This is a genomic window from Kitasatospora sp. NPDC023118, from assembly GCF_055560875.1.
Window position 1 is genome coordinate 1 of record NZ_JBVHHW010000036.1, and the last position, 53,039, is coordinate 53,039.

General features: G+C 69.4%; 61 protein-coding genes and 9 pseudogenes (1 of these 70 running past the window's edge). 45 read left to right on the forward strand and 25 right to left on the reverse strand.

The annotated features are described in order from the left end of the window. The first annotated feature begins 268 nt into the window (after window positions 1-268). Entirely contained in the window at window positions 269-589 is a 321-nt protein-coding gene (locus ACZ3UD_RS32315) for a hypothetical protein (protein ID WP_465595746.1), read from the forward strand. Window positions 590-761: 172 nt separating this feature from the next. Here ACZ3UD_RS32315 and ACZ3UD_RS32320 read toward each other — a convergent pair whose 3' ends face one another. After that, on the reverse strand, window positions 762-1,205 hold the full coding sequence (locus ACZ3UD_RS32320) for a nuclear transport factor 2 family protein (protein ID WP_465595749.1): 444 nt from the start codon (window positions 1,203-1,205) through the stop codon (window positions 762-764). Between the two features lie 98 nt (window positions 1,206-1,303). Here ACZ3UD_RS32320 and ACZ3UD_RS32325 point away from each other — a divergent pair, with 98 nt between their 5' ends. The 3 genes from ACZ3UD_RS32325 (at window position 1,304) to ACZ3UD_RS32335 (ending at window position 4,433) form a co-directional block, all read left to right on the forward strand. Beyond that, on the forward strand, window positions 1,304-2,305 hold the full coding sequence (locus ACZ3UD_RS32325; protein ID WP_465595954.1) for a GlxA family transcriptional regulator: 1,002 nt from the start codon (window positions 1,304-1,306) through the stop codon (window positions 2,303-2,305). Window positions 2,306-2,375: 70 nt separating this feature from the next. Then, the gene (locus ACZ3UD_RS32330; protein ID WP_465595753.1) at window positions 2,376-3,107 is read left to right on the forward strand and encodes an SDR family NAD(P)-dependent oxidoreductase; all 732 of its coding nucleotides are present in this window, start codon (window positions 2,376-2,378) and stop codon (window positions 3,105-3,107) included. Window positions 3,108-4,118: 1,011 nt separating this feature from the next. After that, window positions 4,119-4,433: a hypothetical protein gene (locus ACZ3UD_RS32335; RefSeq protein ID WP_465595756.1), complete on the forward strand. Its 315-nt coding sequence runs from the start codon at window positions 4,119-4,121 to the stop codon at window positions 4,431-4,433. 228 nt (window positions 4,434-4,661) lie between these two features. Here ACZ3UD_RS32335 and ACZ3UD_RS32340 read toward each other — a convergent pair whose 3' ends face one another. Together ACZ3UD_RS32340 and ACZ3UD_RS32345 are read right to left on the reverse strand one after the other, a co-directional pair. Then, window positions 4,662-4,922, reverse strand: a complete 261-nt coding sequence (locus ACZ3UD_RS32340) for a hypothetical protein (protein WP_465595759.1) — start codon at window positions 4,920-4,922, stop codon at window positions 4,662-4,664. A gap of 13 nt (window positions 4,923-4,935) precedes the next feature. Then, complete coding sequence (locus tag ACZ3UD_RS32345) at window positions 4,936-5,346, reverse strand: VOC family protein (protein WP_465595762.1); 411 nt, start codon at window positions 5,344-5,346, stop codon at window positions 4,936-4,938. Between the two features lie 331 nt (window positions 5,347-5,677). Here ACZ3UD_RS32345 and ACZ3UD_RS32350 point away from each other — a divergent pair. Beyond that, window positions 5,678-6,467: pseudogene (locus ACZ3UD_RS32350) on the forward strand (IS5 family transposase). 91 nt (window positions 6,468-6,558) lie between these two features. On the opposite strand, the gene ACZ3UD_RS32355 reads toward ACZ3UD_RS32350, so the two are convergent. Together ACZ3UD_RS32355 and ACZ3UD_RS32360 are read right to left on the reverse strand one after the other, a co-directional pair. Next, window positions 6,559-6,810, reverse strand: a complete 252-nt coding sequence (locus tag ACZ3UD_RS32355; RefSeq protein ID WP_465595765.1) for a hypothetical protein — start codon at window positions 6,808-6,810, stop codon at window positions 6,559-6,561. Between the two features lie 45 nt (window positions 6,811-6,855). Beyond that, on the reverse strand, window positions 6,856-7,131 hold the full coding sequence (locus ACZ3UD_RS32360; RefSeq protein WP_465595768.1) for a hypothetical protein: 276 nt from the start codon (window positions 7,129-7,131) through the stop codon (window positions 6,856-6,858). A 64-nt stretch (window positions 7,132-7,195) separates the two neighbouring features. Between ACZ3UD_RS32360 and ACZ3UD_RS32365 the strand changes: the two genes are divergently transcribed. Continuing rightward, window positions 7,196-7,501: a hypothetical protein gene (locus ACZ3UD_RS32365; protein WP_465595771.1), complete on the forward strand. Its 306-nt coding sequence runs from the start codon at window positions 7,196-7,198 to the stop codon at window positions 7,499-7,501. A gap of 58 nt (window positions 7,502-7,559) precedes the next feature. Here ACZ3UD_RS32365 and ACZ3UD_RS32370 read toward each other — a convergent pair whose 3' ends face one another. After that, window positions 7,560-7,691 carry a hypothetical protein gene (locus ACZ3UD_RS32370; protein ID WP_465595774.1) on the reverse strand — a complete coding sequence of 44 codons (132 nt, stop codon included), beginning with the start codon at window positions 7,689-7,691 and terminating at the stop codon, window positions 7,560-7,562. 61 nt (window positions 7,692-7,752) lie between these two features. Between ACZ3UD_RS32370 and ACZ3UD_RS32375 the strand changes: the two genes are divergently transcribed. From ACZ3UD_RS32375 to ACZ3UD_RS32390, 4 genes are all read left to right on the forward strand, one after another. After that, window positions 7,753-8,187, forward strand: coding sequence for an NUDIX hydrolase (locus ACZ3UD_RS32375; RefSeq protein ID WP_465595777.1), 435 nt, complete (start codon window positions 7,753-7,755; stop codon window positions 8,185-8,187). Between the two features lie 35 nt (window positions 8,188-8,222). Further along, window positions 8,223-8,483 (forward strand): hypothetical protein, encoded by a 261-nt coding sequence (locus ACZ3UD_RS32380; protein ID WP_465595780.1) that lies wholly within the window; start codon window positions 8,223-8,225, stop codon window positions 8,481-8,483. 4 nt (window positions 8,484-8,487) lie between these two features. Further along, entirely contained in the window at window positions 8,488-8,805 is a 318-nt protein-coding gene (locus ACZ3UD_RS32385) for a hypothetical protein (RefSeq protein WP_465595957.1), read from the forward strand. Window positions 8,806-9,026: 221 nt separating this feature from the next. Then, entirely contained in the window at window positions 9,027-9,884 is an 858-nt protein-coding gene (locus ACZ3UD_RS32390) for a DUF2690 domain-containing protein (protein ID WP_465595782.1), read from the forward strand. 217 nt (window positions 9,885-10,101) lie between these two features. Here the strand turns inward: ACZ3UD_RS32390 and ACZ3UD_RS32395 are convergent, their stop codons facing one another. Both ACZ3UD_RS32395 and ACZ3UD_RS32400 read right to left on the reverse strand, forming a co-directional pair. Then, window positions 10,102-10,464 (reverse strand): hypothetical protein, encoded by a 363-nt coding sequence (locus ACZ3UD_RS32395; RefSeq protein WP_465595785.1) that lies wholly within the window; start codon window positions 10,462-10,464, stop codon window positions 10,102-10,104. Between the two features lie 260 nt (window positions 10,465-10,724). After that, window positions 10,725-11,192: a hypothetical protein gene (locus ACZ3UD_RS32400; RefSeq protein ID WP_465595788.1), complete on the reverse strand. Its 468-nt coding sequence runs from the start codon at window positions 11,190-11,192 to the stop codon at window positions 10,725-10,727. A gap of 372 nt (window positions 11,193-11,564) precedes the next feature. On the opposite strand from ACZ3UD_RS32400, the pseudogene ACZ3UD_RS32405 reads away from it, so the two are divergent. The 3 genes and pseudogenes from ACZ3UD_RS32405 to ACZ3UD_RS32415 all read left to right on the forward strand — a co-directional run bounded on the left by ACZ3UD_RS32405 (window position 11,565) and on the right by ACZ3UD_RS32415 (window position 13,414). Then, a pseudogene (locus tag ACZ3UD_RS32405) lies at window positions 11,565-12,397 on the forward strand (IS5 family transposase). After that, complete coding sequence (locus tag ACZ3UD_RS32410) at window positions 12,394-12,846, forward strand: hypothetical protein (protein ID WP_465595791.1); 453 nt, start codon at window positions 12,394-12,396, stop codon at window positions 12,844-12,846. The pseudogene ACZ3UD_RS32405 and the gene ACZ3UD_RS32410 overlap by 4 nt, the downstream one beginning before the upstream one ends. Further along, on the forward strand, window positions 12,830-13,414 hold the full coding sequence (locus ACZ3UD_RS32415) for a S1 RNA-binding domain-containing protein (RefSeq protein WP_465595794.1): 585 nt from the start codon (window positions 12,830-12,832) through the stop codon (window positions 13,412-13,414). The genes ACZ3UD_RS32410 and ACZ3UD_RS32415 overlap by 17 nt, the downstream gene beginning before the upstream one ends. 139 nt (window positions 13,415-13,553) lie before the next feature. Here ACZ3UD_RS32415 and ACZ3UD_RS32420 read toward each other — a convergent pair whose 3' ends face one another. The 3 genes from ACZ3UD_RS32420 to ACZ3UD_RS32430 all read right to left on the reverse strand — a co-directional run bounded on the left by ACZ3UD_RS32420 (window position 13,554) and on the right by ACZ3UD_RS32430 (window position 18,040). Then, window positions 13,554-15,053 carry an ISL3 family transposase gene (locus ACZ3UD_RS32420; RefSeq protein WP_465595797.1) on the reverse strand — a complete coding sequence of 500 codons (1,500 nt, stop codon included), beginning with the start codon at window positions 15,051-15,053 and terminating at the stop codon, window positions 13,554-13,556. A 455-nt stretch (window positions 15,054-15,508) separates the two neighbouring features. Beyond that, window positions 15,509-16,606, reverse strand: a complete 1,098-nt coding sequence (locus ACZ3UD_RS32425) for a hypothetical protein (protein WP_465595800.1) — start codon at window positions 16,604-16,606, stop codon at window positions 15,509-15,511. A gap of 717 nt (window positions 16,607-17,323) precedes the next feature. Further along, window positions 17,324-18,040 (reverse strand): SDR family oxidoreductase, encoded by a 717-nt coding sequence (locus ACZ3UD_RS32430; protein ID WP_465595803.1) that lies wholly within the window; start codon window positions 18,038-18,040, stop codon window positions 17,324-17,326. A gap of 142 nt (window positions 18,041-18,182) precedes the next feature. On the opposite strand from ACZ3UD_RS32430, the gene ACZ3UD_RS32435 reads away from it, so the two are divergent. From ACZ3UD_RS32435 to ACZ3UD_RS32445, 3 genes and pseudogenes are all read left to right on the forward strand, one after another. Next, window positions 18,183-19,130, forward strand: a complete 948-nt coding sequence (locus ACZ3UD_RS32435; RefSeq protein WP_465595806.1) for an AraC family transcriptional regulator — start codon at window positions 18,183-18,185, stop codon at window positions 19,128-19,130. 292 nt (window positions 19,131-19,422) lie between these two features. Further along, complete coding sequence (locus tag ACZ3UD_RS32440) at window positions 19,423-19,689, forward strand: hypothetical protein (protein WP_465595809.1); 267 nt, start codon at window positions 19,423-19,425, stop codon at window positions 19,687-19,689. A gap of 111 nt (window positions 19,690-19,800) precedes the next feature. Beyond that, window positions 19,801-20,703, forward strand: a pseudogene (locus tag ACZ3UD_RS32445) (IS701 family transposase); the annotation flags it as partial. A 25-nt stretch (window positions 20,704-20,728) separates the two neighbouring features. On the opposite strand, the gene ACZ3UD_RS32450 reads toward ACZ3UD_RS32445, so the two are convergent. The 3 genes from ACZ3UD_RS32450 to ACZ3UD_RS32460 form a co-directional block, all read right to left on the reverse strand. Further along, the gene (locus tag ACZ3UD_RS32450; protein WP_465595812.1) at window positions 20,729-20,932 is read right to left on the reverse strand and encodes an integrase core domain-containing protein; all 204 of its coding nucleotides are present in this window, start codon (window positions 20,930-20,932) and stop codon (window positions 20,729-20,731) included. Between the two features lie 224 nt (window positions 20,933-21,156). Beyond that, complete coding sequence (locus ACZ3UD_RS32455) at window positions 21,157-21,627, reverse strand: DUF308 domain-containing protein (protein WP_465595815.1); 471 nt, start codon at window positions 21,625-21,627, stop codon at window positions 21,157-21,159. 264 nt (window positions 21,628-21,891) lie between these two features. Then, the gene (locus ACZ3UD_RS32460) at window positions 21,892-22,083 is read right to left on the reverse strand and encodes a hypothetical protein (RefSeq protein ID WP_465595818.1); all 192 of its coding nucleotides are present in this window, start codon (window positions 22,081-22,083) and stop codon (window positions 21,892-21,894) included. Here ACZ3UD_RS32460 and ACZ3UD_RS32465 point away from each other — a divergent pair. The 4 genes from ACZ3UD_RS32465 (at window position 22,067) to ACZ3UD_RS32480 (ending at window position 25,266) form a co-directional block, all read left to right on the forward strand. Then, window positions 22,067-22,876, forward strand: coding sequence for a helicase associated domain-containing protein (locus ACZ3UD_RS32465; protein ID WP_465595821.1), 810 nt, complete (start codon window positions 22,067-22,069; stop codon window positions 22,874-22,876). The two genes, ACZ3UD_RS32460 and ACZ3UD_RS32465, sit on opposite strands and share 17 nt — an antisense overlap. 174 nt (window positions 22,877-23,050) lie before the next feature. Further along, entirely contained in the window at window positions 23,051-23,287 is a 237-nt protein-coding gene (locus ACZ3UD_RS32470) for a hypothetical protein (protein WP_465595824.1), read from the forward strand. Window positions 23,288-23,439: 152 nt separating this feature from the next. Next, on the forward strand, window positions 23,440-24,435 hold the full coding sequence (locus tag ACZ3UD_RS32475) for a GlxA family transcriptional regulator (RefSeq protein WP_465595827.1): 996 nt from the start codon (window positions 23,440-23,442) through the stop codon (window positions 24,433-24,435). Window positions 24,436-24,480: 45 nt separating this feature from the next. After that, window positions 24,481-25,266, forward strand: a complete 786-nt coding sequence (locus ACZ3UD_RS32480) for an MBL fold metallo-hydrolase (protein ID WP_465595830.1) — start codon at window positions 24,481-24,483, stop codon at window positions 25,264-25,266. 110 nt (window positions 25,267-25,376) lie between these two features. Here the strand turns inward: ACZ3UD_RS32480 and ACZ3UD_RS32485 are convergent, their stop codons facing one another. Together ACZ3UD_RS32485 and ACZ3UD_RS32490 are read right to left on the reverse strand one after the other, a co-directional pair. After that, window positions 25,377-25,874 (reverse strand): hypothetical protein, encoded by a 498-nt coding sequence (locus tag ACZ3UD_RS32485; RefSeq protein ID WP_465595833.1) that lies wholly within the window; start codon window positions 25,872-25,874, stop codon window positions 25,377-25,379. Then, on the reverse strand, window positions 25,841-26,551 hold the full coding sequence (locus tag ACZ3UD_RS32490; protein WP_465595836.1) for an Lrp/AsnC family transcriptional regulator: 711 nt from the start codon (window positions 26,549-26,551) through the stop codon (window positions 25,841-25,843). The genes ACZ3UD_RS32485 and ACZ3UD_RS32490 overlap by 34 nt, the downstream gene beginning before the upstream one ends. A gap of 224 nt (window positions 26,552-26,775) precedes the next feature. Here ACZ3UD_RS32490 and ACZ3UD_RS32495 point away from each other — a divergent pair, with 224 nt between their 5' ends. From ACZ3UD_RS32495 to ACZ3UD_RS32550, 12 genes and pseudogenes are all read left to right on the forward strand, one after another. Beyond that, window positions 26,776-27,432 carry a choice-of-anchor C family protein gene (locus ACZ3UD_RS32495; protein ID WP_465595839.1) on the forward strand — a complete coding sequence of 219 codons (657 nt, stop codon included), beginning with the start codon at window positions 26,776-26,778 and terminating at the stop codon, window positions 27,430-27,432. Between the two features lie 182 nt (window positions 27,433-27,614). Beyond that, complete coding sequence (locus ACZ3UD_RS32500) at window positions 27,615-27,992, forward strand: hypothetical protein (protein ID WP_465595842.1); 378 nt, start codon at window positions 27,615-27,617, stop codon at window positions 27,990-27,992. 546 nt (window positions 27,993-28,538) lie between these two features. Next, the gene (locus ACZ3UD_RS32505; protein ID WP_465595845.1) at window positions 28,539-29,336 is read left to right on the forward strand and encodes a hypothetical protein; all 798 of its coding nucleotides are present in this window, start codon (window positions 28,539-28,541) and stop codon (window positions 29,334-29,336) included. A 7-nt stretch (window positions 29,337-29,343) separates the two neighbouring features. After that, the gene (locus ACZ3UD_RS32510) at window positions 29,344-29,490 is read left to right on the forward strand and encodes a hypothetical protein (protein ID WP_465595848.1); all 147 of its coding nucleotides are present in this window, start codon (window positions 29,344-29,346) and stop codon (window positions 29,488-29,490) included. 3 nt (window positions 29,491-29,493) lie between these two features. Next, window positions 29,494-29,817 (forward strand): helix-turn-helix domain-containing protein, encoded by a 324-nt coding sequence (locus ACZ3UD_RS32515; protein WP_465595851.1) that lies wholly within the window; start codon window positions 29,494-29,496, stop codon window positions 29,815-29,817. Between the two features lie 1,220 nt (window positions 29,818-31,037). Continuing rightward, window positions 31,038-31,808: an ABC transporter permease gene (locus ACZ3UD_RS32520; protein ID WP_465595854.1), complete on the forward strand. Its 771-nt coding sequence runs from the start codon at window positions 31,038-31,040 to the stop codon at window positions 31,806-31,808. A 54-nt stretch (window positions 31,809-31,862) separates the two neighbouring features. Beyond that, a complete protein-coding gene (locus ACZ3UD_RS32525) occupies window positions 31,863-33,029 on the forward strand; it encodes an NHL repeat-containing protein (RefSeq protein WP_465595857.1) in 1,167 nt (388 codons plus the stop codon). Window positions 33,030-33,284: 255 nt separating this feature from the next. Further along, window positions 33,285-33,926: a DUF6461 domain-containing protein gene (locus ACZ3UD_RS32530; protein ID WP_465595860.1), complete on the forward strand. Its 642-nt coding sequence runs from the start codon at window positions 33,285-33,287 to the stop codon at window positions 33,924-33,926. Window positions 33,927-33,963: 37 nt separating this feature from the next. After that, a pseudogene (locus ACZ3UD_RS32535) lies at window positions 33,964-34,098 on the forward strand (transposase); the annotation flags it as partial. Window positions 34,099-34,708: 610 nt separating this feature from the next. Then, window positions 34,709-35,353, forward strand: a complete 645-nt coding sequence (locus ACZ3UD_RS32540; protein ID WP_465595863.1) for a LysE family translocator — start codon at window positions 34,709-34,711, stop codon at window positions 35,351-35,353. 201 nt (window positions 35,354-35,554) lie between these two features. Continuing rightward, window positions 35,555-36,382 (forward strand): annotated as a pseudogene (locus ACZ3UD_RS32545) (IS5 family transposase); the annotation flags it as partial. A gap of 40 nt (window positions 36,383-36,422) precedes the next feature. Then, window positions 36,423-36,746, forward strand: coding sequence for a hypothetical protein (locus tag ACZ3UD_RS32550; RefSeq protein WP_465595866.1), 324 nt, complete (start codon window positions 36,423-36,425; stop codon window positions 36,744-36,746). 142 nt (window positions 36,747-36,888) lie between these two features. Here the strand turns inward: ACZ3UD_RS32550 and ACZ3UD_RS32555 are convergent, their stop codons facing one another. The 5 genes from ACZ3UD_RS32555 to ACZ3UD_RS32575 form a co-directional block, all read right to left on the reverse strand. Then, window positions 36,889-37,410: a hypothetical protein gene (locus ACZ3UD_RS32555; RefSeq protein ID WP_465595869.1), complete on the reverse strand. Its 522-nt coding sequence runs from the start codon at window positions 37,408-37,410 to the stop codon at window positions 36,889-36,891. 107 nt (window positions 37,411-37,517) lie between these two features. Then, window positions 37,518-38,096, reverse strand: a complete 579-nt coding sequence (locus tag ACZ3UD_RS32560; RefSeq protein WP_465595872.1) for a hypothetical protein — start codon at window positions 38,094-38,096, stop codon at window positions 37,518-37,520. Next, the gene (locus tag ACZ3UD_RS32565) at window positions 38,093-38,530 is read right to left on the reverse strand and encodes a hypothetical protein (RefSeq protein ID WP_465595875.1); all 438 of its coding nucleotides are present in this window, start codon (window positions 38,528-38,530) and stop codon (window positions 38,093-38,095) included. The genes ACZ3UD_RS32560 and ACZ3UD_RS32565 overlap by 4 nt, the downstream gene beginning before the upstream one ends. Further along, a complete protein-coding gene (locus tag ACZ3UD_RS32570; protein WP_465595878.1) occupies window positions 38,506-39,447 on the reverse strand; it encodes a hypothetical protein in 942 nt (313 codons plus the stop codon). The genes ACZ3UD_RS32565 and ACZ3UD_RS32570 overlap by 25 nt, the downstream gene beginning before the upstream one ends. Window positions 39,448-40,026: 579 nt before the next feature. After that, a complete protein-coding gene (locus ACZ3UD_RS32575; protein ID WP_465595881.1) occupies window positions 40,027-40,380 on the reverse strand; it encodes a helix-turn-helix domain-containing protein in 354 nt (117 codons plus the stop codon). Window positions 40,381-40,846: 466 nt separating this feature from the next. Here ACZ3UD_RS32575 and ACZ3UD_RS32580 point away from each other — a divergent pair, with 466 nt between their 5' ends. From ACZ3UD_RS32580 to ACZ3UD_RS32600, 5 genes and pseudogenes are all read left to right on the forward strand, one after another. Next, complete coding sequence (locus tag ACZ3UD_RS32580; RefSeq protein WP_465595884.1) at window positions 40,847-41,839, forward strand: phosphotransferase family protein; 993 nt, start codon at window positions 40,847-40,849, stop codon at window positions 41,837-41,839. A 213-nt stretch (window positions 41,840-42,052) separates the two neighbouring features. Further along, complete coding sequence (locus tag ACZ3UD_RS32585) at window positions 42,053-42,730, forward strand: transposase family protein (RefSeq protein WP_465595887.1); 678 nt, start codon at window positions 42,053-42,055, stop codon at window positions 42,728-42,730. After that, window positions 42,636-42,947: a transposase gene (locus ACZ3UD_RS32590; protein WP_465595960.1), complete on the forward strand. Its 312-nt coding sequence runs from the start codon at window positions 42,636-42,638 to the stop codon at window positions 42,945-42,947. The genes ACZ3UD_RS32585 and ACZ3UD_RS32590 overlap by 95 nt, the downstream gene beginning before the upstream one ends. A gap of 351 nt (window positions 42,948-43,298) precedes the next feature. Further along, window positions 43,299-43,661 carry a hypothetical protein gene (locus ACZ3UD_RS32595; protein ID WP_465595889.1) on the forward strand — a complete coding sequence of 121 codons (363 nt, stop codon included), beginning with the start codon at window positions 43,299-43,301 and terminating at the stop codon, window positions 43,659-43,661. A gap of 207 nt (window positions 43,662-43,868) precedes the next feature. Further along, a pseudogene (locus ACZ3UD_RS32600) lies at window positions 43,869-44,057 on the forward strand (transposase); the annotation flags it as partial. Window positions 44,058-44,227: 170 nt separating this feature from the next. Here the strand turns inward: ACZ3UD_RS32600 and ACZ3UD_RS32605 are convergent. Beyond that, a complete protein-coding gene (locus ACZ3UD_RS32605; protein WP_465595892.1) occupies window positions 44,228-45,616 on the reverse strand; it encodes an MFS transporter in 1,389 nt (462 codons plus the stop codon). Between the two features lie 107 nt (window positions 45,617-45,723). Between ACZ3UD_RS32605 and ACZ3UD_RS32610 the strand changes: the two genes are divergently transcribed. Continuing rightward, complete coding sequence (locus tag ACZ3UD_RS32610; RefSeq protein ID WP_465595895.1) at window positions 45,724-46,308, forward strand: helix-turn-helix domain-containing protein; 585 nt, start codon at window positions 45,724-45,726, stop codon at window positions 46,306-46,308. Window positions 46,309-46,747: 439 nt separating this feature from the next. Here ACZ3UD_RS32610 and ACZ3UD_RS32615 read toward each other — a convergent pair. Further along, window positions 46,748-46,855: pseudogene (locus tag ACZ3UD_RS32615) on the reverse strand (hypothetical protein); the annotation flags it as partial. Between the two features lie 124 nt (window positions 46,856-46,979). Here ACZ3UD_RS32615 and ACZ3UD_RS32620 point away from each other — a divergent pair. The 3 genes and pseudogenes from ACZ3UD_RS32620 to ACZ3UD_RS32630 form a co-directional block, all read left to right on the forward strand. Beyond that, window positions 46,980-47,033 (forward strand): annotated as a pseudogene (locus tag ACZ3UD_RS32620) (hypothetical protein); the annotation flags it as partial. Window positions 47,034-47,045: 12 nt separating this feature from the next. Further along, on the forward strand, window positions 47,046-47,399 hold the full coding sequence (locus tag ACZ3UD_RS32625; RefSeq protein ID WP_465595898.1) for an SEL1-like repeat protein: 354 nt from the start codon (window positions 47,046-47,048) through the stop codon (window positions 47,397-47,399). 371 nt (window positions 47,400-47,770) lie between these two features. Next, a pseudogene (locus ACZ3UD_RS32630) lies at window positions 47,771-47,848 on the forward strand (HTH domain-containing protein); the annotation flags it as partial. 193 nt (window positions 47,849-48,041) lie between these two features. Here the strand turns inward: ACZ3UD_RS32630 and ACZ3UD_RS32635 are convergent. Beyond that, window positions 48,042-48,632 (reverse strand): TetR/AcrR family transcriptional regulator, encoded by a 591-nt coding sequence (locus ACZ3UD_RS32635; RefSeq protein WP_465595901.1) that lies wholly within the window; start codon window positions 48,630-48,632, stop codon window positions 48,042-48,044. A 115-nt stretch (window positions 48,633-48,747) separates the two neighbouring features. Here ACZ3UD_RS32635 and ACZ3UD_RS32640 point away from each other — a divergent pair, with 115 nt between their 5' ends. Continuing rightward, on the forward strand, window positions 48,748-50,154 hold the full coding sequence (locus ACZ3UD_RS32640; protein ID WP_465595904.1) for an amidase: 1,407 nt from the start codon (window positions 48,748-48,750) through the stop codon (window positions 50,152-50,154). A gap of 64 nt (window positions 50,155-50,218) precedes the next feature. On the opposite strand, the gene ACZ3UD_RS32645 is transcribed toward ACZ3UD_RS32640, so the two are convergent. Then, a complete protein-coding gene (locus tag ACZ3UD_RS32645; protein WP_465595907.1) occupies window positions 50,219-50,887 on the reverse strand; it encodes a TetR/AcrR family transcriptional regulator in 669 nt (222 codons plus the stop codon). A 58-nt stretch (window positions 50,888-50,945) separates the two neighbouring features. Here ACZ3UD_RS32645 and ACZ3UD_RS32650 point away from each other — a divergent pair, with 58 nt between their 5' ends. From ACZ3UD_RS32650 to ACZ3UD_RS32660, 3 genes are all read left to right on the forward strand, one after another. Continuing rightward, window positions 50,946-52,394 carry an MFS transporter gene (locus ACZ3UD_RS32650; RefSeq protein WP_465595910.1) on the forward strand — a complete coding sequence of 483 codons (1,449 nt, stop codon included), beginning with the start codon at window positions 50,946-50,948 and terminating at the stop codon, window positions 52,392-52,394. Further along, the gene (locus ACZ3UD_RS32655; protein ID WP_465595913.1) at window positions 52,391-52,786 is read left to right on the forward strand and encodes a cupin; all 396 of its coding nucleotides are present in this window, start codon (window positions 52,391-52,393) and stop codon (window positions 52,784-52,786) included. Before ACZ3UD_RS32650 ends, ACZ3UD_RS32655 begins: the two co-directional genes overlap by 4 nt. 94 nt (window positions 52,787-52,880) lie before the next feature. Next, a protein-coding gene (locus ACZ3UD_RS32660; RefSeq protein WP_465595916.1) for an ISAs1 family transposase crosses the window boundary here: on the forward strand, window positions 52,881-53,039 show its 5' portion. 1,083 nt of this gene lie beyond the right edge of the window; the window shows 159 of its 1,242 coding nt (coding positions 1-159); its start codon is at window positions 52,881-52,883; its stop codon lies off the right edge, out of view.

Below are 53,039 nucleotides of genomic sequence, written 5' to 3' on the forward strand. Positions count from 1 at the left end.
GCGCCTGGCTCAACAACACCAAAGCCCGCCGGGACAAGCTCACCGCCGAACAGCTCGGGCAGCTGGAGGCCCTCGGGGTGGCCTGGTAGACCCGGCCCGATCACGTCGCGGCGTTGCACACGGGGCTGCTTCGACGGGTCGGTGCACGGCCGTCTCCGGTAGGCAGGACCTGATCGCCAGATCCATAGGGATTCTCGCGGCAGTTCCGGGATTCCCGTTCTACTTCCGGGACTGCAGGTCACACGTGCCGATCAGCAGTCCTGGACCCGTGACAGCGTCCCGACAGGATTCTCACTCGACCGACGGGACAGCACACCAGACGCCGCAACACCTACGCCCTCACGGGGAGAACTCACACCCGCGCTTCCCCAGGCTGCTGTTCGTCCTCACCGGCACCGAACAAGCCGGCTTCGCCCACCGCGCCGACGACCTGGAACTCATCGCCCGCACCCGCTACGTCGCCACAATGCTGCGCACCGTCCCAGCCATGGTCGCCAAGCTGGAGGACCTGGAGGACGAAGGACCCAGCTCCGGCGTGTGGTGGTCGATCGCCGATCTCGAAGCCGGGCCAGGCCCTTGGTGGAGCTGACCGGCACCAAGTCCTGACCGGCACCGACACCGATACCTTGATGCCCACTGTCCCGTTCTTACCGAAGGCAGACCGGGGCAGGGGGACTGCAGGCGCGCCTGGTCGATCCCTCTCGGTTCCCCTGATGCTGCTTCCTCCGGACGCGCATCGCCGGGTCTCCACATGGCCGACATCAGGGGGAATCCTCAGCGGGCGCGATCGCGGCCTGCATCGCCACTCCGTCGACGTAGGAGTGCTTTTCCTTCACTGCCCCGTTCTCGACCAGGACGAAGTCCGCGAGGTCGACGTCGAGTGCGGCGCCGGCGGCGGACTTCCCGGTCATCTTGAACTGGGTTACCCAGAAGTCCTCCCCGACACGCAGCGAGACGAGTTCGAACGTCAGGTCCGGGATGAGCTCGAAGGTATCGGCCGCCGCCTGACGGACGGCTGCCCGCCCGATTGCCGGGGGCTGCCCCGAGTGCAGATGGAACACCGAGTCGACCGTGTGAAGTTCGGCGATCCGATCGGGGTCGCGAGCCTCCCAGCAAGCGTGGTAGCGCTCGAACAGGTCGCGGGTGGTAGCGGTCATTGCCTGCCCCTCCAGTTCGTATTCAGTCAGCCGTGTGCCATGCAACATCCCGACCGGTCCTTGGTCAACGTCCTCGGCGACTTGTGGCGTGATCCGTGGGTTGCACGTCGTTGACGCCTTTCGCGCGGGTCAGGCAGCCTGCTGCCATGCGTCGAGTGGTGTTCGTGGTGTTCGAGGGGTTCCAGGCAGTCGATCTGGTGGGCCCGCATTCGGTGTTCCATTACGCGCACCAAGCCGTCGGTGGCTACGACTGCCAGGTGGTGGCGCGTCACGCTGGTCCGGTCCGGTCCTCCAGCGGCCTGCCGATGTTCGCCGCCCACGGTATCGGCGACCTCGCCCCCGGCGGGCTGGACACCCTAGTCGTGGTGGGCGGACCGGGCGTGAACGACGCGCGCCGCGACCCCGGACTGGTCGCGTGGATCGCCGCCGCGGCGACCGGTGCGCGGCGGGTCGCGTCAGTGTGCAGCGGTGCGCTCCTGCTCGCCGCCACCGGGTTCCTCGCCAGACGACGGGTCACCACGCACTGGGCCCGTGAACGACAACTCGCCGATGAGCACCCCGAATTGACGGTGGACTGCGATCCGATCTACATCAGGGACGGTCCGGTGTGGACCTCGGCCGGGGTCAGCGCCGGCATGGACCTCGCGCTCGCCCTGGTGGAGGACGACCACGGCCCGGAGCTCGCGCTGGCTGCCGCACGCGAGATGGTGCTGTACCTGCGGCGCCCCGGCAACCAGTCCCAGTTCAGCGTTCCGCTGTGGTCGGCGCAGCCGACCAGCGACCCGATCCGCAAAGCCGTGCGGGCGATCCAGGACAACCCCGGCGGCAGGCACACCATCGCAGCACTCGCCGCCTGTGCCAGCCTGAGCCCACGTCACCTGCAGCGCCGCTTCACCGCGGAGATCGGGACGGGGCCGGCGGCCTACGTCGAACGCGTCCGGGTGGAGGCGGCCCGTCGGGCGCTCACCGAGGCCGACGAGCCAGTGGCCGCAATCGCCCGCCGCCTCGGCTTCGGCACCACCGAGACCTTGCGCCGCACCTTCCACCGCCACATCGGGATCGCCCCGGGCGAATACCGCGACCGCTTCGGCTCGGCCGGAGCGCGGGAGGTCATCTCCGGCGGGGAGCCCGACAGCGACCGGGTCTGAGGGCGATCGGAGACGGGCCCGGCCTGCCCGGGCGTACGACAACGTTGAACGACAACCTTGGGAGGTTGACATGGAAGAACGACTTGTGACGGTGGTCACGGGCGGAAGTCGCGGGATCGGCGCAGCTGTCTGCACCCGCCTCGCGGCCAAGGGGCACGACATCGTCCTCGGCTACCGTTCGGACAGCTCCGCAGCGGAGTCGGTTGCCGAACTGGTCCGACAGGCCGGCCGCAGGTGCGTCACCGTCCGTGCGGACACCGCCGACGAAGCGGACGTCGAGCGCCTCTTTGACCGTGCCGCCGAGATCGGTCCCGTCACCGCGCTGGTGAACAACGCCGGAACCAGCGGCCCGAACGGCCCACTGGCCGACGCCGACGCCGCAGGCATCCGCCGGGCACTCGACGTCAACGTCCTCGGCTACCTCCTCTGTGCCCGGCGCGCCGTCCGGGAGATGGCCGGCAGCGGCGGCGGAGCGATCGTCAACATCTCCTCCGCCGCAGCCACGCTGGGCAGCCCGGGGCAGTACGTCCACTACGCCGCAGCCAAGGCTGCCGTCGACGCGATGACGGTGGGACTGTCGAAGGAGGTTGCCGCGCAGGGCATCCGCGTCAACTGCGTAGCCCCCGGCACCATCTGGACCGACTTCCACCAGGACCCCGAACGTCCCCGGAAGGTGGCCTCCGCCATCCCGCTGGGCCGTGCCGGACAACCGGAGGAGATCGCCGCTGCCGTCTCCTGGCTGCTTTCCGCCGATGCGTCGTACGCGACGGGAGCGATCCTCCGGGTGGCCGGGGGCCAGTAGTCCAGGCCTGCGGCACGGCGGACAACAAGCCGCGGTGCTCGCGTCCTGCCTTCGCCGGGCGCTCACCACCATCACGGCCCCGCAGGGTGGAAACCCCCTGCCGTCCGGACCGTCACCCAGAACCGCACCAACCCACCACCAGCAATCAGGGAAGAGGGAGGGACAGAAGGGGGTTCTCGGATTTTCCGGCGGCCCGAAAATGCCGTCTGACCTGCGGGAAAACGCGAAGGAGGCCGGGAGCGGCGGGGTGCCTACGGTGGTAGCTACGGGCCTACCTGCGGTGGTGCCCTCGGTGCCACCTGCGGTGGTACCTACGTGCAGCCGGCCCGGCGCCGACCGGGGGCCGCGGTCGGCCGGTCCCCGGTCGGCGCGGACGGCCCGCCGCTGTCGGGCGACACGAAATTGTCAGTAGTCGACGACAGCACATGTCGCACGCTCGGCCGCAGCGCGGAGCCACGACCCAGCCGGGCCACGGGCCACCCTGATGTCCGAGTCACTGACATCTCGTGTCGTTTCCACGGACGTTTGGACGTCGCCCGACAAGAACACCGGCCCGCCGCAGGCGTGAACCCCGAACCGAACCGACCGACCACCTCACTACCCAGGACAAAGGACAGAAGAAGGGGTTGTCGGCTTTTCCGGCCCTCCGAAAACACGGTTTGACCTGCGGTGATGCAGGGCCGGGCCGGAGGACTGCGGACCCACGGGACGCTCCACATGACGCCTCACCAGGCGACCGACCAGGCGACCGGGGGACGACTCTGTCCGGTCTCGGTGGACATGGCGGACCTAGCCCCTGAAAGCTGCGGTTCGCCGAGTCCACCGAGACCGGTCCGGGATGCCGAGCTCAGGGATCACGGCGCTTCTTGGGGCGGCACCAGTGGGGACCAGTACCTGGGGGCGAGGAACAGGCGTCAGCCGCAGCCTGACGGTGCGACAGGCTAGCCTCGCCGACGACTGTTGCCACCATCCGACGCGATCACTCGCCCCTCTCTCCCAAGGACCAGCGGCATGAGCCCCGACGCACTGTTCGACGACATCGCTTCTGACCTTGCCGCACGCGGCGCCACCACTGGCGCCATGTTCGGTAAGCGAGCACTCAAAGCCCACGGCAAGGCGTTCGCATGCCTCAAAGGTGACGTCCTTGCCTTCCGCCTGGGCGACGCGAGCGCTCAGCACGCTGAGGCACTGGCGCTGACCGGAGCCGAGTTGTTCGACCCCTCAGGCAAGAAGCGGCCCTTCAAGGACTGGGTCGCCGTTCCCGTCGCTCACGCCGCTCGTTGGCCCCACCTCGCTGAAAGCGCGCTCTGCAGCATCACCACCTGACCTTCCGCAACCTCGGGGTGGAAGGCGGGATGCGAGGCGGACACAGCCGGCGAGTTGCATCGGTGTTGCCCGTGATGGAGCTTCTCGCCAGCTGTCCTGTCGCAGTGCAGCTGACAGATCGTGGGCCGCTGACCTGCTGGATTGCCATGTCGTTTGAGAACGCCGCGGGCCGGTGTTCTCAAACGACATGGCTTTCACGGAAGCGCGCTGGTGGTGGGCAAGGGCAGCTCAGCCGTATCGCTCTTCGGTAAGGCTGCCCGTGGCCGTCCGGAGACGGTGCCGGGCCGCTTCCAGACGTTCGGCGTAGTCGGCGGCGAAGATTCCAGGGAGCGCTTTGTCCAGTGTTCCCGCGATCTTGTGGATCGGGGCCCAGGCGGCCGGATCGTCGACCAGGCGGCTGAGATCTGTCATCTGTACTCGCTCCAACCAGTCCGAGAGGACCAGGGCCTCGTCGGGGGTGAGCTTGATCGTGATGTCGCTGTTCTCCATGACCGGAATCTAATTAGTCGCGCTTGGGCCAGATCGGGCCCTGGTCGGTCCAGATGACGCCCTTGTTGCGGCACAGGCAGAAGGGGTGGCCGATCGGGTCGGTGTAGACCTGCCAGCCGTAGCCGTTGGGGCCGATGAAGTCCTGCCTTAGCGTCGCGCCGAGGTCGAGGACGCGGCGCTGCTCGGACTCGATCTCGTCCACTTCGAAGTCGAGGTGGAACTGCTTGGGGTGCTCCCTGTCGGGCCACTGCGGAGCGCGGTAGTCGTCCACCCGGATGAATGCCAGCTCGATCTCGCCGAACTGGATGCCAGCCCAGTCCTCGGAGCTGCCTTCCTTGATCTTACGGCCCGTCACCTCGGAGTAGAAAGCCGCCAGCTTCATCGTGTCCGGGCAGTCGATAATGAAATCGGTGAGTCGCAGCATCCCGCGATCTTGTCACAAGCTCACACTCGACTTCGAGACAGGCCCTAACTGGGCATTTAGGCCCTGAACATACCTATTGATGCCGGTTTCCTGGTTGCTCTGCCGACTCACCTGACGCAACTTCGGAGGCTCTCGTGACGGGAGTGTCGCCTGCATGGGATTGCAGGCCGGAACTGCGCGGTTCCTCCTGTCTCATCCCACGACGCCCGGCCGGAGCACATTTGTCCTCCGAGTGCCGCAGCCTCTGGGCAGAGCGGCGATCGAGCGGTATGCCGTCTTCATGACGGCTCGTCGACCGTATCCAAGCGACCTGTCCGACGCCCGCTGAGCTCTGGTGGAGCCGACGCTGACCGTCTGGCGCCAAGCCCGCACTGCACGCGCGCTCGCCATAGGACGGCCACCCGAGCACGATCTGCGCGACCTGTTCGACGCGATCCTGTATGTCGACCGCACCGGCATCCCCTGGCGCTACCTCCCACACGACTACCCGCCGTGGAAGACCGTCTACGCCTACTTCGCCCGCTGGCAGAAGGACGGCGTGTTCGAGCAGCTCAACGGCCTGCTACGCCGTCCGGTCCGCACCGCGGAGGGCCGCGATCCGGAGCCGACGGCCTGCATCATCGACTCCCAGAGCATCAAGACCTCCACCAACGTCCCCACCGCGACCCAGGGCATCGACGCCGCCAAGAAGATCATCGGACGCAAGCGCAGCGTCATCACCGACACGATCGGCTTGATGCTAGCCGTGCCGGTCACCGCCGCGAGCATCCAGAATGGCACCGCCGGCCGACAACTCCTGACCACTATCGCCGCCGACCACCCCACCATCCGCAAAGCCTGGGCCGACATGGGCTACAAGACCGCCGTCGTCGAACACGGCGCCACGTTGGGTATCGACGTCGAGATCGTCCGACGCGCCCCCGCCACCAGGGGGTTCGTCGTCCAGCCCCGGCCGCTGGGTCGTCGAGCGCACCCTGGGCTGGCTGATGAACCACCGCCGCTTGGCCCGCGACTACGAAGCCCTCCCGACCCGATCCGAAGCCGTGATCCACGTCGCGATGATCAACCTCATGACCCACCGCCTCACCGGCGAAAGCACTCCGACTTGGCGCGGAACTTGACCTCCGAGACCCGGGACGAAACGCCCAGTAAGCAGCTCCGCTGAGGTGCGGGAACAAAAAGTTCCTGGGGGCTTCGCCCCCCAGACCCCGTTCACCAGGGGCGGCCAGGTTTGTACCGCAGGTGCGGATCAGCAGCGGACTTCGGCGGAGCCGCAGAGTTCGTCGCGTCGCGGAAGCCGTGTGCGTGATTGAGGCAGAAACGCTGGTAGAGAGGGTCATGGGTTCCGAAGGCGGTGTAGATCCGGGCGAATCTTCGGCTCAGCTCCGCTGTCGTTGCCAGGTAGAGCTCCTTGGGGTCGATGGTGTTCGTCGGCGGGTTGAGGATCAGGTTCGCCAGCACCACGATCTCGGGGAAGGCCGCGAGGTGATGGCGGTCCTCAGCGGGGATCTACTTGCTGAGGGGGAGTGTCTCGATGCGGTCGAGGCGGTGGGCCCACTCGTTTCCGACGTCGATCGGCATGCCGGAAGAGGACCACTCTTCGACGATCTTCCGGACAAGCGTGAGGGCTTGTCCGAGTTGTCCGTGGTGCCGGGCGAGTTGGTCGAGTCGGCGCTGGGCTTGGATGATTTCCGGCAGGTTCGCGAGCGGGATGTCGCATGTGGATCGGGTCCAGCGTTGGTGACGTGGACACAGGTGCTGGTGAGCGGGCAGCAGCAGGATCACCAGGGAGGCGGTCGGGCTGCGACGGTGCGCTTGCCGGAAACCTCATCCACCCTGCTCAGGCCGCATGTCGGTACTCGTGGAGGAGGCCGCCGAGCCGGTCGGCCTGCCGACCACTGAACCGGCCAACGGCAACCGGCGGCTGCGCGCTGACCGCCGCCGCCCGTGGGAAGGCGGGTCCGACGCCCGCGAGTTCACCCATACCGTCTGTGCTGCCGGGCTCGCCGTCCGGCGGCATGCTGCCCAGGAGCTGGTGGAGGAGGTCGGGGTGGCCGCCGACCCCGAGGACATGACGGTGTCCCGGCGTCACGCGGGGCGAGTTCGGCAACGTCGGCGTGCACTTCCTGGCTCCATCGGTCCAGGCCGGGCTTGAGTTCGCAGATGCTGGCGAGGCGCCCGCCCCTGCCGTCAGGGACGGGCGCCTCGGTTGCTCAGGCTGTTTCGCGCAGCAGGACGCCGCCGCGCTCGTACAGCTCGGCCGCGGCGCGGGAGCCACGCTGGCGGAACCGTGAGAGGGCTTGGCGCATGCCGGTGACGGCCTTGCGGGTCAGGGTGGAGCGCACAGCTGATTGCCCGTCAGGTATCGATCGGCGGCAGTACATCCCAGAGAGTGAAGGAAAGCCCATGTCAGAGAAGGTCCACAGGGACAAGGTCCTCGCCTACGTGGTGCGGGACGGACAGCTATTGGTGTTCCGGCACGCCGACAACAGCTACGAGGAGGTGGGGATTCAGGTCCCCGCCGGCAGTGTGCGCCCTGGCGAGTCCCCGGCGGCCGCGGTCCTGCGCGAGGCCCGGGAGGAGACCGGCCTCACCGACTTCAAGATCGTGTCCAAGCTCGGCGAGTTCGAGTACGACATGACCCCCTACCGCCGCGAAATCCAGCACCGGCACGTCTTCCACCTCGAACTGACCGAGCCGACCCCGGACCGGTGGATGAGCCAGGAAGACCACGACGGCGAGCAGGAGCCGACCCGCTTCGAGTGCTTCTGGGTTCCGCTCGAAGCGGCCCACATTCTTCAGTCCGGACAGGGGGCACTGCTCGGGCAACTGCCCGAGTAGCAGCCCGACCCGATACCGCAGCAGGGAGGCAGTCGGTGATCGGCATCATCCATGAGCTCTACCGCAGCTTGGACACCACGGACAGCACCAGCGCCGCATCTGTGATCCTCAAGCTGCGCGGTGAAACGTGTGACGTCGATTGCCTGTACTGCTTCGAGAAACGCAAGGAGGCCCCCGGAGGGGCTGTGATCACCGCCGACCAGGTCGCCGCCGCGCACCCCGACGTTCGCCAGGTGATCGTCGGAGCCGTCGACAGCCGCGGAACAGGCGATCCGCACCCTCATCAAGCGCGGTGAGCCGATCACCTTCCAGGCCGTCCAACGCGAGGCCGGTGTCTCGCACGCGTTCCTCTATAACCACCCTGACCTGCGCGGACGGATCGAACGCCTGCGAGCTCAGGGCCGGCCGGTTCCCGCACCGGCCACGCCGGCCGACGAGCAGAGCACCCTCGTCCTCGCACTGACCAGCCAGATCACACGCCTGAAGAAGCAGCACCGCCAAGAAGTGCAAGCCCTGCGAGACGCACTGGAGCAGGCTCACGGCGAGAACCTCGACCTCCGCCGCGAGCTCGACCGCCGCGGTCTCGGGCTGCCCAGGGTGGGTGAAGATCACGTGTGAGATACTCCTACGCGCCTTGCTCCCTCTGCTTCGGATGGTGAGTGAGGCCTACGGGGTCAGAGGTGTGCGTTTTCGGGGCACTCGCTGGTCCTGTTCCAGTTGTCGTGGCGCGGGGCATTCGGTGCTCTTGCGCGGCCAGTCTGTCCACCACGGTGATGCGAGGTCTGATGGGCTCCTCTTGGAGGCCGTTGTCGGACGATTTGTCCGATTCCGCAAGGGAGTTGGCAGAGGAGCTCCGTGCGATCAAAGATCGCAACAGGCTCACGCTTGCCGACCTGGCGGCTGCGACGCACTACAGCAAGGCCTCGTGGGAACGGTGGCTCAACGGTAAACGTCTCATCACCGCCGAGGGGCTGAGGAGCCTGGCCGCGTCCACGGACTGCGACCTGCCGAGGCTGCAGGGCCTCTTGGAGCAGGCCGACGATGCGTTGGCGAAGTCCGCGCCGGTCGACAGCGGTCGCGCGGCGGCGAGCGGGAAGCCCGTTGCGGCGACGAGCCCGCCATCCGCGGAAGGTGCACCCGAGGGGCACGAGAGCGGTCCGGGTGCGGACGGCGGCCGGGTGTGGTGGCGGGCTCGCTCGCCCTGGTTGATCGGGACCGTGGGCCTGGCCGCTCTGGCGGTGATCGCCGGCGTTTTTCTTTGGCCGACTGGAGGGAGCGGTTCGCCGGCCGCCTCCGGGCCGACTGGCGTTCAGTCCACCCTTCCGCCTCCTGCGTGCCAGGGCATCGGCTGCAGGGGCAAGGATCCGCAATCCACTGGCTGCGAGGCCGACGACCGGACGCTCGTCACCGCACCCATCGGTAAAACCATCATCTACCTGCACTACAGCCCGCGTTGCCAGGCGGCCTGGAGCGGCATCACCGACGGGATTCCGGGCGACACCGCGACCATATCCAACGGCAGAGGCGACCAGGAGACCGCGCTCATCCACTGGGGCTACGACAACTATTCGATGATGGTCGACGCCCGCGTCCTCGGGACGACGCTTCAGCTTCAGGTGTGCGGCGTGCAGCCCGAGGGAAGCGGCTGCACGCCGAAGATCACCGACCCTGCGGACAACCCATCGCCGAACCACTGAGGTCCGTCCTCGCAGGGCGGGAAGAGCCGCGGACGACAATGGACGCGGTCGGAGGTTCGCACCTTCGCCAGCCGTGGCGGGGGAACCTGCACCTCAGGGCAGGTACCGAAGCGAACCGGTATCCGCCCTGGGTCGTTCCTGACCTGTACCTGGGCGTGTCCTGGTGCGTGGGTGGGGGAGCGCCCGACGCACCGGGACACGTGGCTTCAGTCGTCGGTCAGCAGGAGCCGCCGTTGCTGATCATGATTCCGGTGAGGGTGCCCCCGCCGCCCAGGTTGCCGTTCGGCGGGAGGCAGTAGACGGTGCCGTCGGACAGCTGGAGGTGGGCGTAGTCCTGGTTGCGGGTGTTGACGACCCACCAGCTGGGTCCATGGTTGGTGCTCTGGTAGTAGTTGGTGACGTCCCGGAACTCCGCGACGATCGGGTAGGACGCGTCCGGGCCGCCGTAGATGCACACGTACGGGTACGGGCATCCGTACTGGCTGTTGGCGTGGGCGCTCGTGGCGCCGACCAGGGACATCGCGAGCGCGGAGGCGCCGACGGCGCCGGTTGCTGCCAGCTTCTTGAGTCCGTTTCGCATGGTTTTCCTCTTCATTCCTTGTGGGCGTCCGTCCGCCGCGTTTGGCGCAAAGGACGCCCGGGTGAATGGCAGTGGGTGGATGGCGCCCAGCTTGCTTCCGGTCCGATGGCCGGGCACTCCGGGCTCCGCCGCGGGTGATGTGATGCGGGCGTGCCGGCACGCCGAGGCGTTCCATTTCCCTGGATGGGAGGCCCCGGACGACTACCTGTAGTCGTCCGGGGCCTCCTGTCACATTCCGCTGAGCGGCTTCACGGTGTCGCTCAGGGGCAGTTGGAAGAGATCCGCGTGGTCCCGACGTAAATCCCGCCGTAGGGGTTGATGTTGACGGTCGACCCGGCTCCCCATTGGGTGTTGCTGGCCCACACGGGGGTGTTGTTGGGGGTGTAGACGACGAAGTTCCCGTCGGACTGGTAACTGGCGTGGTCCGCCCCGGAACCGTAGGTGTTGGACGCCCAGCACACCCGCCAGCCGTTGCTGCCCATTTCATCCGCGGAGCTGTACTCCACCAGGTTCCCGTCCGACTGCATGATCAGCTTCATGAAGTTTCCGTCGGCGGCGTTGGTGCTCCCGATGTAGCTGCCGGCGTAGAGGGTGTCTCCCCGGCTCAGGGAGGTGCCGACGTTGGCGCCCCCGCTGCCCGGAGGATTGCTGCTCGCGTGAGCCGTGGCCGACGACAGGACCGTTGTGGCGGCCAGGGCGGCCGCGCCGGCGATCTTGGCTATACGCATTGCGCGCATGAGTGTCCCCCATAGTGAGTTGAGTCTGTGGGATGGCGCCTAGGGATCTGGGATGGCACAGACGGCCTTGGCACGGCCCAAACCCTGCCAGGCGGCATACGGCAGCAGCAACCTTGATCAGGTTTCCCACGTCTCATTGCGCTTTCAGGCCTCTGACCTGCGGTTTGAGATTTCTCAAGATGCCGTGGGAGGTCCTGGGCGGCCTGTCTGGCCGAGGCGAAGATCCGGTGGACCGCCTTGCCCGATTAGTACTCCAGTGCGAGAGGGCGGAATGTGAGCTGATTTCCGTTCTGTCGTCGCCTGAACGTGTGGCCTTGCCGTCTGCGGCAGGTCGCGGGGCTGGCGCCGTGCTGAGGTAGCTGCGTGAGTGACCGCAAGCCCTACAAGAGCGACTTATCCGACGAACGCTGGGCGCTGATCGAGCCGGTGATCACCTCGTGGAAGGTCCAGCATCCCTCGGTCAGCGGCCACGAGGGCCGCTACGAGATGCGGGAGATCGTCAACGCGCTGCTCTACCAGTCCCGGACCGGCTGCCAGTGGGACTACCTCCCCCACGACCTGCCGCCCGCCGGCACGGTGAAGTACTACTTCTACACGTGGCGCAATGACGGCACCGATCAGGTCATTCACGACCTGCTGCGCTGGCAGGTCCGGGAGAAGAGGGGCCGATTAGCCGACCCCAGCCTGGTGGTGCTCGACACCCAGAGCTGCACGCGGCGGCCGGGGTTCCGGGTGAGACGACGGGACGGGACGCGAACAAGAAGGTGCCGGGCCGCAAGCGCGGACTCGCCGTGGACGTGCGGGGCCTGGTGATCGCCGTGGTCATGCTGGCCGCGTCCGTCCACGACAACGCCTTCGGCACCGCCCTGCTCGACAAGGTCGCCGCCAGCACCGCGGGCACGGTGACGAAGGCGATGGTGGACCAGGGGTTCAAGAAGACCGTCGTGGACCACGGGAAGCAGGTGGGCATCGAGGTCGAAATCGTCGAACGCAACCCGGCCGAGACCGGTTTCGTCCCGCAGCCGATCCGGTGGCGGGTGGAGCACACGAACGGGATCTTGATGTTCCACCGGCGACTGGTGCGCGACTACGAGCACCGCCCCGCCTCGGCCGAGTCCCGGGTGTACTGGGCGATAAGCGATGTGATGGCCCGTCGGCTGACCGACAGCGCGACCCCATCCTGGCGCGGCGCATGACCAGCGAGGAGTTGACCTTGGGGGCGGTGCTGGTACGACTGGAGGAGCGTGAGCAGGAGACCGCGCGGGCCGAGGAGACCCGCGAGCAGATCACGCAGCTCACCGCGATGCTGGACGAGCTCGGCCGGGCCGCCGAGGAGGTACGGATCACCCGCAAGACGCTGCTGGAACTGCGCGATCCGGCCCCACTTGCGCCGTCGACGGCCGACCCGGCACTGCCGGACGGGGCGGCCTACCAGGAGATCATGGCGGTGTTCGCCGAGGCCGCAGGTCCCCTGCGGGCGCGGGGCGTGTGTGAGGCGATGGACCTAAACCTGGCGCCGAACCACAGGTTCAGGCACGGATTTCGTGAAGTCGATCGCGAGGCCGTTACGGTCTGTGGTCGTCCCATGAGGGTGTCGTCGACCTACGGCGTCTGCCAAGGTGGCGGGCATGGATTGGCAGTCTGAGAGCCCGGGTCTCTGGGCGTTCCTGGAGTCACTGCAGCGCGGCGAGATCCTTTCCGGCACCGTCGCGGCGATCGAGCGGTTCGGGGTCTTCGTGGCCTTGGACACCGGACCGGACCATCCCATGTTCCCCGGCGTCGGGTTTATCACGATCCCCGAACTGTCCTGGCGCCACATCGAAGCTCCGACCGACGTCGTGGAGATCGGACAGCGCGTCTCGTGCGAGTTCCTCCAATTCGACACTCACAATGCGGAAGCCAGGCTGTCGTTGCGTGCACTGTTGCCCGACCCCTTCCAGGCGTTCGCCGACGGCACGGTGGTGGGGCAGACGCTTCGCGGGACGGTCGTCAAGGTGCTCCCCTTCGGCGCTTTCGTTGACGTCGGAAACGGAGTCGTGGGCCTGGTGCCCTTCAAAGAGGTCCACGGCAGGCCCGCAGCCGGTCTGCCGGAGGTCTTTCAGGTCAGCGACGAGATGTCAGTCGTTGTTACGGACGTCGAGTGGCCGCAGCGAAGGGTGTTCCTTTCCAGGCCAGAGGACGCCCGGCATGCCGGTGTCGTGCCGCTCAGGTGACTGCTTCACTCCCACTCGTTAGTCGGTCAGGGGAACGTCCCCACGTGGGGGGCGTCGGCTGGCCGCGATCAGCAGGAGCCGCTTGCGGAGCAAAGGTGCCTTCGCTCGGCCGAACATGCTGCGCTTGAGCGCCTTCAGGTCATTGACGCGGCCCTCGACCGGGCCGGATGACCAGTCGGTGCTCATGCCGTAGACGACGGCGTCGAGGTCGGGGATCAGTCCCGCGGCGAAGCCGGCCAGGCCACACTGCTCGTCGGCGCACACGTCCGCGATCCAATGCCGCAGCCGGTGTCCCTCGTGGTTGGTCATGATGGCCGCGAAGGTGCGGACGTGGCCGGCGGCGGCCGCGAGCTCGGGTGAGCGGGGTCAGTAGCGCCTTGAGCTGCCGCTGGTCGTCCTCGCGCAGGTGGTCGGGATGGCTGGTGATCCACCGGGTGGCCTGGCGGGGCGAGGGCGGCCCGGCGATCGGCGGCGTGGTCCCGGCCCGGCGGTCGGGCCGCAGCGGCCGAACATAGTCGCGCAGGGTGCTGTAGCTGCAGCGGGCCCCGCGTTCCCCCAGCTCACGGTGGAGCCGGGACAGGTTCGTGCAGCCCTCGGCGACCCGCTGCTCAAGGTAGGGCCTGAACGGGTCGAGTTTGCTGGTCCGGTTCTGCCACTGGCCGTGCAGCATCGCCTCGGGGCTGGCCGCGCGGGCGTACTTGCGGACCGTGTTGCGCCCCAGGCCGAGGCGTCTGGCGATCTCCCGCAGGCTCAGGCCCTGCTCGACCTGGGCACGGACCGCGCCGTGGGTGCCGCGGAGCCGGTCGAGGAACTTCCCCGTCGGATACGGCTCGGGCGATGCCTCATCGGCCAGGACCGCTTCGGCCGGAGCGGGCGGCGGCTCCGGCCGCTCGGGATCGGATTCGAGCAGGTCGCGGAGCAGGGTGCGGTGGCGCGAGACGAGGCGCTCGACTGCCTCAGCGAGGTTGTGCCAGACGTGCCATTTGTCCGCGCAGTGCCGGGCGTTCGGGGCGCCGGCGCGGGCGCCGTCGGCGAAGACCTGCGCGCGGTCGCGACACACGATCTCGACGCCGGGGTGCTCGCGCAGCCACGCCGCGACGCTGTCCGCGTCACGGTCCGGGAGCAGGTCCACCGGCTGGTGGGACTCGCAGTCGACCAGGATGGTGCCGTACCGGCGGCCCTTCCTCGTGGCGAACTCGTCGATGCCCAACACCCGCGGGACCGCCCAGGCCGGCTCCGGCAGCGCCATGACCAGCCGCAGGACGGTCATCCGGCTGACCGTGATACCGAGCGGCAGGGCCAGACGGGCCACGGCGCGGGCGGCCAGGACGACGCCCAGCGCGCCGAGCATCCGCTGCAGAACCGGCGTCCGCCGACCGTAGCGGCAGGTCAGCCCGTCGATCTGCTCGGCGAAGGTCACCCGCGGGCATTCGCCGTTGTCGCAGAACAGCCGGCGCACCGACAGTTCGATCACGACGCCCCGTCCGCCGCACGGCGCGTCCGCCAGACGCCGTCCGTACCGGCTATGGGCCCGGTTCGACGGTATCCGGCAGTCGGGACACGGCAGAGGAACGTTCTCCGGCGTCGACGCCTCGATCACCACGAGGCCGTCCCGCACCTCTATGCACGCAACCAGCATCCCCGCGAGATGGGGAAGCAGCAGGAAGATCTCCTCACACGAGGCCAGCCTCCACCCAAAAATGACGGGGCGTCACCGGCGCACAGCAGCACGATCGACTTCACGAAATCGTAATTCGGGAGCCAGTTAGGCAACGGAATCGAGAGCCACCTGCGGCCTGGACCATCGACACTGGTTGAGTACTGGGGTAGATGGTGCGGGCGAGCCTCGGCTACGCCACTTGGCCGAGCTGTGGTGCCGCAGAGTGCTCCAGGGCGGGCAACGCGAACCTGTCGCGCAAGCATGGTCTTCTGGCTGTGGGGTCGGACCGGTCTCGTGGGGCCTGGCAGGGTGCCGATCCGGCGGGAGACCCGCCCGGGTCACACCATGTCTGTCTGTGTCGGCAGGTCGGGCGCGATGTACCGGGCCTGCCGCCCGGGCCGGCTGGTCAGCCGGCCCGGAGGGGGCCCGTGCTCTCAGTAGGTCAGTACGAGGCAGCCACTCTGGCCGGCCTTACCGTCCTCACCCGGCTTGGGGTAGAAGTTGTCATAGTTCCGGCTCCAGTCCCCCGCGTTCCCGCCACGTCCGCCGTCGCCGCCCTTCCCGCGAGCGTTCTCGGGGCAGGGCGCCATGCTCGGCAGTGGAACAATCGCGCCCCAGGGCGTCGTCACACCGGCGGCCCCGCCGTGTCCGCCGTCACCTCCGCGGCCGTCTCCCCGGTCGTGGCTGCCGTCCTCCCCGTTCCGACCGGGATCCCCGTGCTTGCCGCCCCTGGCCTGCGCATCGTTGGCGCATTTGGGGCCGCGGGTGTCCCAGGTCCCGCCACCGACCCTGTCGTTGGACGGGCCGCCCTTGCCGCCCTTACCGCTCAGATCGCGGGTGGTTTGCGAGCTCCCCTTCGCCGACTCTCCTCCCCCTCCGCCCCACGCGCCCAGGCCGCCCCTGGCCCTGATGGAGTTGTTCGTCGTCTTGTCCCACACCCACGAATCGTCGCCGTAGTCGCCGCCGTAGCCGCCCTCGCCGTTGTAGCGGTTCTCGGGGTCCCAGCTGTGGCTGCCGCGGCCGCCGGGGTAGCCCTTCCCCACGGCGAGGTGGATGACCTGTCCGGGCTTGACCGGGAAGACGCACTCGACAGCCCCGCCGCCGTTGCCGCCGGCGCCTCCACCGCCGCCGCCACCGAACTGGAACTGGTTCCCGTTGCCGCCGGAGCCTCCACCGCCTCCGCTGCCGCCGGCGCCGACCGCCGTGGCCGTCAGCTGGGTGATGCCCTTCGGGACGGTGAATTCGTACGTGCCCGGTGTCGCGTACACCTTCGTCACCGGTGCCGCCGCAGCGGCATCACGGGCAGGCGCCTGCGCCCGCGCCTGCGCGGGCATCGCCGAACCGCTCAGCACCGCCGCGACCACCAGCACGGCTGCCTGCCCGGCCCGGCCGCCGCTGCGGCCCTTGCCCAGAATCCCACCGATATTCAGACCAGACCGTCCGGCCACGCCGTTGTCCTCTCGCTCGCATCTGGACCAGGCCTCAGGACGCCGAAGCGTCCAGGCCCGGGGAAGACTGAAGCCGAGCCGCACACCACGGCGCCCCGGGCCACCACGACCAGGGCACCGCACAACTCGGCTGTCCAACCTGCTTCAACGACCCGGGTACACGCCGGTCACCGCCCGGCCCCCGGAACACTTGGCTGATTCGCCGGCAGCCGGATGGCCGGGCCGGTTTCTCCAGGCCGCTGCAGAACCGGGCGACGTGCGCCTTCAGGACGGTCCGTCTGATCGGGCCCCGCCCCCGAGCCGGCCTGACACGGCGTCGCTCGAACGAGGTACCGACAGTGTGAGCAGCCAGCCTCGATCACTCCGATACAGAAGCCGTTCACGAGTTCACAATTGGCTCTCGAACTCGTTGCCCAGGTGGCTCCCGTTCTACGGTTCTGGCTCGATTTCCGTGATCAGTAACGCTGGGTAGCCGGTCAGTACTCCAGTGTGACTTCGCGATCTACGCGCTGGAGGGGGCGGGGAGCCGCTGCTGGTAGTGGCTGCGACGTGCCGAAGCTTGGTGGCTTCTGCGCCAGTTCGACCAGTGCAGGAGTGCGTTCGGGGCTGTGATCGGCGGGCTGAACAGTGCGCCGATCAGGCGGCGGATCTCCGGGACGGTCAGGTCGACCGGTTCTCCGCTTCGGGCCGGGCGGTTCGGATCCGCACGTCTGGTCGGCCTCGCGTCGTCGACTGCTGCGGCCAGGAACGCGTCGCGTGGGTGCGGCGTTGCGCCGTTGGCTGGTTTGCGTGGCACCTATGTCACACCAGTGCCGCGCCGCCGTCTATCGCAAGCGTGGTGCCGGTGACGTAGGCGTTGGACAAGACGAAGAGATAGGCCGCCGCGGCTTCCTCGGCAGTGCCGACACGCCGCGTGAGCAGCTCGGACCCGGCGCCCTGGAGGAAAGCCTCCGGGTCCGGGACACTGCCGTCCCACAGCTCGGTGCGGATCACACCGGGCTGAATCACGTTGACGCGCAGAGGAGCGAGTTCGACGGCGAGTGCCCGGGACAGGGCCTCGATGCCGCCGGTGATACCTGCCGTGAGCGCGGTTCCGGACAGGGGGCGGATCGCGAGGACGCCGGAGCTGAAAGTGATCGAGCCGCCGTCGCGCAGTCGCGGTGCAGCGTACTTGGCGGAGAGGAACGCGCCCCAGAACCGGCGCTCGAAGACGGCCTTGGCCTCCTGCGGGGTGGTGTCGACCAGCGGCTTGATCAGCAGGGATTCACCCGCGGTGTAGACGAGGTGGTCGAACTCCCCGACCTGCTCGAAGAACGCGGCGATGGCGTTGCCGTCTGCGACGTCCAGGCGGCGGCCTTCGGCCGGCTCGCCCAACCGCTTCGTCGCGGCGTCCACGCGGTCCTGATTGCTGGAGGCGACCACGACGTCCGCGCCGGCCGAAGCAGCCTGTTGGGCTACCGCGAAGCCGATGCCGGAGGTTCCACCGATGATCACGATCTTCTTGCCAGCCAGAGACATGGGATCCATTCCTTCGTCGATGCGGTGCCGGGGCTCGGCACCGCCATGGCAAGAACGTACGCCTCCACATCGAGACGGTGAATGACTTGGAATCTCGATTCCATGTCATATCGTCTCTCTATGCAGGCACTAGAGTGGCGCTATGGACATCCTGAGCGACACCCTCGAAGTCCTGCGCACGGGACGCCCGATGGTGACTCGCACCGACGCGCACGCCCCGTGGGCCCTGAAGTTCCAACCCATCTCAGGAGCCGGATTCCACGTGGTCGTGGAAGGACACTGCCACCTGCTGCCACCGCACGGCCAACCGCTCGCGCTCGGACCCGGCGACATCGTGTTCCTGCAGCGCGGCAGCGGACACACCCTGTGCGATGTGCCGGGCCGCGATCCGGTGGACTTCGTACCGGAGCGCGTGGACCGTTCCTCGCCGATCGGCCAGGTCACCGTGAACGGACCGGGGCCGCACACGATGCTGGTGTGCGGCGCGTACGCGATCGACGTCGAACGCCCGCATCCGCTGTTCAGCGATCTACCGGAGGTCATCCACCTCCCCGCGGTTCCGGGCCGCCACCCGGTGCTGCGCTCAGCGGTCGATCAGCTGTGCGCCGAGTTCCACACGCCGCAGCCGGGCTCGGACGCGGTCGTCACGGCGCTCATCGATCTGCTGCTGCTGTACATCCTCCGGTCGTGGTACGCCGAACTGCCTAAAGAGCGGACCCGGGGTTGGACGGCCGCGCTGACCGACCCGGCAGTCGCCCCGGCCCTGAAAGCGATCCACGACGATCCCGGCCATCCCTGGACCGTGGAGTCGCTGGGCACCCGCGCCGGGCTGTCCCGCGCAGCGTTCGCCCGCCGCTTCGCCTCGGTGGTCGGCGAGCCGCCGTTGACCTACCTGGCCAACTGGCGGATGGCCACCGCGGCGCGGTTGCTGCACCAATCGCCGGCCCCGCTTAGCACAATCGCGCAGCACACGGGGTACACGTCGGAGTTCGCCTTCGCCAAAGCTTTCAAACGACACTTCGGATCACCGCCGGGGGCCTACCGCAAGCAGGTCAAGACGGCAGGCGACGAACCACGCGGATACAACTGACGGTGAGGGCCAGGACATCACCGCAGCCGGCTAGGAAGCGGTGGTCGCTGCCGATCCCGGCCTCGCGGTGGCCCCGATGTGGTGGAGCTCCGGGCGGATCGTGTGTCAAGACCCTAGCGATGCGGTGATTGCGACGATGCGCGAAGTGGCGGATGTTCTGGAGGCGCAGGTCCAGGGTGACGCGGCGAGCACTACGACGCCTGATGCGTGCGGACACCGCGAGATGATCAAGGGTTGTGTGGACTCTTGAAGATCGTGCGGTGGTCGCGGGCCGTAGCGTAGACCCTGCTCGATGGCAGGCGTTGTTCGACCAGGCCATGGCTCGGATTGCCTGTCGGCCTTCACGTGGCGACAGGTCTTCGGATGGCTGCGGCACAAACACCGCCGGACCAACTGGAATACCCTGCACCGTCGTTACTGCGTGGGCCGATGGTGGCCCGCCGACAGCGAGGTGGTCTTGTTCAAGGCCGCGAAGGTGCGGACCAACCGCTACCTGTATCGCGGGACCAAGATCCCCTCGCCCTGGCCCAGCGGGGCCACGATCGACGCGGTCGCCTGAGAGGGCTTGTGGAGAGCCGGATGCCTGGAAATCGGGCACGTCCGGTTCGGGAGGCGGTTCGGGGAAACCCACCGACGGCAACGTCGGCAGGGCGCCCCGGACCGACCTCACCAGCTGGCGGAGCACGCCGGCCATAGTCGTCCCGGTCCGATGCAGCGGCTGCTGCGGACTGCCCGCTGGGATGCGGCCGCGGTACGCGACGAGGTCCGCCGCTACGTCGTAGACCATCTCGGCGCCGGTGACGGTGTTCTGATCGTGGATGAGACGGGCTTCCTGAAGAAGGGTCGTGGTTCGGCGGGTGTCCAGCGGCAGTACACCGGAACCGCCGGGCGGATCGAGAACAGCCAGGTGGGCGTCTTCCTCGCCTACGCCTCCAGTAGAGGGCGGGCGTTGATCGACCGCCGTCTCTACCTGCCCGAACACACATGGAGCCGGGACTCCGAGCGGCGCCGCAGGGCCGGAGTACCCGAGGACGTCGTCTTCGCGACCAAGCCCCGTCTCGCCCTGCAGATGATCGAGCAGGCGTTGGACGCCGGAGTGAGCACGCCGTGGGTGACCGGCGACGAGGCCTACGGTCAGGACCCCGGCCTGCGGGCCGGGCTGGAGGCCCGCGGAGTCGGCTACGTGCTGGCGGTGTCCTGCGCGACCAGGGTGCGGATCAACCAGGGCCGCACGGCGATCCGCGCGGCCGAGGCCGCTGTCCGCCTGCCCGCCTCGGCCTGGCACCGGCAGAGCGCCGGCCCCGGGGCGAAGGGGCCCCGCTACTACGACTGGGCCTGGGTGCAGAACGGCACCGACGAGCACCGCCACCTGCTGGTCCGCCGCAATCCCACTACCGGCGAGCTCGCCTTCTACCTCTGCTGGTCACCTCGGATCGTGCCACTGTCGGAGCTCGTGCGCGTCGCCGGTATCCGCTGGTGCATCGAAGAATGCTTCCAAGCGGCCAAAGGCCAGGTCGGCCTGGACCACTACCAGGTCCGGAACTGGACGGCCTGGCACCGGCACGTCACCCTGAACCGCCCCGGGTTTGATAGAGATCTCAGGTTGTGGCTTTGACCTGGGGTTTTGTGGTTGTGAGGTAGTGGGCGGTCTCGTATTCGGCGGGTGGGACGTGGCCTATCTCACCGTGGAGTCGTCGGTGGTTGTACCAGTCGGTCCACTCGGCTGTGGCGAGTTCGACCTGGGAAAGGGGCTTCCAGGGGCGGCCGGGCTTGATCAGCTCCTCTTCATCCCGGCCGGCCACCCACGAGTAATCCCAAACGACACACAGTCTTCAGTGGGAAACGACACCAGCCTTCAGTAGCCGCGACGCGTACTGCAGCAACACCGAACAGCCGTGACCTGCCACCCCTACGAGGCAAGCGCTGAGAGCAGCTGACGCACCACCACTGAAAACCAGCCGTCGCCTAACACCTGAACAGCGGCCCCTCGTCCAAAGGGCGGTTTCCAGGGGCCACATATGCCCGACTACGCCGCGGGCTCGGACATCGCCGTCGCCGCACGCCAGGTGGCGATGACGTCGGCCGCCTTGGTCTCGAAGTCCGGGTCGCGCCAGGCGCCCGGCATGCCGATCACCGCCGGCAGCTTGAAGTCGCCGTGCTCCCGGTGGGTGACCCGCACGACGTCCCCGGAATCGGGGCGGTTGCGGTTCTTCCCGACCTCGACGTTGGTGATGTCCGCCCAGGCGAACCGCTTGCGGGAGCCCAGCGCCCCGGTCCACCAGATCTCGCGCTCGTCGAAGCTCACGCTGCTGAAGGCGCCCCTCACCTGGAGGAGTCCACCGATGATCAGGAGAACGCCGAAAGCCATGGCGGCGGCAGTCCGGACGTTCATCGGGACGAGCGAACCGCGGTACAGAAGGTAGGCACCACCGGCCAGGTAGAGCGTCGAGAAGATCCACTGGCGGCGTATCTGTGCCGGATGGAGACGGTAAGTCACGTGTTTCACCAGCGGATCTTGGCAGGTCGGGCGCATCTGAGGAAGCGTCACGTCGCCCCCTGCCCGTCTCACTCCCCCGAGCGGATCGGCTCCCAGGCGCGGTGCGGGTAAGCGAGGATCTCGCGGTGCGAGCAGAACAGGCCGACCTCGTAGTACGGGATGCCCTTCTCCGCGCAGAACGCGCGGGTGATCCGCGCCGTTGCGCCGCTGCCCGGCCCAGCCTGCGAACCCCTACGGCTACAACCAATCCGGATCCCACAACCGTCAGAACCGGCTGCGCCGTACGACCAGCCGGGCGGGCCGGTGTTGCTCAGTGCCGCGCAGTGCGAGTGCCGCGCTGCGGGTGCGCTCCTGCCAGCTCATGACCTGGCGCAGCGTGGTGGGGTCGAGGTGCGGGGTGAGGTCGCGGACGGCTTGGTGGTCGCCGGTGGACGCGAATGTGCTCGCCCTGTTCATCGCCTCGCGGGTGCTGACGGGTGAGAACCAGTTCTGGCGGGAGGGGATCAACCACGCGCGGCGGTGGCACGAGGAAACCGGTGGGCTCGATGTCCCTTATTCCGCGGTGGTCGGTGAGGAGGGGAATTTTCCCCTCGGGAAATGGCTGTCGGACCGGCGGACCGAGCATGCGAACGGTGAATTGGCGCGCCACCGGGTCGACATGCTCGACGCGCTCGGGATGATCTGGTCCGTCTCGGACGCTCGGTTCGAGGGCGGGCTGGACTGGGCGCGGGTCTGGGCGAAGGGGCACGGCGGGTCGTTGGCGGCGCCGGCGCGGGCCTCGATCGGCGGGTACGCTATCGGGACGTGGCTCTCCGGGCTGCGGGCCGCGGCCCAGGTGCCGGCCGAGGAGCCGGGTGCGCTTGCGCCGGAGCGGCGGGCCGCGTTGGAGGAGATCGACCCATGGTGGTGCCCGGCCTGGCCGATCACCTGGCAACGCACCTACGCGTTGGCGAGGTTGTGGTGGCTGGAAGCCAACGGACGGGTCGACTGGGCGCAGCTGCCGCTGGAGGCCACCGCGAGCCAGCGGCGGAAGTGCTCAGTGCCGTGTGGCTGGTGGAGGGTGGAGAGGTCGGCGCGGCCCGGCGGCGGACGATGCGGGGGCGGTGTGGACCGCCGCCATGGCCAGCGGGGTGAGGGTGCGCGCGCCGGGGGCGAGGCCGTGGGCCGGCCGGATGTGGGCGTGATCTGCCGAGGCTTCAGGCCAAGGAGGCGGCCTCGTGGTCGTCGGGGGGTTCGGCCCAGGGCATGACGAGTGTGGCTTGGCCGTCCGGGCTCCAGACGACGCGTAGGTCGCGGTTGTCGGCGTGAGCTCGCCAGCCGTGCATGCTCGCGTCGTAGTCGGCGCAGATCAGTGCGGCGCGTACCCGGGCCGGGCGGCGCGGGGTGACGCGGGGGACAACCCTAGCGGGCCGGCGGGGGATCCGTGCTCGGCTCCTGGGGAAGAGAACCTGACACCACCCAACCGCCACCCCAGACCGCCGCGCTCCGCGCGGCCCAGCGCCGACAGCAACTCGCCGAAGGCGTCGACCCCGGGTCCGCGGCCGACATCCTCGCCCTCCTCGCGCACGGCGTGAACCTGCGCTCCCGCGCCGGGGTGGACGCCCAGCAGCTCCAGTCGACCATCGCGGCGGCGATCACCACCGTGACCCGCGGGCGGTGACCTGCCCGAACCGCCGCGCCCTCGCCCCGTGAACCGCGCTGCCCGGACAGCGGGCGAACCTGGGCACCCGGGAGCTCCGGGCGTGACCGATGGCTGGATCTGACAGAACCTGGTCATTGCGGACACAGCCCGCGCGGCGGAAGGATCGGGGTATGCCCGAACCGCGCACCGTCGTCATCGCCGCCTTCCCCGGGGTCGAGTTGCTGGAGGTGACCGGCCCGGCGGAGGTCTTCTCCGTCGCCTCCCGCCTGGTGGAAGGCGACGCACCCGCCTACCGGGTCGAGATCACCGCCGCGCAGGCCGGCCCGCTGCCCACCGCCGCCGGGATCAGCCTGGTCGCCGCGCGGTCGCTGGCCGAGGTGAGCCCGGGCATCGACACCCTCCTCGTGGCCGGCGCCATGAAGAACACCGGCGGCCACTACCAGGCCGTCGTCGACCAGGACGTCGTCACATGGCTGACCACGGCGGCTCCGGCCGCACGGCGCGTCGGCGGCGTGTGCGCCGGCGTCCACCTGCTCGCCGAAGCCGGACTCCTCACCGGCCTGCCGGCCACCACCCACTGGCTCACCGCCGACCAACTGGCCGCACAGCACCCGGACATCGCCGTCGATCCCGAGCCGATCTTCATCCGCGCAGGACGGATCTGGACCTGCGCGGGCGTGACCGCCGCCATGGACCTCGCCCTCGCCATGGTGGCCGAGGACCACGGCCCGACGATCGCCCTCGACGCCGCCCGCGCCATGGTGATGTACGTCAAACGCCCCGGCGGGCAGACTCAGTTCAGCGTGCCGCTCTCTCTCCAGGCGAGAGCCGACGACCGCATCGACGAGCTCCGGCGCTGGATCGACGACAACCTCGCCGAGCGGATCTCGGTCGAGGCCATGGCCGCCCGTATGAACCTGAGCGTGCGCCACTTCGCCCGGGTCTTCCGCGACTGCACCGGCCGCACACCGGCTGACTACCTGGAGGCGGTCCGGGTGGAGGCGGCCCGCCGCCTCCTGGAGGAGTCCGCACGCAGCCTGCCCGACATCGCGGCCGCCAGCGGACTCGGGTCGGTGGAGACCCTGCACCGGGCCTTCCGTCGCCGGCTGGGCGCCACCCCGGCCGAGTACCGCCGCCGGTTCCGCCCTCACGCAACCGCCCGCTGAACCACACCCATCACTCGCACCCTCTCTCCCCTGAGGAGCACCCAGTTGTCCCGCACCAAGGTCATCCCCATACCCGTCCTAGGCCGGCACGCCGTCAACGCCTACCTGCTGCTCGGCCGCCACCCGGTCATCGTCGACGCCGGAACGCCCGGCAGCGGCCGGCGCATCGCCGAACAGGTCGCCGCCCACGGCGTCGACCCGCAGGACGTCCGCCTCATCGTCGTCACCCACGGCCACATCGACCACTTCGGCTCCGCCGCCGAACTGCGCCACCTCACCGGCGCGCCGATCGCCGCCCACGCCGCCGACCTCGGCCCCTACCGCACCGGCCGGGTCCGCGAACCGTACCTGCCCACCGGCCCGATGGGACGGCTCATGGCCCGCAACCCGAAGCTCCACGAACAGGCCGAACCCTTCGAGCCCGACATCCTCGTCCACGGCGAGACCGGCCTCGCGGACTTCGGCGTCGACGCCCGTATCATCCCCACCCCCGGCCACACCGCCGGCTCCGTCTCCGTCCTCACCGACGACGGCGACCTGGTGGCCGGCGACCTCATCGCCAACTCCTTCATGGGCCTCATCAAGGGCCGCCCCGCCAACCCGCCCTTCCACGACGACCCGCTCGCCAACCTCGCCAGCCTCCGCGCGATGCTCGACCTCAAGCCCACCCGGCTCCACGTCGGCCACGGCACACCCCTCGACCCGACCCGCGCCGACCGCTGGGCGACAGCAGAACAGCGCAAGCTCGAACGCCGAGCAGCCCGGGGCCGCCTGCGGATCAGACCACAGGAGCCGAACGAGGAACCAGCCCGAGCCGCCGAGCGAGCCTAGCCCCGAGCCCAGGGCCGGGTAGGGGGCATCGCGAGCTACCCGGGCCACGAAGGAGGCCACGGTCTCCGCCGCTCTGCCGAAAGGCGCCCCAATGAGCGGCTCCGTGTGGCCTACAGGGCGTCGCCCCCGAGTTGCTCGGCCAAGTCCTCGGCCCACCGTGCCCGCCGCTCCTGCTCCCAGGGGGCGAGGTCGTCCAGACGGTCCCTCAGCTGGACGACCGTCCGGCCCGTCAGGTAGTCGGCCGGGTCGGCGCCCGGGCGCATGCCCGCGCCCTGGTGGCCCACCAGGATGGTGTGGGCGAGCCGCTGGACCCGGCGGCGCTGGTGGATCTCCTCGACGCCGGCGCGGAAGCTCCACAACGCCCGCAGGCAGTCCAGCACCTGGTCGGTGGCGGCGAGGCCGGGGCGGGTCCGTTCCAGCAGGCCGGCGATCGTCTCGTCGTAGGTGCCGGTGAGCAGCGCGGAGACGGCGGGCAGGGGGAGGTCGAGCAGCGCGGAGCCGTCGGCGGGCGTGTCCAGGCCCTCCGCCGTGGCAGCGTCCAGCATCGCGGCCGACACCACGAGTGCGGCCTTGCTCACGGTGTCCGCCGGGTCGGGCCCGAGGTCCACCGGCGCCCACTCCCCGGGGCAACGCTCGGCGTGCCAACGCACGAACCGGTCGCCCCATACCATGCACGCCACGCCCCCCACAGACTGGGGAACGCGATGGTCATGTAGACCTCCGGGTCGGTCGTCGGCGTCGCCGGCCGCAGGTGCTCGGCTGGCACGTCCACGGTCACCGCCCCGTCCAGGCGGACCTTGTAGACGCGGGGAAGGCCCGGCGCGACGTCCCGGCCCTCGTGGTCCGGCTGCCACACCGGGACGTCGACCAGCCCGGCCCGGCCCTGGTACTCGCCGCCGGTGATCCGCACGACCTCGTCCCGCCCCCAGGCCCCACGCTCCTCCGCCAGCGCCAGCGAGACCCGGGTCTGGGCGACCGCCGGGTGGGTGGCGAGGTGGTCCACGACGAAGTCGCGCAGGGCCTCGGGGCTGGCGACTCCGACGTGCAGGAGGTAGTCGACGGAGCCCGCCATGTGGAAGACGGCGAGGACGCCGGGCAGGTCGGGGGCGGTACTCCGGAAGCTCTCGTTCTGCTCGCGGGTGTGGGCGCGCAGCCGCACCGAGATCATCGCCTGCAGCGGCAGGCCGATCGCGGCGGGGTCGACCTCGGCCCGGAAGCCGCGGATGACGCCGTGCTGCTGGAGCGCGCGGGTGCGGGCCAGGCAGGTCGAGGGAGCGATGCCCACCACCGCGAATGCATCACGCCAAGCAGTTGATCAATTACCAACACTTTCTGAGCCGGCCGTGCGACCAGGGAGTCGGCCGCCAGCCGTGGGGAGAGCGGGCGGGGCGCCCGCGGGAGGGAAGCTGACACGCGATCGGCCGCACCGGCGGGCGGCCACGACGGCTTCAGGTTTGCATGGAGCCGACAGTGCCCGGACACGGCACGCACCTCGTGGAAGGTTCCAGGATGACGCTCGACCCCCGACGCGCGGCGGTGCTCGGCGCCGCTCTCGCCGCGGCGTTCGCACTCCAGCCGATCGCGCACGCCGACGGCGCCCCCGGCCAGCAGGCTTCCCCCGTGGCGCCCGACGCGCGGCACGGGCTGGTGAAGGACGGCGGCTTCGAAACGCCCGTGGTGGCTCCTCCCGGGGCCGACCACCAGACCTTCACGGACGGCCAGAACCTCGGTCCGTGGCTGGTCTCCACGCCTGTCGGGCAGACCCCGGGCTCGGGCGGGGTCGACCTGACGAACAATCTGCACTTCCAGCCCTACGAGGGAAAGCAGAGCCTGGACCTCAACGGCCTTGCCCCGGGAGCGGTCTCGCAGACGTTCGAGACGACCCGGAACACCGCGTACACCGTGACCTACGCGCTTGCCGGAAACGTCGACGGCCCTCCCGCCATCAAGACGGGTGACGTCCGCATCGACGGCCAGCTCTTCCAGAAGTTCTCCTTCGACACCACCGGCAAGACGAGGGCGAACATGGGCTGGGTCAAGCACGCACTGACCTTCGTGGCCACCGGTCCGTCCACCACGCTGACCTTCGAGAGCACGACGCCCGCCGACTTCGGACCGGTGATCGACGACGTCAACGTCACGCGTTCGCCGCGTGAGGAGCACTGACCGGCCGCGACGCGGACCATCGGGCCGTACCCGCCGGCGGCGGGTACGGCCCGATTCGCGAGCGCCCGCCGCTCGGCGGGTCAGGATCAGTGGAGTCTTCGCCCGACCAGGGCGGGGTCCTCGGCGAGGTCCGCGAGGAGCGCGTCGAGCTTCGCCCGGTCCACCGAGGGCATCAGGAACACGTGGACCACCCCACCTACGACGCCCCGGAGATCGACTGGACCCTCGTGAAGCCGTACAACAGGGCCTCCCGATGCAAGAGGCGCGAGCACCCCAGTGATCCGTGGGCCAGCAACCGGATCGTCGGCCAAACGCTGCACGATGCCGACCTCACCGACGTCGCCGCCCACCTCGCCGACACCCGGCCGGACCCGTCGCTGCGCCAGCCGACCGGCAAGCACGGCCTGCTGCGGGTCGACCAGCTCCACACCACCCCGGCGCTCACCCCGGCGATCGTCGGCTACCGGATGGTCGAGCACGACTACTCCGACCACCTCGGCGTCGTGGCCGTGTTCGACCTGGCGCTCGTCGACGCCGCCCGCCTCTACGACTTCACCTGACACACCAGCCCGTTCGCTCGGATCCGGACGACGGCTGGCCAGACGTCCGCGGCTACGCCAGGGCGGCCACCGTGGCGATAGTGTCTGCGCCCCCGGGACGCGCCGCCTCGGACACAGGAGCCGCCACGCTCACGCCGCCGCGCTCGTCCGGCAACAGGAGACGCGCTTCGCGCGGTCGGGCAGCGCGGCCCCGGCCAGTGCAGCGGGCGGTGACCGTGCGGCATCGCAGGGCGCCGTACCCGTCGCCAACGCCGTCCCAGACCGCGCTCCCAGCCGTCAGGCGCAGTTCGGCGGTGCCTGGCCACGTGCCGGGGGTCAGAAGGGTGGCGCCCGTGGTCCGAAGGCGCTGTTCGAGACGGGCGAGCTGACGCGGAACGGGTCGGCCGATGGGGAGAGTGGAGTCCCGACGGGTTCGATGAGTGGCTACCCAGTGGAGATCTCTGCATTTCAGCAGGTCAGCGACGTGTACAGCAGTGTCACTCGTTGGTGTGGGATTTGCGCAGGAACTCGTGGATTCCAGGAGTTATGGGCCTAATCTGCCGGTTCATGGAGGATTCCGGTAGTCGTCGCCTGGCGTTGGTTGGCGCCGAGGCGGGTCCGGCCGGGCCGGAGCCCACGGCGGGCGGGCTGGTCGAGCCGGGCCTCGCCGATGTCGTGACGCTGCAGCGCCGGGCAGCTGCGGGGATGTCGGCCGATGACGAGCGGGCGTTCTTCGCGGATACGCTGGCGGAGTACACCTGGGCTCGGGATGTTGCGGGTCTGGCCGCGTCCACGCTCCAGCGGCTGCTGCGGCCGGTGGAGGAGATCTGCTCCTTCTATGACCTGACGCCCTGGCGCCTGACTCCACGACATCTGGACCTGTACTTCTCGGGGACCGGGAAGCGGGCCCGGTCGACGCTGCGAGCGAAGGTCTCGCAGATCGACGCGTACTTCGCGTTTCTGGAGCAGCGGTACGCGGGGGAGATCGCGCGGCGGTTCGGGGTGGCGGTGGAGTCGCCGGTGGATCCGTTCAACCGGCCGCGTCATCGGGGGGACTTCGGTCTGCGGATCCCGCCGTCGCAGCGGGCGATGAGGGAGTTCTTCGCCGCGTGGCGCCAGGCGTTGCCGCAGGCGCGGAAGTGGCGGGTGGCGGCGCGGGATTACGTGATGGCGAAGCTCGCGTACATCTCGGGTGTGCGGGCGTCGGAGCTGTGCGGGGTGCGAATCGGGGATGTGCACTGGGAGCTGGGGCAGTGGGGGCGGTTCGTGGTGCAGGGCAAGGGGGCTCGGGGGTCGGGGCCCCGGGAGCGGGAGGCGTACCTGTTCGAGGAGGGCCGGGCCCTGCTGTGGTGGTACGTGGGATGAGCGGGGGATGCCGTTGTGGGATGTGCAGCGGATCCTCGGCCACATCTGGGCGACCACCACGGTCGTCTACGTGTCGTCGGTGCGGGCGGATCCGGAACGGACGAGCTTGGAGTCCGCGCACCGGGCGGTGCGGCGGTTGGCCGGAGAGGTGTGAAGGGTGAAGTGGAATCTGCGCTGGGCCGCGGCCCAGCGGGACATCTGGCGGCCGACCCAGCTGCTGGCCGCGTTCCAGGAGGCCGGTTTCTCGCCGTCGCTGAGCAAGGTCGCCGCGATGTGGAGCGGCAAGCCGATCAGCGTGCGGCTGGACGACCTGGACAAGATCTGCGCGGCGCTCGACTGCACGGTGGCGGACCTGATGGTCGCCGAGCCGGTCGAGAAGACCGGGGCGGTGCCCGAGGAGCCGGTGCGGGCGGTGGGCGGCGGCGCGGTGCGGCCTCTTCCGCGCTCGGGCGGGGGCCGGCGCTCGATGCCGCCGAATTAGGAGAAGGGGTTCGCTGGTGGGCGGCTTCGCCTCGATGGTGGTCGATGCGTGTGTGCGATGTGGCGGCTGGGGGCTGGTGCGCTCCAGCGGCATCTGCCTGCCGTGCGGGATCTGGCGGCCCAGGGGACGTTCGTTCGGGCCGTGCCGACGGTGCCGTCACGGGGAGGCGACGCGGCTGAACATGGACGGGGTATGCCGGCTGTGCGTGCTGGAGGCACGGCTGCACCCGGATGCCGAGTGGGTGGCGGCCTTTCGCGCCGGCGACCCGCTGCCGATGCGCCATCTGCAGCTGTCCGTGGTCGTGGCTCCGCGCACCGTGCTCTCGCACGACTCCCCGCTCAGCCACCGGGGTGCCCCCGTCCGCCCCAAGCCGGCCGTGGACCAGGAGCCGGTGGTGCGCGACGATCCGCGGATCTGCACCCCGCAGGTCACCGGCCAGCTGCCACTGCCGCTGCCGTGGATGCGCCGGGCGTTCCTGTTCCCGCACGCGAGCCGGATCGCCGACCGCCTCCTGCCCGGCGCCGACCGGGCCGAACGCACTGTGCGGGAGCTGCACGGCGAGCTCGGCAAGGGCGACTTCTGGCGAGTGGTCACCGTCCGCCACGCCCGCCTGGCCCTGGCCACCCGCGAGGCTGGCGAAGACCTGGTCGACCCCCGGGTGCTGCAGGACCTGCCCGACCTGGTGTCGGCGGTCGCCCAGGTCCTGGAGCTCGCCGGACTGCTCGCCCGGGAACCGGGCGTCACCATCCCGCGCTACCGCCGCTATGTACAGCCGCCCAGAGCGCGCTGTTCCCGCCGCCCGCACGGGACTGGACCCCGCTCAAGGGCCGTCCGCTGCCTGCCCTCACACCCGAGGCCGCCGCCCTGGTCGAGGACTTCCGGCGCTTCGGCCGCGGGCGGAAGTGGTGGCCCTCCGACCACGAACACCATGACGTCCAGGCCCTACTGCTGGTTGTCGCCCACCTCGGCGTCCAGGCACCGCTCCATGAGGCCGACATCCGCGCCGCCGCTTCCCTCAAACGGGAGTGGCACGCCCGCCGCATCCTCTACTTTCTTGCCGACCGCGGCCTGCTCGCCTTTCAGCCGGACGAGCGTTGCGACCGAGACAAGAAGGCCGTCGACCGGCTCACCGAGCAGATGCCCGATGCCTTCCGCGACGACGTCCGCGCCTGGACGCAGGTCCTGCGCGGAGCTGGCCGCTGGCCCTGCCCCGCATTGCCGTGGACCACCGTCCGCGGTTACCTGACCTGCGCTCGACTCCCTGGGCCTTCGCCACCACCGTCGCGGCGGTCCTCATGGTCACCGTCACTGCCGCCTATGCCGACTCCCAGAACTGGACACAGTACGACGAGGAGCACCGGGAGTACTTCCGCATGTTCGGGACCGTGGGTGACTCGTTCCCCAGCGGTGCCGCCACTCTGCTGATTCTCGGTTCCGGCGCCATCGGTGCCATCACGATCCTCGGTGAGTACACCACCGGCATGATCCGGACGACCTTCATGGCCGTCCCGGCTCGCCGTTCGGTGATGGCCTCGAAGGTGGCGGTGGTCACCGTGACCACGACCGTTCTCGGTGTGACCTTGGCGTTGGCCTCGTTCGGTGCGGCCCAGGGGATCCTGTCCAGTCAGGATGCCTCCGTCGGCTTCGGCCATCACGGCGTCGTGCGCCTGCTCGTCGCGTCCGCGGTGCTCGCTCCGGTGTCCGCACTCGTGGGCATGGGGCTGGCCGCAATCATCCGGCACAGCGTGCTCACCATCGTGGCAACGATCACGTTGCTCTTCGTCCTGCCCTCGCTGTTGAGCAGTCAGAAGCACCTCACTGTGAGCCTCCTGCACATGACGGTCCTTCAGGCTTGGGGGCGCATCGGCCACGACCAGGCCACCACGGCGTTGTGGCCGTGGACGGTGACAGGCGCCTGTACCGTCCTCGCCGTCTGGGCGGTGGTCGCGGCAATGCTGGCCCTTTTCACCTCGAACCACCAGGACCAGTGAGCGGCGCTCGGCTGCGCCTTCTCCCAGGCGCGGGCTGATGCGGCCGGGCTGATCATGTGGGACGCGAACATCGATTCCACGATCCGCCCGGCCCATCGACCTGCGCCTTTCCTCTCCTTGCGAGCAGGGAATCGCCGACACGCCCTGCTGGGATGGGATCCGGAGGCGCTGGCGGCGGCCTCCGACGGGACTGTCTACATCGCCGGCTCCCGCAATAACCGGGTCCGCGCAGTGGGCCCGGACAGGATCATCTCCACCTTCGCCGGCAACGGAGAAGACGACGGGAACGGCAGGAACGGCGGGGATGGCGGACTCGCCACACGCGCCCGCATCGCCATCCCGAAGGGGGTGGCGGTGGGCACCGACGGCACGGTGTTCATCGCCGGAACCTTCGTCAACCGGGTCCGCGCGGTGAGCCCGGACGGGACCATCACCGCCTTCGCCGGCGGCTGGGGATCCCGCGAGGACGGCCCCGCCGCCACCGTGTACATCGCCGAATTGGAGGGCTTTCGGGTCCGCAAGGTCGTCAGGCCCGCGCTGCCGACCCCGTCATTCAGCGTCCGCCTGCGCACGCAGCACCCCACCCTGCTCAACCAGCTGCACCCTGGCCGCCTCTGGCTGGAAGCCCACTGGCAACTCGCCTACTGGGACACCGACCCCGGCACTGGCGCGCCCTGCGACATCTCCTGGCCCCGGCCGCTTCCATCCGGCACCCGAACCGTTCCTACTCCCCCGCGCCGCGCCGCCTCCGCGGCGCCCAACCGCCGCCCTGGAACGGCCCGTACAGCGGCACCAGTTCGTCCGCGCCCGCTTCCCCAGACCCGACCCGCTCCGGTACCGAACGACGGCATCGCGCCGGGCCAGCAGCTCCCCGTCACCCCGTCTGCGGCCTCCGCAGAGCCCGCCGTGTCCCGCGCCTCGGCCACGGAACTGCAGGCCGGCACACAACCGCTCCCTGACAACAAGCAGGACAACCACGAGCCGTCGACCACGACCCCGCTGACCACACCCGCCGAACCGGCCCCCGCGGAAGATCCCGGACGCATGCCGGTCCAGCACCCCGCCCCGGAACCCGATGACTACCTCCTCGCTCCACCGACACCCGCCGCCCCCGCGGCGCCCTGGTCGACCAACGCCCCTCCGCCTCCGCCGCACCCCCCGACAGTCCACCTGCCTGGCTACAGGGAAGTCCCGGAACAACTGCGCCACCACCAAGATTGATCTGACCGGCTACGGTCGGGGCACGGGCGCGTAGGACAGGCGGGTCTGCGCCGTGCTGGAGGTTGGTCAGCCGCCGGGCCGTGTCGGCCGACGGCTGACCTCGGGTACCGCCGGGCTAGCCGAGCAGCTCGCCGTCGTGCACTACGAGCGCGGCTAGGGCCTGTCTCCTTGATCGTGCCGGGTGGGCGGCCGGGCCGGAACAGTCCGGCGGCCCGGGGCGGGGGTGTGTCGGTGTGGTGCGGCAGGATCACCTGCATGACGGATGGAATCGCCTGGCTCGCGGAGCCACAGAGCATCGCCTTCGGCGGCTACAGCGTGACGCTGGCCCGGGGACTCGGGATCGAGGCGCTGGCGGCGCGGATCGCGGCCTCGGCCCAGTGGTCGGAGCGGACGGTGGAGCCGGTCGGGGAGCTCACCGGGGACGGGCTGGTCGAGGCGTTGGATTCGGAGTACGGGGACGCCTTGGACGGAATCGGGCTGCGGCTGGGGGTGAGCGGCGGGTGGACCTTCGCGGTGGCGTACGGGGGCTGGTTCGGGGAATTCCGGGACGATCCGGCGATCTCCGAGGGCGGGGCCGAGGTCTTCCTGGTGGAGTACGAGGAGGAGAACGGCAAGCCGGTGCCGCCGACCTTCCACTACCACCGGGACGGCCGGACGGTCTGCTCGTTCAATCTGCACCTGGACGACTCCTGGGGCAACGGCCAGGTCGTCGGAGACCCCGATGTCGCGGGTACGGTGAAGGAGTTGCTGAGCGCAGAAGGCCTGCCGGACGAGGAGCGTGCGGACCGCGAGGTGCACCGGACCACCCTGGGGGTGCTGGAGCGGCACTTCGGTCTGACACTCCCCAGGGCCCTGGTGCTGGAGGCCCCGCTGGCGGCCGTCCTGCTCGCCGACTAGAACGTGACTCTTTGATGGGATGAGCTGTTGATCGGATGTGTCTGTCCGATTGGTAATCAGTGATGCGATGTGGGACCGGATCGAGCCCGTGATGCCGGCCGATCCGGTCCGCGGGCGGCGATGGGCGAACCACCGCCGCACTCTGGAGGCGATCGCGTGGAAGTACCGCACGGTGCGCCACGAGGCGCTGCTATTCCGGGTGGGGATGAGTGGGTGTTCTGTGATGCTTTGTCGGTTTTCAGCTTGAGGCCGTCTTCGGTTGGGGCAGGATGAACAGGCCCGGCTCGGGCTCGCTGACCTGGTCGTGCGCGAATTCAGCCCTGCCAACCTCTTGTGGAGGCGCGCCCAGAGCGCCCGCCCTCTCTTCTCCACCGCCCCCCCTGCCCGCCATCCGCGCCAGCCCCACTACGCCCGCTGCCCAGCCCGGGCCTGCTCGACGGGCTCACCAGCACCGCCCAGCTCAGCACCACCCGCCCGCCGATGCCCCAGGTGTACAGGCCGATCGCCGCGCTCCAGGCCGGCATCGCTGCGGATTTCAGGACCGCGGTCCGGGCCCGGGCACTCCGGGCGCGGACCGGCAGCAGGATCGCGAGGATCACGAGCCACCCAGATCGAGTTACTTGCTGGCGTCCTTGATCGTCGCGGGGGGCGAGGGTGGTTGGAGACGCCGATCATCAGGGCCGTATTCTGCAGGAGGCGAGGCAGGTGCTGTCGGTGCGTCGCGGCCGGGCTGCTCCCACTTTGGGTGCCAGGTATTCGACGAACGAGCAGGGGGTTGACCGGTGATCACTCTGGCCGCAGCGGGAGGAGTGGCCCTGGTCGAACTGGGCATGGCCCTGACCCCGGGACCGAACATGATCCACCTCGCCTCCCGCGCAATCACCCAAGGCCGCAGGGCAGGCCTGGTCAGCCTCAGCGGGACCGCCGTGGGGTTCCTGTGCTACCTGCTGGCCGCAGCTGCGGGCCTCTCCGCGCTGTTCGCCGCCGTGCCGGTGGCGTTCACGGTAGTCAAGCTCGCCGGAGCCGCCTACCTGGCCCACCTCGCCTGGGGCATGCTCAAGCCTGGCGGCCGCTCGCCCTTCACCCCGGCCCAGGACCTGCCTCCGATCTCCGACGCCCGCTTGTTCTCGATGGGGCTGCTGACCAACCTGCTCAACCCCAAGATCGCTCTTCTGTACGGCGCCCTGCTGCCCCAGTTCCTGGATCCGCAGTCAGGTCTGGCCTGGAAGCAACTGCTCCAGCTCGGTGGTGTGCAGATCATCGTGGGGATCTCCGTGAACGCTCTGATCATGCTGGGCGCAGCACGCGTGTCGGGGTTCCTTGCCGCCAGGCCCCGCGTCATGACCGCCCAGCGGTTCACGGCAGGCGCCCTGCTCGGCGCCTTCGCGCTGCGCACGGCTCTGTCTCGCGCTCCTGTGTCCAGCTGAGCCAGGCCCGCGCGAGCCGGACCAGGACGCCGTTCTCGTCGGGGACTTCGGGTGCCAGGCGCTCGGGCGTTTCCTCCCCGGAGTCGGCAGCCGCGCCCTCAGTGGTGTTCTGCGAGTGCTCTGCTGGCTCGTGGTAGTTGACGTCAAGGTGTCCGGTTTCTGGGCTTCACAGCAGGCCGGGGATGCGGTGCCCTGGTGGGCATGGAGGGGCGTGCGTCGTACCCCAGTGACCTTCCGGATGATGCCTGGGAGCTGATCCGGCCGGTCATTGCCGCGTGGAAGGCGAAGCATCCCTCGGTCAGTGGGCATGCGGGCCGGTACGAGATGTGGGAGATCGTTAACGCGATCTTGTACCAGGCTCGCACCGGTTGTCAGTGGCGCTATCTGCCCCACGACCTGCCGCCCAAGAGCGCGGTGTACTACTACTTCGGGCTGTGGCGCGACGACGGCACCGCCGAGACCGTCCATGACCTGCTGCGCTGCCAGGCCCGGGAGATGCGCCGGCGACGCGAGGACCCCTCCGCGATCGTGATGGACTCCCAGACGGTGCGGTCCTCGGTGAACGCACCGAAGGATACGACCGGCCTGGATCCGGGCAAGCGGAGCCCGGGACGGAAGAGAGGAATCGCCACCGACGTCCTCGGCCTGCTCATCGCCGTCATGGTGGTCGCCGCTAGCGTGCACGACAACGCCATCGGCATCGCCCTGCTGGACAAGGTCAGCGCCAAGGTGCCCACCGTGACGAAGGCGTGGGTAGACGCCGGGTTCAAGAACGCCGTCGTCGAGCACGGTGGCCGCCTTGGTATCGACGTTGAGATCGTCCAACGCGATCCAAAGGCACGAGGGTTCACCCCCGAGCCCAAGCGATGGGTGGTGGAGCAGACGCTGGGCACCCTCGTGCTCCACCGCAGGCTCGTGCGTGACTTCGAAACGCGGCCGGCCAGCTCTGTCGCGTGGATTCATTGGTCCATGAGCGACGTCGTGATCCGCCGACTTGCCCGCATCTCCACCCCCACCTGGCGCAGCCCGCCCTGCGGGCGGCCGGCACCTTCGAGCAGCGGGAGCCTGGATGAAGGACCTCCTGGACAAGATCGATACCCGACAGTGGCTGGTCCGCGAGACCGTCGCCCAACTGCGTGACGAAATCGCCCGCCTCGCAGAACAACTCGCCGCTGCCGAAAAGACCCTGGAACGATTGGCGATCACCCGTGAGACGGTGCTGGAACTGGCCGCCGAGAACGGTCTCCCGCTACCCGCACCGCTCCCACCCGGCTATCACGAGATCCTCGCCGTCATCGAGCAAGCCGCCGAAGGCTCCGCGCCAAGGACATCAGCGAGGCACTTGGCACCGGCACGGAGCCACGGCACACCGAAGGTATCCGGGCCAAGCTGAAACGCCTGGTCAGCCGCGGTCTGGTCAGAGAACCCGAGCCCGGTCTGTTCACCCTGCCCCAGCCGGAAACGCCCTCAAGCTGAAGACCGACAAAGCATCACAGAACACCCACTCAGGTGCCGCGGCAGTGCGCGTCGCAGCGTCAGTCGTCGGCTGCGACAAGGAGAGTAAGCGTCGCCGCAGGGCGGTCGATAAGGACGAGTTCGTGGTAGTCAATGTGGATGGGGCCATAGTCGTGGAACGCGTCCTCGGGAAGCTGCCCCAACAGGTATCTGCTGGTCGCCTTGTGGATCGCGATATAGATCTCCTGATGCAGGCGTGACGCGAGCGGCTCTGGGACGTTGCCGTGCTGATTGGCCCAGGAGTGGATGACGTCGACTGCCGTCGCGGCATCGACAGCCCCGTAGGCGTCAGGGGTGATGCGGTCAAGCCACCACTGGCCGTGCCGCGGCCAGTCTTGAACACCTGCTCCGTCGTACGTGTCCCGAAACTGAGGGTGCGAGATCAAGGCCGCCAGCATGTCTCGGTCGTCCAGCACCTCGGACGGCAGCTGGAAACGCTTGGTATCGACCCAGCGGTAGCCATGAGAGCCCTCGCCGAAGTCGAAGTCTCGAAAGTTGATGAAGGGACTTTCAAGGTAGACGAGGGCGGGCACTGCTTCCATGCTCGTCATCGTAGGTCGCTCCGTATCGTCGATCCGCTGGTGATCTTTGGCTTGACCAGTGGTTATCCCTGACGGCCACCAGGTCCAGCACTGGGATTCCCTATGCCTCACCCGGTGCGGACCCATGCAGTGAAGTCGTCGGCGAGTCCTGGCGGGTTGGCGGCCTCGGTTCGGCGGGCTATTGCCTCGTAGTACTCCAGTTCGTGGAGGACCACGGGCACTGGCTTGCCGATCACGCGTTCGATGACGCCACAGTCGTGGAAGTGGCGGGCGAGGTGCACGCATGCTTGGTTGAAGTGGGCCTCGATCTTCGCGGCGATCGGTCCGACGGCGGTCATCGTGTCCTCGGCGCGGGTGGGCTCGTCGTACCAAAGTCCGAGTTCGCTGATCCACTGGCGGCGTGCTGAGGCTCCGTCGGGGTCCCGGGCGAGGTCGGCGATGACCGTCAGCTCGTTCTGGAGCCAGAAGGCGTAGTTCCAGCGGGCTTCCGCCTCGTCGGAGGCGTTCGCGATGGTGCGTCGGAACTGGGCTTCGGTGTTGTATCCGATGGTCAGGGTGGGCTGTCGTGGGTCGTCCCTCTCGTTGTCGATGAAGAACGAGATGACGTAGATGTCCTCTGCCTCGCCAGCCGGGATCGAGCTGATCGCTCGCTCGGCAAGGGTGCGGAGATGGTCCTGGAAGGTCACGGGGGTGGAGCCTTTCGAGTGCGGTTGCTGACGTCGGCGGCGTAGGCGGCCCAGTCTCCGGCAGCGGCTCGCTGCCACTTGACGGCGACGCTGATGTGGATGCCGAGGGTGCGGGCGAGGATCGCGGCGGGCAGCTGCGGTGGCGAGCTGGAACAGCACGGTGGAGCGGGTTGCCGCGAGCCGGATGCCGAGCTTGCGGAGTCGTTCGCCCATCGCCCAGGCGCTGATAGGGCGGCCGGGCTGGCCGCCAGGGAAGAGCCAGGGGGAGTCGGTCTGGGCGAGACTGCGTGGCTGCGGCGGGCGGTGACTTGCTCCAGGGCCAGCTCGGCGATGGGTCCGGGCAAGGTGACCGCGACGTCGCCGAGGCGGATGCGGACCGTCTGGTCGGTCTCCTCGATGTGGCCGGTGGTCAGCCGGGAGATCGCCGCGGCCACTGTGCATAGAGGAGTAACAACAGTCCGGCCAGACGGTCTTCGGTCCGGACGGTGTCGTCGTGCAGCAGGCGGCGGGCGGTGGCCCAGCGGGCGTCGTCGTCCATCGCCTGGGACGGGCCGTTCCACTTCGCGGCCGGGAAGCTGAGGTCTCGGGCGATCTTCTGGGCGAGAGCCCAGCGCACGAAGTGCCCTGCTTCCCTTCGGAGTTGAGTCTCATCGCGGGTCATCCAGCGTTCGAGGTCGCTCTCGTTTAGCCGTTGCTTGAGCGTGCAGCGGCGGCAGGGGCCGGGAGTGGTCAGCCGTTCGGCCTCGCCGCAGGTCGGGCAGGGGCGCCAGAGTTCGGCGTCCGGCTTCGTGCACGGGCCGCAGATGGGGGCGTCGGCAGTGCCGGAGTGGATGTCCCGGAAGCGTCCACAGACGGTGCAGTTCACTTCTCGCTGGTCGCAACTGCCGCAGCGGGGTTGCCCGGTCAGCTTCGAGAACATGCAGGGCGCCGTCCGGCCGCAGATCGAGCAGACCAGCGTGGGCAGAGGACGGCAGTTCGGGCAGATCGGCCCGCCGGGAGTCCGGCTGCAGACCATGCGCCGCTTGCCGCAGACGATGCGCGTCTCCAAGTTGGCGGGGTCTGTGATCAAGCAGTGCGGACACAGCGGCCGCCCCTCGGCGTCGCGCGTGGCGGGCTCGCGCCGGGCGCTGCAGCGCGAGCACTCCTCGATGCGGGACTTGGCGATGCAGTTGCGGCAGACCCGCTGCCCTTCGAGAGGCTTGTCGATGCGGACGACGCGTCGGCAGCGGGGACAGGCCGGGCGGATGACGCTTGCGACGTCGGCGGCGTGCAGCAACTCGATGAACCGCGGGATGGCGCGAAGGGGAGCCAGGTGCCCCTCGCCGGTCAGCAGACGGGGGTTGTCCTCCAAGGCCCAGGCCAGTTTCTGCTGCTAAGAAGGGCGGGGAGCGGACCGGCGGATCGCGTCGGCGACGATCTCGCGGTCGATCGATGGCCGGATTGATCGTAGTGATCACCTGGTGAATGACGTCGACCGGGTCGCGTGGGTCGGCGTCGGGACACATCGAACAGCGCGGTCGGCCGGCCCGGTCACGCGAGTGGATGCGGCGGGCGGTTCCGCAGCTGGCGCACTCGGCGGTGTCTTGGTTGCAGACCCCGCAGTACCAGTCCTGGCTTCGGCGCTGGAAGGTCCGCAGGTGCTTGCCGCAGTCGCGGCAGACCGGTGGCGAGATCGTCGTGGCTCCGGCCTTGCGGAGTGCGATCAGCAGGTCGCCGATGGCCCGGGGCGCCGGAGAGCGGCCGTCGGTCAGGACCTCGGGCCGGGTCGCCAGGGTCTCGGCGAGCCGGCGCGACTTCGCGCGGCCGCCGGCGACGCTGAGGACCACGACCCGGACGGCTGCGGGGTCAAGGTCCTTCTCGACGCCGGTGATCAGGTCCGTGATCAGGCCGACGGGGTCCGTGACTGCGCGGGTCGGCTGGTCGGTGGTGGTCACGGCAGGTCGACACCCCTGATCCGAGCCCGCTTGGGCCGCAGGTCACCAAGCCCGTCCGCTGCGGGCGGTGCGGTGCCAGCGGCGGCGGCCTTCTTCGGCCTCTTCACCGCGGTGGCCGAGGCGATCGGCTCGACGAGGTCGTCCATGTGGCACTCCAGGATGTCGAGCAGGGCCATGAGGATCTTCAGGCTCAGCCGCTCGGGCCGCTCGACCACGAGCCGGCAGACCTGGTTCGTCGACAAGGTGATGCCCCGTTCAGCGAGCGGCGGGATGGGGTCGGTGGTGGAGAACATCCCGCGGTCCGCCATCACTTTGCGCAGGTGCCAGCGGTAGTCGAGCTTGGCGGTCATCGTCAGGTCCTTCCCGTCAGACTCCGGCGAACGCCGGGGCCAGTGCCTTGTGCAGGGCAGTGTTCATGAAGTCGTCGCTGACGTGGGTGTAGATCGCCGTGGAGCTGTCGCACTCGTGGCCAACCTGCTGCTGGATTATCTTGAGTTCGCTGGCTCGACAGGCTGTTGACCTGTGTGTTTGCGTCGCAGTGATTGTCCGCGACGTGGCGAATGAGGGCAGCGGGGGTCCTTTCCTCAGGGGCCGATCGTTACCGACCTGGGATCGCTTGTCGTTGTCACGTGGTTCCCCACCGCCAGCGTGGACTTCCGGGCTCCGGAGACCGTCCGCGCAAGTTGTGCGTTGAGGGCAGGTGTTATTGCCTCGGTGCGGTTGGGCGGCATCGTGGACGTGCGTCGTTCGTCGGCACTCGGAGGTGAGGGAGATATCCCGTGGCACGCGCGGCGCCGCCTCCAGTAGGTTCCGCGGATGCGGCAATTCGCGGAGATCGAAGACCTGTCGGGGCTTGTGCGTGACGCGCTCGGATCGGGATGCCGCGTCGTCGCGGTGGACCGGTTGCGTGGGGGGAGCAAGAAAGGGGTGTACCGGGTCCGCCTTGATGGAACCCGCACGGCGAGTGTGATCGTCTACAGCTGGGCCGATGCTGAGAACTTCTGGCCAGGCGCGCGTGAGGCCGATCCAGCTGACCCGTTCGCGCCCGCCTCCGGGCTGGTCCCGTTCCTGACCGCGCAGCGGAGCTTGGACATCCTCGGGGCACGGGTTCCGCAAGTACTCCTGGCGGATGACAGCCGGCGCCACTATCCGGCGGACGTCGCCGTGGTTGAGGACGTCTCCGGCGGTACGCTCGAAGCACTCTTCGAAACCGATCCGACGCGCGCTGCGAGAACCCTGGGCGACCTCGCCGAGATGCTTGAGGTGATGCACCGACACCAGGGCCAGCGCTACGGCAGGGTGGACCTGCTGGAGCGGGGCGGATCCGTGTCCAAGGTCTCGTGCGAGCGACGGGTCCTCGACCGTGCCCTGCGGGACCTTGAGGAGGCGGCGGGGCGCGACGGTCGCATCGCGGCGGCCGACGCCGCATTGCGCGACCGTCTGCAGGAACTGGCCGATCGGGTAAGTCCTCGCACCGCATACGGGCTGATCCACGGAGAACTCGGACCCGACCACGTCCTGGTTGATGCCGACGGGCGCCCCGTCCTGATCGACATCGAGGGGCTGATGTACTTCGACGTCGAGTGGGAGCATGTGTTCCTCCAGATCCGCTTCGGAGAGCGGTACGTCGCACTGGCCCGGCCCGGTCTCGATCCGCAGCGGCTCGACCTCTACATGCTCGCGATGCGACTGTCGCTGGTGGCTGGTCCACTGCGCCTCCTCGATGGGGACTTCCCCGACCGGGCGTTCATGCAGGAGATCGCCGAGCACAATACGAAAGAGGCGCTGGCGCTCCTGCCGTTGGTGTAGCCCTGGGATGCGCAGGGCCGCGCGGAGCACGCGTCTACTCCTCGGCACGATCAGCTCGCCCGTGGGGGCGGAGAGGTTGGCGCTGGCGGTGGGGCGTTACGGGCTCTGGCGAAGATCTTGTGATCGGGGCCGCAGTACTGCAGTCGACTGACATGATGTCAGGCATACAATTCGCGTAACCTTGAGGCGTTTCTTCCTCATTTGGCTGGCGTGATGGTCGAGTTCGTCCAACAGTCGGCGACCCAGATCGTTCTCCATGCCCACGCGCGGGCGGCCAGGGCGATATGTCCGCACTGTTCCAGGGCATCTGGGCGTGTGCACGGGCGGTACGTGCGGCGTCTTGCGGACGCAGCGGTCGGAGGCAGGGCCGTGGTCGTCGAGCTGCTCGTGCGACGCTTCCGCTGCCTGAACGGCGACTGCATCGCGGTGACGTTCGCAGAGCAGATCGACGGGCTGACCACACCGCACGCTCGCAAGACGCCGCTGCTGCGGTCAGTCCTGCTGTCCATCGCCTGCGCCCTGGCCGGCCGGCCTGGCGCTCGTCTGGCGGCACTGCTGGGCATCCGCGTCGCGAAGGACACTCTGCTGAACCTACTGCGCGCCCCCTGCTCCACCGCGAACTGCGGGAACTCGGCTTCCCTGGGGGCATCCAGACCGTTCGCCGCTACCTTCGAGAAGCCAAGCAACACGGCTTCCCAGCGGCGCCCCGGCCCGCCCGCGGCCCCGCCGGGTGGTCTGCTGGATCATGACCGACCCCGCCCGCCTCCGCGCCAGCGATGCCCAGGAACTCAAGGAGATCCGGGCGGCCTGCCCGCACCTCGATGCCGCGGCCGGGCACGTCCGCGACTTCGCCGCCATGCTCCACGACCGACGCGGCGACCTGCTGCCTGACTGGATGAACCGCGTCCTCGCCGACGATCTACCCGCACTGCACTCCCTGGTCACCGGCCTACGCCGTGACCAGGACGCTGTGGTCACCGGTCTGTCTAGTCACTGGAGCTCAGGCCAGGTCGAGGGCCACGTCACACGGATCAAGCTCCTGAAGCGCCAGGGCTACGGCCGCGCCAACCTCGACCTGCTCCGCCGGCGAGTACTCCTCGCGACCTGACTTCCCTTGCTCCGGCCGAATGTCATGGCAGCCGTCGTAGCCACGAATCGAGAGCCGCATAGTCGCCATCCGCCAGTCCATGGCGGGGATCGACACGATGGACCAGGGCGCGTGCCCGGCGGTGGGCGGTGACCCATGCCTGATCAGTACCGGTGACCTCCGGGTGCCCGCGGGACAGATGGCCGCCGTGTTCGGCCTCACCCCCGGGATGCCACGATGCGGGGGTGAACCGTAGAGACCGTGCAGAGAGTCTGTCTGAACTCGGCGACCTGCTGCAGTCGTTGTCGGGCAGGCCCGTTGTCGCCGGATGGGGCTGACCCTGGCCATGGGCTAGCTAGCCTCGCCGGCCAGGTGCACGAGCTCGTCGCCGAAATCCGCCCACTCTGGGAGCGATACGTCCCCAGCGAGGTCGCTCCTCCGAGCGTTTCGGAGATCGAGGCTCGCCTGGAACCGCTCAGTTCCGATGCGGCCATCGAAGTGATGACCGCGCTCGCCGCCGAGGACCTCGTATGGTCCAACCATGTGCTCATGAACCGTGAGATCGCGCACCACACTGCGACGCGCATCGTGAAGTGTCTCGGGCCTGGCGCGGCCTGGTGGACCAACCGGGAGGGCAACTCCTGGGATCCCGTGACCGCCTGCACGTTCGATGGCGTGGTTGCTGGCAGTAACGGTGAGCTCTTCGCGATTCTGCTCCCGGTTGGCGAGGACTGAGCCGAAGATCGAAGTCGCCCCCGACACATCACAAGATCTTCGCCAGAGCCGCGTTAACGTGACCGTCGACAGGCTTGCTTGCAGCCCGTTGTGGGCTGGTGCGAGTTGTCGCGGCGCGTTGTTCGCCGAGAGCACGGGCGAGTTGCTCGCGAAGTTGCTGGTTCTCCTCGGTGAGGCGCCGGATACGGGTGTTGGCGGCTTCAAGGCGTCGTAGCAAGGCGGGCGAATTGGCCGTCCGAACCGAAGAAGATCCGCTACCGGCTGCTGCACGCCGCCGCCCGCATCACCCGCGGAGCCCGCCGCCTGCACCTACGGATCGCCGCCACCTGGCCCTGGCGCCACGACCTGGCCGCCGCGTTCGCCCGACTGCAGGCCCTGCCCCGGCCCGTCACCTGATTCCACCGCCCCGTCCGCCCACGACCCGAGGATCTTGGAGACACCGGCCACCGCGCCGGGCCCTCGGCATGCCTCACGATCACAAACGGCCAGCAACACCGCACCAACATGATCAACCCAGTTCAGCCGAACCCAACTGAAAGGCGGAGGCTAATTCCGACAGCGGATCTTCACTCATTGGAGCGCGGTGCCTGGGCCATGAGGAGCAGGAGGAGTCCACAGCCAGCCACCAGGATCCAGCCCGGACGTGAGGCGTGCGCGAGCTCCGCCGGGCTGGCATGCGCGACGAGGGCGCCGGCGAGGGCGATACCGAGGGCGGAGCCGACCTGTCGTGCGGTGGACGTGATCGCGCCGGCCACACCTGCCCGGGCGGGGGGCAGCCCACTGACTGCGGTGTTGGTGATCGGCGCGTTGGCGAAGCCGAAGCCGATACCGATGAGCAGGTAGGCGCCCAGCAGCAGGGCAACGCTCGTGTGCCGGTCGAGCCCGACCAGGCAGAGGCCGCCGGCCAGGATGAAGACGCCGGCCAGGGTCAGCGGCAGCCGCGGTCCGAGACGACCGACCAGACGGCCGGACCAGGGCGCGCAAACCGTCGCGCCGACCGCCATGGGCAGGGTCGCCATCCCGGCGGCCAATGGCGTGAATTCCCGGGTGTGCTGCAGGTAGAGGGTGTTGAGCAGCAGCGTGACGTTCAGGGCGACGAAGACGGCCACGGCGCCCAGGACGGCACTGCTGAACAGCGGACTGCGGAAGAGCCGCAGATCCATCAGCGGCTCGGGTCGGCGGGACTCGACCCACACGAATGCGACCGTCGCAAGGGGCGCAAGCGCGTAGGCGGCCAGCGCGGCCGGTGACGTCCAGCCGATGCGCGGCCCCTCGATCAGGACGCCGACACCAGCCGCGATGACCGCGGTCAGCAGGGCCTGCCCCGGGACGTCGAGTCGCCGTGCCCGGGGCCCTCGGGACTCGGGTACGAACACCGCGCTGAGTACCAGGGCGATCACGATGACCGGAGCGTTGATCCAGAACAGCGACCGCCAGGGCAGCCCGGCGAGGAGGGCGCCACCGGTGACGGGGCCCACGGCCATGCTGAGCCCGAAGACCGACGCCCAGATGCCGATCGCCTGTGCCCGCTCCCGCGGGTCCGGCATGGCGTTCACCACGATCGCGAGCGCCACCGGACTGAGCATGGAGGCGCCGACGCCCTGCACGGCACGAGCAGCCACGAGCCAGCCCACCGAAGGCGCCGTCGCGCAGACCAGCGAGGCTGCGCCGAAGACCGTCAGCCCAGTCCGGAACACCCGTCGGCGCCCGAAGCGGTCCGCCAGCGCACCGGAAGAGATGAGCAGACCGGCCAGGACGACGGTGTAGGCATCCACCGTCCACTCAAGACTGCGGACGCCGACCCCCAGCCCGCGCCCGATGGCAGGCAGGCCCACATTGACGATGGTGGTGTCCAGGCCCACCAGGAACATGCTCAGGCAGCAGACCGCCAGCACTGTCCAGCGCCTGCGCGCACTCAGAACGGGCTGAACGGGGTGGGTCGTTGTCGCGGTCATGGTCCGCCTCTCACGTCCGGGAGTACCAGCCCGGCCAGGCTCAGGCAGGCAGACGGCCACCGACCAGCATTTTTGCGAAGACCGCAAACAAGTGCAGACTGGACGACGTGGACGCAGAGCTGGAGCAGATCCTCGACGGCATCGGTCCGCGGCTGCGCACCCTGCGCCGCGACAGAGAACTCACGCTGGAGGCGCTGGCCGCCACGACCGGGATCTCGGTGAGCACGTTGTCCCGCCTCGAATCAGGCCGACGGCGCCCAACCCTGGACCTGCTCATCCCCCTCGCGCGTGCGCACCGCGTCCCACTCGACCAGCTCGTGGCCGCGCCGGCCACCGGCGACCCCCGGGTGCACCTCACGCCCCTGCGCAAGGACCACGGCAGCATCCTCGTGCCCCTGACCCAATACCCGGGTCGAGTGCAGGTGTTCAAGCACATCCTGGCGCCCCGCGAGCCGAAACTGGTCACCCACGAGGGCTACGAGTGGCTCTACGTCCTCGCAGGCGAGCTGCGCCTCATCCTCGGCGACCACGAACACATGCTCCACCCGGGTGAAGTGGCCGAGTTCGATACCGGAGAACCGCATTGGTTCGGTCCGGTGGGCACAAGCGCTGTGGAGATCCTCCACCTGTTCGGGCCGCGTGGCGACCAAGCCGTCGTCCGCGCAAGACCTCAGCAACCGGCATCGCCTTGACCCACAGCACCTGATCCGGATCGACGCGGAAACGAAGGTGCTGTCCAAACCCGTGAACATCGCACAGATCGCAAGTCCACTGACTCCCGAAGACCTGACTGGGCGTTTTAGTAGCCCTGCTCCTGTATGCGGCTTCAATCCCTGTCCGCTTTCGCAACCCTAAGCCCGATAGGAGAAGATTGCTCCAGTCACGGCTGCTGGCTGGGCCGTCCGTCTCATCCGCTTCTGGGCTCTGAAATCCGTCTGGTTTGAAGATGTCATAGAAACGCCCACCCGGCAGCGGGACGCGATCCTCCCCCGTTCTCTGAGCTGCCCCGAGTTTCGTGGAGTCCGCGATCGTGTGATCAAGCGGTCTGCGGGATTGGCTCGCCCAGTAGGCCTGCTCGTACTCGTCGGGCGGGATGTAGCCGAGGGCGGAGTGGAGTCGTTCACCGTTGTACCACGCGGCCCATTGGAAGACGGCCCGCTCGACCTCGCCGAAGTCCCGCCACGGGCCCTGATGCTCGATCAGTTCGGCTTTGAATGTGCCGTTCAGGGCCTCGGCCATCGCGTTGTCGTACGAATCCGCGACAGAACGGCACTACGAAGAGGCACTGGAGATCTACCTTCGGATGGCGACGAAGGGAATCCTCGCGGCGACCTGGCGCGCTGCGGCCCTGTAGCGGACGAACCGGCAGCCCAAACGCGCACTCCGCTGGTTCCGGAAGGCAGCCAGGAAGGGGGACACGACGGCGTTCATGCAGATCGGGCTGATCCTCAGAGACAAGTGCGAGGCGAGCGGAAGCCCCGTGAACCCGAAGGACGTGGACAAGGCAGTCGCCGCGTTCACCAGGGCCGCCATCGCGGGCGAACCCCACGCCCACCGGGAAGCGACGTGGCTGCTGTGGAGACAACGCGGCCCAGAGGCAGCCGAGGCATGGCTCCAACAGCGGGTGAACGCCAAAGACCAGCGGGCAGCACGGGAGATGGGCGACTTCCTTTGCGAGGCCGGCAAACCGGAACAGGCCCTGAGGTGGTACTCGAAGGCCGCCAGCGACGGCGACCAGTCCTCCGCCGAGCGCGCTCTGCGCCTTCAGGCGCAGCTGCCCTGACCATCGATGACCTCCCTTACAGGCCCCTCGCAGCGCCGCGGCGCGAGGGGCCGGCCGTCATCGGCACGCTGGTCGCGGGACTGGGAGCATGCACCCCACCTCGGACGCGGCCCTTGCGGAGCTGCGCGGTCGCGGTCGCTGCCGTACGTCAGCCCGGATGCGCGAGTAGTCCGCATATCGAATCGATATGCGCCACGCCCCTGGTGCCGGGGGTTACGCCCAGGGCGGCGTCGTTCAGGCGATTCGTGCGGGTTGATTCCAATTCAGCATGGTGAGGTGGCTTCGTAGTTGGTGGTCCCGAGGACACATCTCCAGAGGGACGCCGCCCTGGCCCGACTTGGCTACGGCGTCTAGCCGCAGACACCGTCCAGCAGATCGCCGAGGAATTCGGAGTCACCCGACCGGCGATCTACCGACACATCAGCAAGCTCACGGAACAGCGTTCATAAAGGACTCCGAGGGCGATAAAGCCTCAGCTCGGACCCTGCGGACCCTTCGATCGCCGCCTCGGACACGAACAGGACCCCCGTCGCAAGAACCGCCCCCTGGTAACGGGGATTCAGCGCTCAGCAGTCGTACGAGCAGCCGCCCAGGAGGACCCTGAACCGAAGCCCGTCGCGCGAGTGCGTGTGTCGGGCCCGCCTACTCCCCGGCCCGATCCCAGAGCCCGGCCAGGTGCGCGTGCAGGAGTTCCTCGGCCTTCGCCGCCGTGCGGTGGCCGACCAGCACGTGTCCGGTGAGTCCGTCGGCGAGGGCGAGCAGGGTGCGGGCCTCGCGCCGGGCGCCTTCGGCGTCGACGCCCGTCTCCTCGACCAGTCGGGCCAGCAGCCCTTCCAGGCCCGTGTAGCTGTTCCGGAGGCTGGCCGCCAGTGCCGGGTTGACGGCGGCTGCGGCGAGGAAGGCCAGCCAGATCCGCGCCTCCGCCCGGCGTTCGTCGCCCAGCAGCGCGACCTCGCCGACCACGTGGCCCACCGTGCTCGCGGCGGACTGTGCGGGGCTGCCCAGCACCCGGCCGTGTGCCCGTTCGGTGACGCGTTCGCCGATGTGGCCGAGGGCGAACTGCAGCATCTCCTCCTTGGTGCGGAAGCAGCGTTGGACGGCGCCCACCGAGACCTCGGCGCGGACGGCGACGTCCCGCAGGGTGACGCCCTCCAGCCCCTGTGCGTCGATCAGCGCGCACACCGCCTCGGCGATCCGCCGACGCCGCTCCTCGTGGTCCACCTGCTTGGGCATCCGCCACCCGCCTCCCAACTCGTTGTCCCGCCATCCCGTTATTCCGATGCGATCGTATCGGTTCCCCGGCTAAGGTTCCGATGCAACCGCATCGGAACACGTCAGGAGAGCCCCCATGTGGAAACTCCCCGCCACCGCCATCGCCGCCGCCGTCCGCAGCGGCGAGGTGTCCGCGCTCGAGGTGATGGACGCCCACCTCGCCCGCATCGCCGAGGTCAACCCGCACGCCAACGCCGTCACCCAGGTCCTCGCCGACCGCGCCCGCGCCGCCGCCCGGGAGACCGACCGGCTCCGCGCCACCGGCGAGCGGCTCGGCCCGCTCGCCGGGGTGCCGTTCACGGTCAAGGAGTGCACCCGCATCGAGGGCGTCCCGACCACCTTCGGCACCCCGCGCTTCCGCGAGCTCATGGCCCCCGCCGACGCCATCCCGGTCGCCCGGCTGCGCGCCGCCGGGGCGATCCCGATCGGGCACAGCAACCTGCCCACCCTGATCCTGGCCGGGATGCACACCCGCAGCGAGCTGTACGGCGACACCCGCAACCCGTGGGACGCCACCCGCACCCCCGGCGGCAGCAGCGGCGGGGACGGCGTGGCGGTGGCCACCGGCATGGCCGCGCTCGGGCTCGGCAACGACTCCGGCGGCTCGCTCCGGATCCCGGCCGCCTTCTGCGGCGTCGCCGCGCTCAAGCCGACCACCGGCCGGTTCGCCGCCGACCAGCGCATGCTGGGCCCGGACGACCCCGGCCCGGCCTCCCAACTGCTCGTCACCGACGGCCCGTTGGCGCGTACGGTGGCCGACCTGCGGCTCGCCTACGAGACCCTGGCCGGCGCCGACCCCCGGGACCCGCGCGCCGTACCCGCACCGCTGTACGGTAACCCGCTCGACGGCAAGCCCAAGGTCGCTGTCGTCGCCGACCCGGGCAGCCACGGTGTCCACCCCACCGTCCGCCGCGCCGTCGAGGCCGCCGCCGAGGCCCTGCGCGACGCCGGGTACGAGGTGCGCGAGGTCCCCGATGTCCCCCGGCTGGACGAGGCGCTGGACGCCTACCTCCGGCTCACCCACACCGAGTTCGCCCCCAGTTGGCCCGCCGTACGGCAGTTGCTGGGCGAGGGCGGCGACCGCTTCATCGAGCTGGCCATGCGCAGCGCCCCGCCCGTCGACGCCCCCGGGCTGATCGCTCTGATGGGCACCTGGATGAACATCCGCCGCTCCTGGACGGAGTTCCTCGACGAGTACCCGCTGCTGCTGGGCCCGGTCTTCACCGAGCCGCCGGTCGAACCGGGTCTGGAGTCCCGGGACCAGGCGGGCCGGGACCGGTTCGGCGCGGCCACGCGGCTCTGCTCGGTCACCAGCTTCGTCGGCGTCCCGGCCGTCGCCGTCCCCACCGGACTGGACGCCGACGGCCTGCCCACCGGCGTGCAACTCGTCGGGCGGCCGTTCCGCGAGGACCTCTGCCTGGCCGCCGCCCAGAACGTCGAGGACCGCCTCGGCACCCTCACCCCGATCGACCCGCGGCCCTGAAGCGGCTGGGCCCCACCCGGTGGGGCCCAGCCGCCTACCGCCTACTGCCTACCGCGGCGAGCCGTCAGCGGGTGGTGAGGAGGCCGCCCACCAGGGCTCGGAGCCCGTCCAGATAGGTGTCCTCTGCGGTCAGCGACGCCCAGTGGTCCGCGACCTGTGCCAGGCGGGGAAGCTCGTCGGGGTCGAGATCGGCGAAGACCCGCTCCCGGTACGTCGCGCGGTCGTTGTCCGCACGCCGCCGGGCCGCTGTCGCCCGGACCATGATCTCGCCGGCGGTGTAGTACCAGATCGCGCGGTAACCGCGCACGGCCTGCTCGGGGGTCAGCCCGCACTCGACCAGGCCATCGACGATCTGCTCGACGAACCACAGTGCGGACGTGGACATCAAGTCGTCGGCGGTCAGCACCTCCGCGATCCAGGAGCAGGCGGCGAGCGCCTCGTGGATCGCGGCGGCGGCGACAACGATCCGCTCGTGAGGATGGGCAGGCAGTTCGGGTCGGCGCAGGGTCCGCGTGGCGTAGTCGTCCAGTAGTAGGACGAGCAGTTCTTCCTTGTCGCGGACGTGGTGGTAGAGCGCCATCGGCGTACTGCCGATCTCTGTGGCCAGTCGCCGCATGGTCAGCCGGTTCACGCCTTCCTCGGCCACGATCCGGCTGGCCGTCTCGACGACCTCCTCAAGGGAGATGCGGGGAGGTCGGCCGAGGGTTTTGCGCGGTGCGGACGGTTGCGGCATGCCTCCCATCATCCCCCAGGTGTCGACAGCGGCGATCCCTTCGCGCTACTTTCCTTACATGTATAAAAACTCACGGGGGCGCCCCGGCGCAGTGCTGGCGGCAGCAGCCGTCGCCCAGTTCGTCCTCGCCCTGGACATGTCGGTGGTCAACATCGCACTGCCCGCGATCCGCACCGCGCTGGGATTCACGCCGCTCGACCTGTCGTGGGTCGTGCACCTCTACGCGCTCACGTTCGGCGGGTTACTGCTGCTGGGTGGCCGCGCTTGCGACCTGTACGGCCAGCGTCGACTGTTCGTACTGGGCTTGGCCGTTTTCGGGCTGTGCTCGCTGGCGGGCGGACTGGCCCAGGCACCCTGGCAACTGATCGCCGCCCGCGCCGGGCAAGGCCTGGGCGCCGCAGCCGCCGCGCCGGCCGCGCTGGCGATGCTCACCACCACCTTCACCGAGGGCCCCCGGCGCGTCCGCGCGCTCGGGGTGTGGAGCGCGGTGAACGCCGCAGGCGGCGCCCTGGGCGTGCTGGCGGGCGGACTGCTGACCGAATACGCGGGCTGGCGCTGGGTCATGCTGATCAACCTGCCCATCGTGGCGGCGGCTCTCGCGCTGGTTCCCGCAGGCGTGCCCGCCGGAGCACAGCCCGCCCGGCGCGAGAGGCTGGACGTGCTGGGTGCCGTCCTGGCGACCGGCGGAGTCGGACTGCTGGTGTTCGGCGTCGTCCGCACCGACACCCTCGGCTGGGGCTCCCCGGCCACGCTGGCGACCCTCACCGCCGCGGCCGCGCTGCTGGCCGCCTTCACCTTCGCCGAATCACGGGCCTCCGCACCACTGCTCCGCCTCGACCTGCTACGCAACCGCTGGGTCGCCGGCGCGAACGTGCTGGTGTTCCTGGCCGCAGCCGGACAGTTCACAGCGTTCGACTTCGTATCCCTGTACATGCAGCAGGTCCTGGGTATGGGTGCCGCAGCAACCGGCGCCGCGTTCCTGCCCTTCTCCGCAGGCCTGGTCGCGGGCACCGTCGCCGCGACCCGCATCACCTCCACCCGCACACCTCGCGCGTCGCTGGTGCCCGGCGCCCTGCTGGCCGCCGCGGGCCTGGCCTGGTTCGCGCTCATCAGCCCCGACGGCAGTTTCCTCGCCGACGTACTCGGCCCGTCCCTCGTCACCAGCATCGGTACCGGACTGGTGCTGGCCCCGGTCGCCGCCGCCGCGACCACCGGCGTCGCTCCGCGTGAGGCCGGCATGGCCTCCGGCCTCTTCAACAGCTCCCGCCAACTCGGCGGCTGCATCGGCCTGGCCGCCCTGGCCACCATCGCCGCACACCACATCGGCACGGCCACCGACCCTGCCGCTCTCAACGACGGCTACGCCCTGGGCCTGGCCATCGCCGCCGCACTCTTCGTCCTCGCGGCGGTCGTGGCCATCGGCGTGCTACCCCGCCGCCGGGCCGAAACACCCGACCCGCGACCCGCCGCCCCCGCAGCCAACCGACTGGAAGGAATACCGTCATGACGACGATCCCTATCGACCTGTTTGCCTCGGCACTGCACTTCCACCCCGACGGCGACGTCCGAGCCGTCGAACGGCAGATGACGAGCAGCGACTCCGGCGCCTGGCAGATCGCCACGTTCCACGTGGAGACCGACGCCGACGTTCACGCCGACCACTGGGAGATGCACCCGCAGGCCGAGGAAGCGGTGTGCTGCCTGACCGGCGGGGTACGCGTCTACTTTCGCCCCACAGAGGCCGACGGCGCCGAGGAGATGGTGCGACTTTCGGCGGGCACCGCGGTGATCGTCGCCCGTGGCCGCTGGCACCGCCTGGAACTGGACGCCCCCAGCGACCTGATGTCGATCACCCTTCGCCACGGCACCCGCCTCGAAAAGCGCACCGACACCCACTGACCGAACGTGGCCCGGCAGACCCGCTGCCGGGCCACCACAAGCCTCGCCAGTCAGCTACTTTGCCCCTGGAGTCGTGCTGGGAGCCCGGAACCCAATGAGCTGTTTCCATCTTGAAGTTGCAGGCCACCGGGCCCCTGCCTGTTCGTCATCGCCCATCCCCGCCGGCCTGGGCCAACTCGCCGATGCCGCACCCACCACTGCGGACGAGACCGCCGGGCTGCTGGTCCGTCTGGCCTCGGTCCCCGATCCGCGC

Excerpts from the sequence above, each read along its gene's own strand:
- ACZ3UD_RS32410 (WP_465595791.1), top strand. The coding sequence starts at position 12,394 with ATGACCAGCGAGGAGTTGACCTTGGGGGCGGTGCTGGTACGACTGGAG.
- ACZ3UD_RS32460 (WP_465595818.1), bottom strand. The coding sequence starts at position 22,083 with ATGAACAGGGCGAGCACATTCGCGTCCACCGGCGACCACCAAGCCGTC.
- ACZ3UD_RS32650 (WP_465595910.1), top strand. The coding sequence starts at position 50,946 with ATGTATAAAAACTCACGGGGGCGCCCCGGCGCAGTGCTGGCGGCAGCA.
- ACZ3UD_RS32555 (WP_465595869.1), bottom strand. The coding sequence starts at position 37,410 with ATGGAAGCAGTGCCCGCCCTCGTCTACCTTGAAAGTCCCTTCATCAAC.
- ACZ3UD_RS32345 (WP_465595762.1), bottom strand. The coding sequence starts at position 5,346 with ATGCTGCGACTCACCGATTTCATTATCGACTGCCCGGACACGATGAAG.
- ACZ3UD_RS32640 (WP_465595904.1), top strand. The coding sequence starts at position 48,748 with ATGTGGAAACTCCCCGCCACCGCCATCGCCGCCGCCGTCCGCAGCGGC.
- ACZ3UD_RS32430 (WP_465595803.1), bottom strand. The coding sequence starts at position 18,040 with ATGTCTCTGGCTGGCAAGAAGATCGTGATCATCGGTGGAACCTCCGGC.
- ACZ3UD_RS32625 (WP_465595898.1), top strand. The coding sequence starts at position 47,046 with ATGCAGATCGGGCTGATCCTCAGAGACAAGTGCGAGGCGAGCGGAAGC.
- ACZ3UD_RS32440 (WP_465595809.1), top strand. The coding sequence starts at position 19,423 with ATGGCAGGCGTTGTTCGACCAGGCCATGGCTCGGATTGCCTGTCGGCC.
- ACZ3UD_RS32525 (WP_465595857.1), top strand. The coding sequence starts at position 31,863 with ATGTGGGACGCGAACATCGATTCCACGATCCGCCCGGCCCATCGACCT.
- ACZ3UD_RS32330 (WP_465595753.1), top strand. The coding sequence starts at position 2,376 with ATGGAAGAACGACTTGTGACGGTGGTCACGGGCGGAAGTCGCGGGATC.
- ACZ3UD_RS32575 (WP_465595881.1), bottom strand. The coding sequence starts at position 40,380 with ATGACCGCCAAGCTCGACTACCGCTGGCACCTGCGCAAAGTGATGGCG.
- ACZ3UD_RS32550 (WP_465595866.1), top strand. The coding sequence starts at position 36,423 with ATGAAGGACCTCCTGGACAAGATCGATACCCGACAGTGGCTGGTCCGC.
- ACZ3UD_RS32645 (WP_465595907.1), bottom strand. The coding sequence starts at position 50,887 with ATGCCGCAACCGTCCGCACCGCGCAAAACCCTCGGCCGACCTCCCCGC.
- ACZ3UD_RS32325 (WP_465595954.1), top strand. The coding sequence starts at position 1,304 with ATGCGTCGAGTGGTGTTCGTGGTGTTCGAGGGGTTCCAGGCAGTCGAT.
- ACZ3UD_RS32505 (WP_465595845.1), top strand. The coding sequence starts at position 28,539 with ATGGAGGATTCCGGTAGTCGTCGCCTGGCGTTGGTTGGCGCCGAGGCG.
- ACZ3UD_RS32495 (WP_465595839.1), top strand. The coding sequence starts at position 26,776 with ATGACGCTCGACCCCCGACGCGCGGCGGTGCTCGGCGCCGCTCTCGCC.
- ACZ3UD_RS32415 (WP_465595794.1), top strand. The coding sequence starts at position 12,830 with ATGGATTGGCAGTCTGAGAGCCCGGGTCTCTGGGCGTTCCTGGAGTCA.
- ACZ3UD_RS32420 (WP_465595797.1), bottom strand. The coding sequence starts at position 15,053 with ATGCTGGTTGCGTGCATAGAGGTGCGGGACGGCCTCGTGGTGATCGAG.
- ACZ3UD_RS32635 (WP_465595901.1), bottom strand. The coding sequence starts at position 48,632 with ATGCCCAAGCAGGTGGACCACGAGGAGCGGCGTCGGCGGATCGCCGAG.
- ACZ3UD_RS32365 (WP_465595771.1), top strand. The coding sequence starts at position 7,196 with ATGTCGGTACTCGTGGAGGAGGCCGCCGAGCCGGTCGGCCTGCCGACC.
- ACZ3UD_RS32475 (WP_465595827.1), top strand. The coding sequence starts at position 23,440 with ATGCCCGAACCGCGCACCGTCGTCATCGCCGCCTTCCCCGGGGTCGAG.
- ACZ3UD_RS32340 (WP_465595759.1), bottom strand. The coding sequence starts at position 4,922 with ATGGAGAACAGCGACATCACGATCAAGCTCACCCCCGACGAGGCCCTG.
- ACZ3UD_RS32375 (WP_465595777.1), top strand. The coding sequence starts at position 7,753 with ATGTCAGAGAAGGTCCACAGGGACAAGGTCCTCGCCTACGTGGTGCGG.
- ACZ3UD_RS32585 (WP_465595887.1), top strand. The coding sequence starts at position 42,053 with ATGGTCGAGTTCGTCCAACAGTCGGCGACCCAGATCGTTCTCCATGCC.
- ACZ3UD_RS32395 (WP_465595785.1), bottom strand. The coding sequence starts at position 10,464 with ATGCGAAACGGACTCAAGAAGCTGGCAGCAACCGGCGCCGTCGGCGCC.
- ACZ3UD_RS32580 (WP_465595884.1), top strand. The coding sequence starts at position 40,847 with ATGCGGCAATTCGCGGAGATCGAAGACCTGTCGGGGCTTGTGCGTGAC.
- ACZ3UD_RS32655 (WP_465595913.1), top strand. The coding sequence starts at position 52,391 with ATGACGACGATCCCTATCGACCTGTTTGCCTCGGCACTGCACTTCCAC.
- ACZ3UD_RS32335 (WP_465595756.1), top strand. The coding sequence starts at position 4,119 with ATGAGCCCCGACGCACTGTTCGACGACATCGCTTCTGACCTTGCCGCA.
- ACZ3UD_RS32510 (WP_465595848.1), top strand. The coding sequence starts at position 29,344 with ATGCCGTTGTGGGATGTGCAGCGGATCCTCGGCCACATCTGGGCGACC.
- ACZ3UD_RS32320 (WP_465595749.1), bottom strand. The coding sequence starts at position 1,205 with ATGTTGCATGGCACACGGCTGACTGAATACGAACTGGAGGGGCAGGCA.
- ACZ3UD_RS32435 (WP_465595806.1), top strand. The coding sequence starts at position 18,183 with ATGGACATCCTGAGCGACACCCTCGAAGTCCTGCGCACGGGACGCCCG.
- ACZ3UD_RS32605 (WP_465595892.1), bottom strand. The coding sequence starts at position 45,616 with ATGACCGCGACAACGACCCACCCCGTTCAGCCCGTTCTGAGTGCGCGC.
- ACZ3UD_RS32530 (WP_465595860.1), top strand. The coding sequence starts at position 33,285 with ATGACGGATGGAATCGCCTGGCTCGCGGAGCCACAGAGCATCGCCTTC.
- ACZ3UD_RS32400 (WP_465595788.1), bottom strand. The coding sequence starts at position 11,192 with ATGCGTATAGCCAAGATCGCCGGCGCGGCCGCCCTGGCCGCCACAACG.